Here is a 40,707-nt window from a genome sequence, read left to right as displayed (position 1 = left end):
TTTCAACTTTGAAAGATATTTTGGTGAGGTAGGAAAAGGGTTTATTCATGTTCATCATGTTAATCAAATATCATCAATTGGGAATGAATATAATGTTGATCCAATTAAGGATTTGATCCCTGTATGCCCTAATTGTCATGCAATGATTCACTCAAGAAAAAACAGCTTTTACAATTCAGGAAATAAAAAAATAAGAGATATTCCCATTAAAAGAAATAATTGATCCTAGCCCCATTCCATGGCCTAAGTCTCTATTCCGTGATTTCTATGACAAAACCAAAGAGAAATTAGCGAAATTTTCATATTTCTGTTTTCGTCTGACCACTGACAAGACTCGGTGGAGAAGTTTAGCCTTGACGGCGTTGAGAACCGACATCTTGCTCTTGCCGTCGGCAACTTTTCGCTGGTAGTAGGCTTGAGCTGTACGTCGAGCTTGACGGCCGTCAGCGAGGCCATGTGCAGGGCGGTTTTCAGGTCCATGTTGGCCATCTTCGAGACGCGGGTTCTGCCCTTGACCCTGGTGCCCGAGGCATAGACGAAGGGAGCAACCCCGGGCATAGCAAGCCAGTTTTCTAGGCGTGCGAATAGCGTGAAGCCGTCGGTGTAGATCATGAGAGCCAGGGCGGTCTGCGTACCGATACCCACCACCGAGGTGGCCAACGCGAAGAGTTCTTTGAGGTTTTCATCGCGTCGATCATGCTTTTATCTGCTTGTCTATGGCGGCGATGTCAGCTTCCAGGGAGCGAATCGTGGATTTCATGGCCTTGCCCAGCATGGCCGCCGTGCGCGTGTCGCCCATCTGGCTGAATCTCGACGGGAACGGTGAGTTGGTTTTTGCTCTTGATTAGCCTATCGCGAAGGCTGGCCAGGTTTTTGACCGCCGTGAGCGTGGCGCTGGCGGGTTTCCACAGGCGGGCGTTTTCCTGGTTCTTGGCCGCGTAGACTGCGATTCGCAGTGCATCGGCCTTGTCGTTTTTACCGCGTTGCAGGCCGATGGACTTCTTGATTCGAACCGCCGACTCGAGCCAGAGGTTCACGCCGTGCTGCGCGGCGAAGGTCAGCAGGGGATGGGCGTAAAGGCCGGTGGCCTCGACGCAGACCAGGCACTCATCGAGTGAGAAGCCGGGGCCTTTGCCCAACTCGGAGAAGAGCTGTGCGATCTGCTCGACGGTGTTGCCCAGGTGGTGGTGGCCGACTGCGGCTGACCACCGACGATCAGCGCCGCGTCCAGCGTGAGCTTGGATATGTCGATCCCGATGACGAATTTGTACATGATGGAAAGGGAATGGATTAGAGATTGAGCCGGTTTGCTGAGTTTCATTAAAACCTTGATAACGGTGCTTTCCACCAAATTTCTATTTGATGCTTGCTCAGAAAAATCAGGACAAGTCTATATCCACGGGTAAGCCTCGATGCTTCGTCTGTGTCCTTGTTCACTTATCCTGACAGGCTTTTTGGTAATTTAAAAAGCTAGAAGGGGAATGGAATTACCCTCAGATATAATCAATGCCAATAAATCTGTGATCTTGGAATAATCGCAATACTCAAAGGTAAAGGTCTGTGTCCCCACTGACATTTCGACGTAGTAGTTCTGTTGGGACACGGACCCAGGTGATGGGTGTAGTAGTTTTCAGGATTGCAAAAGACCTAGACTTTTACCAATTTAACAATTAGGTATTCAAAATACACAACATCTAAAATTTAATATTGATAGATGAATTAATTTGTAAAGAATGCCACCTCTTTTTTATGAAAGAAAGAATTGAGTAGTTCTACATCATTCCTGATTTCCTCAACTTTGCTTACTGCGGCCTCTACCAAGTCTTTTAAATTCAGAAACGCCTGATTTTTCAGCTCCTTTTTCAATTGGTTCCATAGGAGTTCTACAGGGTTCAATTCTGGACTGTAGCCCGGTAAGGCAACCAAGTGTATCCTCCCTGGCTTCCTTTTCAAAAAGTCTTTAATGGCCTGGCTGCGATGAATCGTAGCTCCATCCCATACCACTATCAGATCCTTCTTGCGGTACCTGCGGCACAGATACTCTAGAAAAACCAATTACCCCGTCGCTATCGAAGGCTTTGTGCTGCCCACTGAGGTATAAACGGCCATTGGGAGCCAAGCCAGCGATCAGACTTAGATGTTCCCTTCCCGCTTTCTCTTCGATGATCGGTGTCTGCCCTCGGGGTGCCCAAGTACGGCTCAGGAAAGGCAACAGATAACAGGCTGCTTCATCAATGTATAGGATAACCCTGTTCTCATCCTCAGCTTTTTTTTAGTCCTGGAAGTACCTCTTCCCGCCACTGATTTACTTTCTGAGTACTCTGCTGGCGGGCTTTCTTGGCTGGTTTTTGCAGGCTCCCATCCCAGCTTTTCAGGATACGGCCCACTTGGGTCGGGTCATAGCTTACACCGAACAACCTTTCAATCAACGCGTTCACTCGCTGTCGGGTCCATATCTCTCCGCTGAACCCATGGTGTTGTGCTCCCCGTTTGAGTTCCTCCACCAGCTTCTCCAATTGATCGCTAGTCATTCGAGGCGGGGCACCGGTGGCCTTCCGAGCCAAAAGCCCCTGCGCGCCTGAGTCTCGGTACTTCTTTAAAGTCTGGCTGACCCAGCCTTCGGTCAGCCCAAGCGCGGCCGAAATGTCCTTCTGACGCCAGCCAGCTTCTTTCATCTCTACGCAGCGCTTCCGGAAAGCTTCGTAGTCGCTAGGTTTGTATTTTGCTCTCATTCTTGCAAAGTACAAACTTAATATATTTATTCACTGATCAATAAAACATCAGAATAGTACAAATAGATACAAAAGTACGACAAAACTTTCGCATATTTACAAGTTAGCAGCCACCTTATATGGACACAACCCTAACGATAGAAAAGATCGAAAATTGCTTAGCAAAAAAGCCGTGGGACTTAGTCAATCAGGTTTTATATGACTTGTGCACAAACTACTTTAAGCATGACACAGCCGAAAAAATATTAGCGAAGACCTTACTCATTGGCAGAGCCTACGCCGCTGCCATAGAACGACGAAAAAACAAGAGCGGCATCAATGATAATTTTTATATTTACACAGTTGTTCCAATGTTCAAAAACTCACGGCTTGACACAATCTTAGCAGACTTAAAAAATAAACAGCTTTCGGCTGACACTTTGCCCGACATTATTAATACACATTTCTACTTGACAAAACGATTATTTGAAATTACAGAACTTGACAAACGTTCATTCAGCTCAAAGTATTTACATTTTCATCTTCCAGACCTGTTTTTTATTTATGATAGCCGTGCTGTAACAGCAATGAGGCAGTTTGTAAAAAGGCTTCCAAAACATTTTAAAGCATTAGCCGACAAAGAAGCAGTTGACAAGCAATACTCAAACTTTGTTTATAAGTGCTTTTATCTTCGGCAGAAAATCTTTGAACAGTATCAAATTCTTCTTACGCCACGGCAGCTTGACAATTTGCTCATTGAAACAGCTAACAACAAAATGACAGTGATTAAGGTGTGATAGAGAAAGGCGGCTGCTAACATGGGGTTTTGTGCAAGTGTGGCTGGACTTTGGCAGCATCGGCAGCAGTTCACTATTTAGCTTCGGTTCCGGGCTGGACGTTAGTAATTTGACTTTTGTTCTTATTTTCATCACCAGTTTTTCAATCGGCTTTTGTTACGGGCTTGACGTTCAATGAATGGCACACCTGCACAAAGCCCTGTTCCTTAGAGATGATTAATACCATTCGATGAAAAGGATTGAAATAGTAAAATCGGGAAAAGCTTTGACTCAGGATTGTTGGGCCCTGTTGCGTAATGATAATCAAGAATATAGTGTAATTACAACAATAGATTTGGTTGAGCCGAAAGAAACTGAAATGGATGACAAAATCTACCGAACCATACAATGGCTTCCATTTTCAAGTACAACTCATCTGGATAATAAAGTTTCGACTTCCAAGGTTGCCTATTTCAAAAATTCGAAACTGAATTTTGGCATGTATAAAGGTTATGAAGTAGGAATAGTTTATTCATTCGATGCCCCATACTTAGAATGGTGTATAGAGAATATTTCAAATTTCTATATAGCTGACCTTGACGTAATAGAAGAATTTGGAGTAATTAGATATAATGACAAATACGATATCGTCAGAGAGATTGGGGACGGAAGTCTGAACACATGGCTCAATTATTTTTCTACTATTCAGGACATCGCAAGGGAAATTGGATTTGCGTATACCAAATATAGATTCTCAGAGTCTGCACAATTGATAAACAATGAGAGAATGAGAAACCACCTTTAACAAGGGGTTTAAGATAGCGGGGTTCCGTGCTTCGCAGACACATTTGTGCAAGATGAAAGTTCAGTTCTCCGTATGAAGTTTAGTGCAAATAATCTCCGCTATCTAAAACCCCTGAAATGTTAGCGGTATTCCCCAGCCTATATCAATTAGCCCTTTTCCAAAGGTCCAATAAGCCATACCTTTCTGAACCAAGGCTGTGGATAGGGGTTCCTTCGAAAACTCCCTTGGAAACCGGGTCCAACAAGTGGGATCAGCAAAAAATGAAAGGATGCCTTTCTGAACCTGACTTTTTGACGTCCTATCGATCATACCTTTCGGATAGGCCGGAAGCGGCCCTCTTCCATCCCTTCAGTACAGTTTTGCATACTGAAAGCAGAAGTTCGGTTTCGGCCGCATCTAATAAAGACGAATCAAGTCGAATATGGGAGTTCCAGAAGCCAGGCAACAGGCTAGCACCGTAATAAGATGATACACCAGGAGGCACCCAAACGGCATAGACAACCCTGGCCGCCGAAGAACGGGCAACGCCTCTTGCCATTTACCAACAGCCCAGCAAGGGGGATCATGGAACAGATGCCGTCCTGGGGCAACTTAAAGAATATTCGATACGTAAGAAAGCCGTCGTGCCAATGGTCTGAAGAAGCAGCGAAGTGGACAGAAGGAAATCCATGCCTGCTTCTCGAATGCCACTGAAATAGTCCGGTTATGAATCTCGTCTGTCTAGAAATATCTCTTCGCAGTAGCTCCCTTTTTCTTGGTGCCCATGGGGCACCATATCGTACTTGTTGGCCACATATTTTTATTCGCCGGGCTGAACCTAAACGAAGGGATGCCCTGATCCGCGTTTATGCTCTTCCAACCGGTTACCGTGCCCAACGCTTCCCAGTGACCAGAGCCGTGTAGAGGTTAAAGAACCACCAGGGTGATGATGCCAAGTACAGCAACTGCCCCCGCTCCCGCCTTGTGAAGGATTGCTTCGAGCCTACCATTGGAATCGAATTAGGATATGATTTTCCTAATTAAGTAACCTGTTAGATCGCATGTATTACCGTGTGGTAGTAAAGCCAGCCAGACAGTGTTTTGGAAGCGCTTTTTCTAATATTTTAATATAAAATTCTGCAAATTTCAGTTTTTGATGCGTGAATTGCCATAACGAACAAACTGAAAAAAAGTTTCAAATTTATTTTGGTTTATTAATAATAGGCTTACATTTACAGCGGAGTGATATAGAGATGTTGATTTAAATTCATAATTTGTATCCACTTTTTGTCAAAGTAGCACCATTCATACCTAAACCGTTTCACACCCACACCCCTTCTTCATGCGCTACCTCTACCTGGTCGTACTGGCCCTTACTTCGGCACCCTTTTCCCCCACTCTGGCCCAGAAGGCCGAGCCGGCGGGTGCTCCCGAAAACATCGAGATCCTCCTCAACACGGATGGCGAGCTCACGCTGAATGGGGTGCCGGCCACCTCCAAAGCCACCACCAACAAGGCCCAGAACCCGGCCAACGACAGGCTGGTCAGACAATCCAGCAGTGGAAGGGAAACCAAGGTGTTCACCACCAAGACCGAGGCCAGGGCCAGCAAGCGGCACGAAAAACTGGGCATCGACATTCCGGACCGCTCGCTGGTGAGCCTGCGCACCCAAAAGGGCGACGTGACGATCAGCGGGGTGAACGCCTACCTCTCGGGCCACATGCAGAGCGGTGCGTTGGCGCTCAACGACCTCAAGGGTGAGGTCGAGCTGGTCAGCGAGCAGGGGGACATCACCGCCACGGGCGTAGAGGCCCGGGGGATGCTCATCGCCCGCCAGGGCAGCATCCGGCTGACGGATGTCACGGGCCTGATCGCCACCCATGCCCCCCAGGGGAAGATTTCATTACTTATTGGAGCAAACTATTACAAGAAAAGTCCTAAGCCGCTGGATATCGAATTGCCGGCGGGGGAGATTGAAATAACCTCCGCGCCCTACGGGGGCAAGGTTCAGCTGGGCAAGGGCTCGCTTTCGGTCACCGACATCGGCCAGCCGCTCACCATCCGGGCCGAGACGGCCTCGATCGCCATCCGTGGGTTGGCCGCCCCACTCTCCCTGCGCAACCGGGGGAACGTAGCCGTGCAACTGGCCAGGTTCGCCGACAGGAAGGACGAGAGCCAGACGGTGGACATCGAAACGAGCAACGGCGATGTGACACTCGAACTGGCCAAGAACTTCGCGGGCAGCCTGGAGATATGGATCACGGAGACCAACCCGGCGGGTGGGGAAGCCCCCATCCTGAGCAAGGTAGCCCTGGGCAAGGCCACGGTGGGGGACAACGGCTGGGGCGACGGAACGGTCAACATCCGCGAGACCACCAACAGCGTGGTGATTGGCAAAGGCGGACCGAAAGTGTCCGTACACGTGACCAACGGGAAGGTAATTATCAACAACTGAAATACAGAATGAAGAAACTATCCATTGTTTTGATGCTGGCGGCGGCGTGCCTGCTGCTACCACCAACAGCAGTCGCCCAGTACGTGGACTGGACCGGCACGGTGAGCACCGAGTGGAATGAACCTGACAACTGGAGTACCCACGCCGTGCCGGTGGATACGAGTTTTGTCCGGATAATACAGGCAGCCAGTGACGGCCGTTACCCCGTGCTGAGCAGTTCAGTTAAAGTGCGCTATTTTAGATTACAGACTTACCAGATAACGATCGGAAGCCACACCCTTGAGGCCGACGAGATGGACACCCTCTGGGGCACGATTGTCTCAGACAACGGGAAGCTCAAGGTGACGGGGATCAACCCGCTTTACGGCACGTACATCCAGGGGCCAATAAACATCGACCTGGAATACGGGAGGCTGTTCGGGATCACCTATGGCGGGGATGTGGTTATGCATGTCACATCCAAGGCTAATCAATACAACTGGTGGCCGAGGAATTCGGGGGTGTACATTTCATACAATGCAAACGACACCTTCAAGGGGAATGTCAAGTTCATTGTGGACGGAGTGGGTGACCTGAACATCGGCACCTTCGCCTCCACCACCCTTTTCGAAAAGAAGGTCGATTTCATCCTGAGCAATCCCGGCCCAAACCAGACCAGGGTTTACTTTTCACAGCGGGGGGGCACTTCGATTTTCAAGGACAGTGTCAACGTCTTCCTTACCCCCAGGACCGAGTTTTATCCCAAGTCTTTCGTGAATTTCGAGGGACCGGTCTCTCTGAACAATCAGGGGGGGAGATTTGAAGTCGCTGCGTGGGGTGATTTCACAAACAATCCTTCTGGAGACGCGAAATCAAGCCTGATACGCTTCAGCAAAGACATCAACGTCGACCAGTCAGAAGGCAGTGTTGCTTTTGGCAGCAACTATACCTCCGAATATCAGGGATTTCTATCCGCGTCTTCCAGCGGCTCCCTGATCGACACCCTTTCCACGGTCAGACTCAGTGGCGCGGGGCTGTCAAAGGGGAGCATAAGCTTCATCAACAGCATCATCAACACCCCCATACGGAATTGGCCGCCGCCACCCACCCGGCCACAGCCGTGGAGGGAACGCGCATAAGCCTGGCCAATTGCACCGTCAACGGGAGCCTCCATATCAAAGCGGATAACGTCGCTTCCGCCGCCACTGTCTACAACGGCAGGGTCATCCTCAACCGTGACGGTTATGCCGCCGGGTCTGACAGCGCGGGCGGAAACACCTTCCACAAGCCGGTCGAGCTGATCAACTCTGCGGGCTACGACTGGGGGTTCGGCACCAAGTTTCGTGACACTTACAAGGACAGCGTCCGCATCGTGATGAATGGCAACGGGCAGTGGCTGACACCCGGCAGCCTACGGGGCGGCTACTTCAAAATCGGGTTACTGAACGGCAGTACCTTCGAAGGGCCGGTCCGTCTGGAGGCCGGCCCGGACTCCAACCAAATCCACATCGGCAGCTACGGGCCAACCGAACTCCTGGATGCCGTGGACATTTCCGGCTTCGAAAGCGGGGACCTGGTATTCTCCCACAGCAGGTTCCATGACACCTGGCCGAGCCGGACGCTGGTTTCGGCCCACCCCAGGATGCGGCTACTTCTGAAGGACAACTGCCTCTTCGAGGGACCCGTGACGATCAGGGTCCCCCGGTTCGGCTCCAACTACACTACGTTCATGAAACCCGCGGTGATCTGGAAGACAGGGAACGGGGACGACGGCAGCATCGGCGGCAACACCTTCCGCCAGCAGGTACAGTTCAAGAATACGGCCAGTTCGGGAAAAGTGCACCTGCTCTCGGGTGAGGACAAACTTATCGACCGGGTTCCCCAATGAGAAAACTTTACTACCTCGCCTTCTTACTGCTGCTGTCCGCACTGTCCGCCCGCGCCCAACAGGCCAACACCTGGACGGGAAGCGTCAGCAGCGACTGGTACAACTCCCGGAACTGGTCGCTGGGCAAGACGCCCAGCGCCTGCCAGCGGGTCCTCATCCCGGTGCTGTCGGGCAGGCCCTACCCCTCCCTGACGCGCGACGTGTACGCCGAGGACGTGACCCTGGAGGAAGGGGCCACGCTGACGACCAACGACTACGACGTCTACGTCGGCCTGCCGTCGTTCACCGTCCAGATCGACGACGTGGCGGCCGCCTGCGACCAGGCCGCCGCCCTGCCTCTGTCCGCCACGGTGACCGGGAACGACAGCACGAAGTATTCCTACAACTGGACGCTGCCCGACGGCTACCCGGACAGTTCAGCGGAAACCGCTCCGGTAGGCTTGGCGGACACGCTTATCGTGGACACCCCCCAAACGGGTGTCAGGCGCGACTCGGCCAGCCGGGCCGTCCTTTTCAAGCCAGCCTCCCCCGGCATTGCCGGGTTCTCCGTCGAACCGGGGGCCGATTACACGGCCTTCCTCACCGATGTGCCCGTACGGCAAAGCGTGCTGACGGCCAGCACGCCGGGGCGCTACATCCTCAACGTCACCGATCTGAAGACCGGCTGCGTGGTCAGCGACACGGCCTATGTGCAGCGGGCGGGCGCGCCCGCCCTGTCCGTCTCGGGTCTGGATACGCTTGACTGCGTGAGGACCTCCGTCACGCTGGAGGCCTTCGGCTCCCCGCAGGACATTACGTACAGCTGGACGGGGCCGGGGGTGGTGGCACCCGCCACATCCTACCAGCTGGCCGCCGACCAGCCCGGCACCTACACCGTCACGGCCACCGATCCCGCCAACGGCTGCGCCACCACTAGGTCGGTGACGGTCGTCCGGAACCTCACCCCCCGACCGCCACGCTGGCTGGCGGCATGCTGAGCTGCGACCCGCTGAACCCGCTGGTCCTCCAGCCGGCGGGCCTGTCGCCGGCCAACGCCGCCTTCTCGTGGAGTGGGGGCAGCCTGAATCCCGAATCGCCGCCAACCACGGGCAGCCTGGCCGTGTCCCAGCCCGGCACCTACCAGCTGAAGCTCACCAACCCCGCCTCCCGGTGCACGCTGACGCTCTCGGCTGGCGTGGTGGCCCATCCCTACTGCGCCCCGGCGCAGCTTTGCGCCGATACGCCGCCCGGACAGGCCTGGAACCAGATCACCTACGAGCGCTGGAACGGGATAGGCGGGGGAAAAGTATCGGACCTGACGGGCAGTGCCAAGTACCAGCAGGCGGCGGACGTGACCGCCGTCCTGACTTCCTTCGAAGCCCCTTCCGGGGTGGCCGACAACTACGGCGCGCGCATCAGCGGCTACGTGGTGCCGCCCGTTGGCGGGAGCTATACCTTCTGGGTCACGGCGGACGACGCCGCCATACTCTGGCTGAGCACGGACGAGTCACCGTCCCACAAGGATACAATTGCCTATAAGTCTACCTACACCAATTCTCGGAACTATACTGCGAGTGCCACCCAAAAGTCGGCACCCATCACCCTGGAGTGCGGCAAGCGGTATTACATCGAGGCCCTGGTCAAGGACAGCATTGCGGGCGATCACCTGTCGGTGAGCTGGCAGATTCCCGGCCGGCTCTGGGACCGGCTGCCCATCGCCGGGCAGTACCTGGCCCCGGCCCCCACCTGCGCCTTCGCCATCCGGGCGGGCGACGCGCCCGGCGTGCTGGCCGATACCGGAAGGGTATACCAGAACGCGCCGTTGAGGCTGGCCGTGGAGAAGCCCGCGGGCTGGACCGACACCTTCACCTGGACGGCCGCCCGCAACCACTTCGTGAGCGGCCCCACGGCCACCGACAGCACCGCCACCCGCAGCTCCACCGATTCGGTCTACGTGCGGCCCACCAGCCCGGGCGTCTACACCTATAAGGTCACCAGCACCACGCGCGCCACCTGTTTCCGCGAGTTCAGGCTCACCGTCGAGGATGCGGCCTGCGAATGCACCGACTGCGACCTGCCCCAGTGGCAGTCGGAGAAGGTGGTGGCCGACGCCGACATTGACCTTAGCTCTTATCCTTTTGCGGCGGTGGTCGAGAACACCTACCTGGCCCCGACGGCGACGCTGACCGGCACCACCGAGATCAGCCAGACGGTCACCTACCTCAACGGCTTCGGACGGCCGCGGCAGGTGGTGCAGACGGGCGTCAGCCCCACGGGGCAGGACGCCGTGCAGCCCGTGGCCTACGACGGGCTGGGCCGCGCCACGAAGAGCTACCTGCCCTACGTGGGCGGCACGGGCGGGGCATTCCAGGCCAACGCTGAGGGGGCACAGGGCAGCTTCTACGCCGCTTTGAAGGGGGACGGTAACGCCTATTCGATTTCAGTGCTTGAGCAGTCGCCTTTGCAGCGGCTGGAGCAGCAGGGTTCGGTAGGGGGGGCCTGGCAGCCTGTGGCCGGCAATCAGAACAAGATCGGCTCCGACAAGGCCACCTACCGCCACAACACTTCCGCCGACGACGTGGTGGAGATCACCTGGGACTACGCCCAGGGTCAATGGCAGGTGGGCCGCTATGCCGCCAGCCGCCTGTTCGTAACTGAATATAAGGACGCCCAGAATAACCGCGCCGAGGAGTTCCGCGACATCTACGGACGCACCGTCTGCACCCGTGTCCATAACGGCACCCAGACGCTGACGACCTACCACGCCCACGACGACTTCGACCGTCCCCGGCTGATGTTCCCGCCCAACGCCTCGGTGGCCCTCGAAGGCCTGGCCCCCGGCACCTACGACTTCAAGGCCGTCACCACGGTCAAAGACCAGGTGTTCTGGTACGAGTACGACGCGCGGGGCCGGGCCGTGGAGACCAAGACGCCCGACGCCGAGGTGGAGGAGACCGTCTACAACCCCCACGACCAGCAGGTGCTCTACCGCAACGGCCTACACCGCGCCGCCGGGCAGTGGACCTACACCAAATACGACGAGCTGGGCCGCGTCCACAGCCGGGGCGTGCTGGCCAGCACCGCCGACCGCGCCACGCAGCAGGCCGCCGTCGAGGCCGTCTTCACCGGCACCATTGGCTACGGCGATGCGGCCTTCCCCACCGGTGGCACCACCGAACTGACCCGCAACTACTACGACGACTACACCTTCACGGCCCACACCGGCCCGACCCAGCCCGCCGAATTCAGCGTGGACGCCATCGGGGTGACGGGTGCGGTGACCGTGCGCGGTAAGCTGACGGGTACCAAGGAGCAAATCCTTAAGGCCCCGGACGCGGTGGCCCCCGCCGCCAGCGAGCTGGTCTCGGTCTTCTACTACGATCCCTACGAGCGGCTGGTGCAGACCCGTGCGGGCAACCACCTGGGCACCGAGGATCTCAGCAGCGTCAGGCGCGACTTCGCCGGGCGGGCGCTGGAAACCAAGATCACCGCCACGGCCTACAATGCCGCCACCACGCAGATCTGGACGAAGAACACCTACGACCGCGGCGAGCGGTTGAAGATGACCTGCCAGCGCATTGACGGCGGCCAAAAGCAGCCCGTGGGCCGCTACGCCTACAACGAGCTGGGCGAGCTGACCGAGAAGTGGCAGGGCTGCCGGCTGCAGGTGGTCAACTACCAGACCGACCTGCGGGGGCGGCTGACGGCCATCAACAACACGGCCAACCCGGCCCTGCTCAAGAAGGAGAACCGCTTCTTCGGGCAGGTGCTGCAGTACGACCTGCTGGACAACGTGCGGAACCAGCAGTGGGGCAACGTGGCGAGCCTGGCCAAAGCTGCGCCCGTTTCCGCCGTCTCCCGGGGCTACACCTACACCTACGACCCCATCAACCGCCTGACGGGCGCGTTGTACGCCGGGGCGGCGGGCGAGGACTTCTCGCTGAGCGGAGTCGACTACGACCCCAACGGCAACCTCTCCACCATGCAGCGGGCGGCCAGTACGCCCGCCCTGGGGGCCAGCTTAGCCGAGGACAACCTGTCGTACGAGTATGCGCCGAACACCAACCGCCTTGTACGCGTGACGGACAACGGGGCAGCTGCCTCCTCGGGCAAGAAGGCACATTACTTCAACGACCGTAACACGGGCAGCGACGACTACGCCTACGACGCGGCGGGCAACCTGATTAAGGACCTCAACCGGGAGATCACCCACATCGGCTACAACGTGCTGGGCCTGCCCGAGGAAATCCGCTTCGCCAACAACGCCAAGATTTTCTACCTTTATACCGCCTCGGGGGCCAAGATGCAGAAGCAGGGGGCCTATCTGCCCGGGGCCACGCCCGGCAGCACGGTGCGGAAAAAGATCGACTACCTGGCGGCGGGCGTCTACGCCGAGGAGGCGCTGGCCTTCATCCCCACGGCGGAGGGGCGGGCCTTGCCGCCGAACACGGCCCTGGGGGGTACGGCCTTCCGCTACGAGTACCAGCTCACGGACCATTTGGACAACCTGCGCACGGCCTGCCGCTGCGGGGAGAAGCTGGATTCCCAGGGCAACGTGGTGGCCCTCTTGCCCGGTGACGATTTGCGGAACCTGGTGCAGGAGAATGCGTATGATCCGTGGGGGTTGAACCTGCCAGATTTGGAGCGGAGCGCGGTGCTGCCGGACTGGTGGCAGTTCAGCATGAAGGAACGGGATTATAGGGCTTACGATGAGTTTGAGTTCAGGCATTATGATGCGGCGATTGGTAGGTTTATGTCGATTGATCCGCTCTTCCAGCAGTTCCGGGGCATATCGCCCTTCAACTACGCGGATAACAACCCCAGTACGTTCATTGATTTGTATGGATTGCAGGGGGTTAATCCAAACGTTTATTACGAACCTATTAGTAAAGTAATAGACCTGGTACAAGAGGTTGTTATTAAAACCCAACGCGCCGCCCCGGTATACAAGCAGTTGATTGGGCAGGCCGCAGGGAACCTTGCCAATAATATAATAAACGTAAATAATGTAACGTCTAAATTAACTACTGCGGCTGGAAACGCTCTTATCAACTCTGCAACTTATTTTGTAGAACAAAAACTAGACAATGTTGTCAATAGCAATGATCCATTTGCGAGTTCCCTTGCACTTACAACCGAGTTTATTACTGGTTTAGGACCGCAAGAAAGGGAGTTTGGTCCCGATCACCCTTTTACAAGGTCTCTTGCAAATTCAAACCTAACTACAGAAGCATTAAGAGTATTTCAAGTAGGTTATGAGAATTATTTAGCTGGAAAAAGAGCAATTCCAGTTTCTTATAGAGTAGATTTCAGTTATGGTCTTGGAGGAGATACAGGACCGCTTAAAGAAGCTTTCGTAGATGGGAAATTCACAGCTGCACAATTTACTGGTACGGCCAATTTCCAATTTTCTGTAGATAAAGATATGTTAAATATTTCCGTATATGATACCAAAACAGAATATTCATTTCTATATCATGCTCCTGGTACTACCAGGCATTCAAGAGGTCAAAGCAGGTTTATGGGGGAAACTATTCAACGATATGAATTTTCAATACCACTTCAAATGGTAAAACAAAGAGTATATAAAAAATGAGAAATATATTTAAATTTATATTTGTACTTACTATTGTGATGCTCACTTCTTGTGGAAGTGATTCTATTATCATACAAGATTATTATAGAATATATCCACCAGATGAATATAGCGATGGGTATTATATCATGTGCAAACTTGCTTGTGCAGATGATCCGAAAATTGAAAATATAATAATAGTAAAATGGAATTCTAAAAATATTTTTATAAAGCAGAAAGATAAAAACGGCAAATTTACGTGGTATCGTATTAAGGCAAAAAGTAAAACATTAACTTGTTGCAATAATGATATACTGACTGGTCCATTCAATGAATTTCAAGTAAATAACTTAATTAAAAATGAAAGAATAAAAAATTTAGAAATGCGTAGTTTTTATTAGGATTTTCTAAGAGGTTTATAAATTTACAGCCTAGTCCAGGGGTACTTTTCAAAAGAGAGATTGCGTAATGTTAATAGCTGGCATTCCACAATCGTAGTCGGTTCTAAGAATGCAATTCTATTTGGTGTGTTGGAACACAATTAATGGTAATGAATTGCATAATTCTTGGCATTTGTCCCCACAGACCTGATGCCATAGGGGTTCGTTCTTTGACATATTCATCCCCCGGCCGAGGGGCGGGCCTTGCCGCCCAACACGGCCCTGGGGGGTACGGCCTTCCGCTACGAGTACCAGTTGACCGATAATCTGGACAACCTGCGCACGGCCTGCCGCTCCGGGGAGAAGCTGGATTCGCTGGGGAATGTGGTGGCCCTGCTGCCGGGCGATGACTTGCGCAACCTGGTGCAGGAGAACGCCTATGATCCCTGGGGGCTGAACCTGCCGGACTTGGAGCGTAGCGCGGTGCTGCCCGACTGGTGGCAGTTCAGCATGAAGGAACGGGATTATAGGGCTTACGATGAGTTTGAGTTCCGCCATTACGATGCGGCCATTGGGCGGTTCATGTCGATTGATCCGCTCTTCCAGCAGTTCCGGGGCATCTCGCCCTTCAACTATGCGGACAACAACCCCAGTACGTTTATTGATCTGTATGGCTTGCAGGGGAGAGTCACTACGCATGATCCAGGAAATAGTGGCGCGATCTCATCGGGTGGCGGTAGTGCCTCCCCACAAGGCCCTTCCTTTGGATTTGGGGGAATCGGTAATGTTGTAGGTACCTTGGTATTTAATTATTATGTCAACAAGAAAATCAACGAGCCGAGGGACAAAGCCCTGGAAGCCCTGAATGCCTCACCGAACGTCAGACTGGCACAACAGAAAGCCTCCTTGGGATTGTACGGGCGGGCAGCGGCGGCGGGCTGGCAGCCGGGGCAGCCCATGCCGGGAATCGATGCTATTCAGACTGACTATACGCTAGCGGGAGCTTATGTGGGTACAAAAGTGCTTGCAAAACCCCTTGAATATTTGGCCAGGCCAATAGCAGGGGCATTGAAGACGCAGTGGATCAAGTATATGGGAAATGGAAAAGCTGTTGAGACAATACCTAATGGTAACTTTTATTCTGTTGCTTTCGAAACGAAAATACCAAATAGTTTATATCCAAACAAAGGATCTTATTCTCACTTTAAAGCAGCAAACACTGCGTTATCAGAAGCAATGGCTACAGATGCAACTTTTGCAAATAATATGAAGAGCCTTGGTATAAGCATTCCTAGAACTAACGGGGGGACTATAACGGGAGGTAAGATTCCAAATTGGGTATGGCATCACAATACAGAACCTGGTGTTATGCAATTAGTACCACAAATACAACATACGAATGGAAGTATTTTTTGGAATACTTTACATCCAGGCGGTAGAGGTGGAATGTCTATTTGGGGCGGCGGATATAGAAAATGAAAAACATAATCAATTTTTATTATGAAAATAGAAGGATTTATAAAATACCTAAATGATCCTAAACAGTTAAATAGACTGTATCAAGAGCAAGGATTAAATACTGAATCTGAAGCCCTACTAATATATATGCGAGAGGCTTTAAGTTTGGAATCTGAAATTGCCATTTTTGAGATTGAAGAAACGGAAGATGATCTCTTTTTTGAAAAAGGAGGTATGAATTATATTCAATTTTTTCCCATTGACTATGCTGTAGAACTCATTGAATCGGACTTAAATCTTAAAGGAAAAGGGTTTTCTGACCAAGAAATAGCAGAGAGACTTTTAGAGTATAGGATAAAAGACGCTTAACCACCAAATTATGTCAGAATAGCTTTTCGTTTTTTGACAAAAGATTCCCCCTTTGAGCGTATTGTACTTACGAACTCTACGCTCAAAGGGTCAATGTTAAGAAATTACTTTCCTACCAACCGATATTTATGAATAAAATAGTGAAAAATAAATGAAAAAGATCTACCTACTTTTCCTATTGTTAGCCTTACAATTGCTGGGAGGAATGCAGCATACGTTGGCTCAGGTGGGCAGCGTCAACCACGCTACCGGCACGCTGGGAGTGAACATTCCCATCTACACCCTCACCGAGGGCAACCTGAGCGTCCCCATCAGCCTGAGCTACGACGGCTCGGGCGTGCTCGTGGAGTCGGCAGCTACCAATGTGGGGCTCAACTGGCAGCTCAACGCCGGGGGCTTCATCAGCCGTGAGGTGCGCGGCATCCCGGATGAGTCGAGTTCGGGATTTGTGGACTATGCCCAGGGGTACAGCACCTTCGGCTATCCCACAAGCACCAGTTTTGGCCTTTTCAAGGATTTCGAGCCGGATATTTTCACCCTGTCCCTGAACGGCAGGATTGTGCGGTTCATCATCAAGCCCGACACCCAGCGAAGCGAAGTGCTGCTGCTGAACGACAACACCGACATCAGGATCGAAATCGTGGATCAGGGTGACCGCACTACCAACGGGGCCGGCGTCTGCAATGTCTACGCCGCCCCCTTGGAAAGGATTCTCTGCCACAACAGCTGGCGTGTGGGGCAATTCGTGGTCACCACCCCCGACGGCATCCGCTACTACTTCGGCACCAAGGCTACGGATCGGGAGTACGTCCTTTCCCTGAACACCCTGGAAAGGTACAGCGAAGGGGTGACGGGGGACATCGTGGCCGCCACCACCAAGCCCGTGAAGTGGTACATGTCCGCCATCGAGCAGCCCAAAGGCTCGAAGGATGCTGGTGGGCAATTCACCGCCGCGCCCTACCAGCGGATCGAGTTTTCTTACACGCGTTCCACCCAGCGCCTCGAGGCGCTCAGGTACGACAAGGAATCCTCCCTGGCCACGGCAGTTTGCAACGAAATTCCGAAAAAGATTGAGGAAGCCGAAATGACCCAGGAACAGAAGAACATAAGTTTTCTCTACAAGTGCGACTTGAATGCCATCGAGTCAGCCAACGTCAAGGTTATTTTTAATTCGGGAGGATTGATTGCTCCCAGTACAGTACAGCCTGTAAACCACATAGATTCAAACGGCAATCCCAATACCGATTTGCTTCCGGGCTGGCCCTCATCTTATGGGAATGGGTTTTCTCCTTTTAATGAGACCGAACGCTGGGATCTGAAAGCCGTGGGATTCAATTATCAGCAAAGGGTAAAGCTTGGCGACCCTGAACCCAATGTTGTATGGTCACAAGGGGAATTCTCAAAAACCAAAGCCTTGAATAATATCATTCTCTGGGACAAGGCGACCGGGAAACGCACAGGATTCTTCCTTTACCACGGATACTTCAAGGAGTACCGGTATTACTTCAATCATGATCCGAACGTCAACAAGTACGTCACCCAAGAAGTTCCTAACAGCCGCCTGAAGCTCCAGGGAGTTTACCCGATTGAATTCGACAATGACAACCCATATGTCTTTAAACTGTTACCCGGCTATGTCTTCAACCATAATGGGGGACAGAAGCCGGACCACATTGCGGATCTGCTGCCAGAAAAGCAGTCGCTGGCCCGCGACCACTGGGGTTATTTCAATGGAGCGGATGACAACATGGCCAAAAAGGTCGGCTACCGCCTAGAAGGCATCCTGGTCTACTGCGACTACCCGCGCAATACCGATTTGACGCCCCGCTATGAAAAGGCCAGGGCAGGTGCCCTCAGCCTGGTACGGCTGCCGACCGGGGGGACCGAGTCTTACGAATACGAGCTGCATGATTGCATGAACTATGCCGATGCGAACGGTCTGAACAAAGTCGGCGGCCTGCGTATCAGGACGATTCGCCAATTCGAACCCGCCACACAATCGGAGCGTACTGTACGCTTGGAATATGGTACCAAAGCCAACCAGGCAGTCTCATCGGGGGTGCTGCCCGTGCTGCCCACATACCGGGCAGATTTTGGCGGTCAATCCTACATACATGTCAATGCGTACGCCATGATGACAAGCCGGTTCCTGAGTAACTCCTACATCACCTATGGCGAAGTGCGGGAAACGGTGGAAGGCAACAGCAATGGGAAAACGGCCAGGAATGGATATACTGAATACGAGTTCCACAACCTGGAAACCACACGATCGGCTGCCACTCGGTTAGATGCGAAGATACCCGCCAACCTCGCTGGGTTCTGGCACTCGGACGCAGTGCTAAAAGAAGAATTCATACGGGGTTCCCCAAAAAGCGTAAGACATTACAATGCACAGGGAGGCCTGGTAAATGAAGAAGATTGGAAATATGACGTCCAAAACCTTACCGACACCCGTAATATTAGTGGTGCATTGGATATCGCCAGCGAATATAAGTTGGATAATTCTCCAATAGTGAAACTGGGCAATGTGACCTCCGTCGGCGCTCAGTCCTTAGTTGCGATTGCCTGGGCAAACACGCCCTATTCCATATACATAAACCTAGCATCATCGATCATCCAAAAGATCACAGAATGGATCTATGGCGGTGTGCCTCCCCTGGATCATAGCACTTACCGGATTACTCCCTACCGGGTACCCTTTGCCGACATCCGGCTCATGACCAATACGGCAATGGCCTTTGATCATGAGGGGCAGAACCCCATCGAAACCACCACCCAGTACGAGTACCTCAGCCCCAACCACAGGCAGGCCACCGACATCAAGAACTACCGCAGCCACAACAACGGCACGGTGCTCGACGAGCTGCTGGCCGAAACCACCCTCGTGTACTCGCGGGACTACAAGGACTGCAGCCAGACGAATGCCTCCACCACCGCCCTGACGGGCCTGTACTTCCGCGACATGAACGTGCCCATCGAGGTGGTGACCAAGCGCAAGGGCCGCGTCACGGGCGGCACCTTCTACGAGTACCACGACAAGAGCGCCGGCCGCGAGGGCCTGCTCAGGACGGTTCACAGCCTGGAGCTTTCCCAGCCGCTGGCCACCTTCAGCCCCGCCGGTTGCACCGTGGCGAAAAACGCCGCCTACCAGCCCACGGTGTCCATCACCGACTACAACGAGCGCGGCCTGCCTAGGGTGATTTCCAGCACCCGCGAGGGCGGCACCACCACGGTGAGCTACGGCGTCAACCACTACCTGCCCACTTCGGTCAGCTACGGCACGGGCGGCAAGACATTCACCTCGACGCGGGAGTACGCCGTGCCGCTGTGGGGCGTCTCGAAGGTACAGGGCGTTAGCGGCAGCTTCACGAGCGTCACCTACGACGATTTGGGCCGCCCGCTGCTGGTCAAAGACCAGGACGGCAACCTGGTCAAGAGTTATAAGTACAAGGAGGCCAATCCGCAGTAACCATTTCAACAAGCCTATCGCGAGTATCCATTGTCAGTTATCCCATACAAACCCATGAACGCGAAATTTACCCTCACCTTCTTCCTGCTGGCGCTCGCCTTCGCGGGCCGGGCGCAGAACCAGATCATCACGCCCGCGGGCAAGCCGCTGGTCATCGGCCACCAGGGCGGCGTTAAGTTCTCCCACCTCGACGCCACCACGCCCACGCAGGCCTCCAACGGCAAGGTGCTCTCGGTGGACGACAACGGCGTGATCATGCTCGTGCCCGAGAGCACCGGCACAAGCAGCCAGTGGACTTCCACCGGCACCAACCCTGACCTATACTTCAATTCAGGCAACGTGGGGCTGGGCACAACAACGCCGTTGCAAAGGCTGGATGTGAACGGCGACATCAATATCCCTACGACCAATGCCATCCGGATGGGCAACGTTCCGTTCCTGCGGGCGCCGGGAACCGACAACCTGTTCCTGGGTCCGAATGCCGGGGCGGCCAACACGACCGGCCTGCGAAACCTATTCATTGGAAGTGAAGTGGGTGTGGCGAACACCACCGGCTTTGACAACCTGTTCCTCGGGGCAAGTCGCAGCGGACGCGACAACACCGAGGGCTATGAGAACGTATTTTTCGGCAACTCCGCGGGCGTATACAACACCACGGGCTACAGGAGCACTTTCATAGGGCGGGGGGCAGGCTTTTACAATACGACCGGTAAGGAGAACACATTCGTGGGGTGGTCCGCGGGCGTATTCAACACCACGGGCTTCAAAAACGTCTTCTTGGGCTTTTCCACCGGAGCGGGGGTGACCACCGGGTCATCGAACACGCTTCTGGGCAGCAACGCCTCGAGCAACGTCAATTCAACCAGCAACTCGACGGCCGTAGGAGAAAGCTCCAAGGTCGACTGCGACTACTGCCTGGTGCTGGGGCGGACCAGCCCCCAGGTGAAGGTGGGCATCGGCACGACCACGCCCCAGACGACCTTGCACGTCGTGGCGGGGGGCACCACCGCCACGGGCGTCCGCTTTGAGAACCTGGCCAGCACCGACGGAACGGGGGCCTACCGCCTCTACGTGGACGCCAGCGGCAACGTGCTGCGCCTGTCCACATCGGGGGCGCGCGAGTCTTCGCAGGAAGGCTATTGGAGTCTGACGGCCAACGGCCACCTGCTCAACGGCAACACCGGCGGCGTCGTGATCGGCACCATGCCAAGCAGCACCCCCCCGGGCTACAGGCTCTACGTGTCGGAGGGCATCCTGACCGAGCGGGTGAAGGTGGCCGTCAAAAACACCGCCGAGTGGCGCGACAACGTGCTGCAGGACGGCTATGAACTGCGTCCGCTGGAGGAGGTAGCCTCCTACATCAGGCAGAACCGCCACTTGCCCGGCGTGCCCTCGGCCCAGGAGATGGTGGCCAATGGCAACGACCTGCACCGGACCGATGCCCTGCTGTTGGAGAAGGTCGAGGAGCTGACGTTGTACGTCATCAAGCTGGAAAAGGAAAACCAGGGCATGAAGGAGGCAGCGAAAGCAGACCGGAATGAATATGAGAAGACCCTGCACTCTCTACTCGAACGGGTAGAAGCACTGGAAAAGAAGTGAAAAGTATGTTCTCCGAGCAAAAGGAATAAGCAAACCAAGCTATATCCGGCACAAATTCTCTTTATCAGGGATGTTTGGTACTTTTCCAATGTCGATTTGGCGAAGATTGATGCCAGAATGCTTACGAAAAAGCGCTGTCGGTTGCAAAGGCCCCCATGCGACCCATCTGTTTTTTGATCCTGGCCCATTACCAGCCACGGCAGTTGCACCGGCTTATACAAAGCTTCCAGGACGACTCCCCTAATTAGCTGATTGATTTTACAATACGAGAAAAGTTGCCCCATATCGTTCGCTTGCATTCCTCATGGTCTTTGCCCAAAACCTTGCTCAAGGCATCGATTGTTAGTATTAAAGACTGACGCCGATTGGTTGCAAAAGCATCGAAGGTGAAAGGCGCATCCGTTTCGGTTAGCAATGATGATACTGGAACAGCTTCAATTAGTGCTTCAAAAGCCTTCCCTCTGGCCATCGCATGGTTGATCGAGAAATGAAAGCCTAGGTTAATGGCCCGCATTAACTCGGCTTTGGTACCAGAGTACCAGTGCAGAATCACGCGATGCGGTGTCCCATGCAAGTGGTTTTCAAGTGCATCGATAGTTTCAGTAGCGGCCCTTCTGCTATGAATAGTAATTATCTTAGGGGAGGAATTCTTGATTGATTTTAGGACACTATTGAAAACCTGCCGTTGCTTTAAGCGCACTTGTGGGTCACGACTTACACCATCGAGGCCAATTTCACCAATGTATTTGGTCTCGTTACAAAGTGAGTCAAACAAAGAGGTCTCGTGGGCTCTCTGACTGGCAAGCTCTGGGTGCAGCCCCAAAGCAGGGCGGATGTTCTGACACCCACTAAACAGCTTCTGGTTGGGTTTCCACAAGACGGGGTGTTGGTAACCGAAATCGTCTTTATGGCGGTTCCGTCTTCCTTCTCGACTTCCTCGCGGATATTGGGAAACAAGTCCAGGTGGCAGTGGGTATCGACGTAAAAGGCCATCACTAGTCGACTAAGCGCACGTGCTGCAATACTGCCTCTACCTCTTCTAATCCTCTCTGGTACACATCCAAGGAGGCAGCTGGTGTTTCCAGGGGGCCAGTGATTTGGATGGCGGAGGGAAGGAAGTTGGAACTGGCTTGAACCCGCGCTAACATGTAGCGAAAGGCCATCACGTTCTCTCCCTTTGCTGCCTTGTTGGTAGCCTTGGCCGTGGAAGCGTGGAGCGTTTCACGGTAGATATCCGTCCGGTACTTTCTATCGTCAGGCAACAGCGCGTTATCATCTGTAATCCCTGCCTTTTTAAGGGCGGCCCGGCGGATGATGCAGGGCACGCAACGCCCACAGTGCCGGTTTCCTTTGCCCTCTAGCTTCGCGTTGCGAGTGCCGGGGCGGCTGCAAGACATGGTATTGACACCTGCCGCGAAAGCAGGGTCAGCACAATCGGCCAGCATTTCCCCTTTGGTCTTGAATTCAAAGGGGTTCACAATCGTTATACCCAACGCCAGCGTATCAAATAACTGTTGCACAAGCTTGAGGTAGTAGGGATGCGTGGTGCGGGTGCTGTAAGCCCCCATGCGCAGGGGGATAGGGGCAGGTTCAGCGTGATGAAACCGTTTTCTGGAATCCACAGCTTCTTGTTGTGCCCAGTGCTTACTGGGGGAAGAGCCGAGGCACAAGCCGCCCCGAGGGCAAGGAACAGGAACGAGCGACCCCGTTCAGTATTCTCTCCCTCCACTACCCGACCACCGTGGCGCGGCTTGGTAACCCGCACATGGGCGCTTACCAAATCGGGGGCAGTGGCGGTGTAACGTTGCTGTAGCGCAGCAAAGGCCTGGTTGCGGAAGCTGGAAACGTCACTGCTTTTCGCGTGTCCGACCAGAAGGGGTTTCTCGCCAGCTTCCAGCAGCTTCATCGCCCCAAGAAAACTGTCCATGCCTCCGGAAAACAAGCACACCATTTCGGCAGTGCTCGTAGTGGGTTTCATCGGGCGCTGTGCGACAACAATCTGGGTGTCACTCTGCCGGAATGTGATTTGCCATAGGTCGCCGGTGAGAAAATTAAGGATTTGCGACACTAACCCGCTTTGGGACTGCCAAGTGGCATCGTCGCTCACGGGCACAAACAAGTGAAACTGCCGGGTCCAGCCATCATCGGAGTTTTTGTAGCGGTTGATGGTCGTATCAGCCGCGTAAGCCGCGCAGGCCAGCCCTATCAAGTCCAGCGCAGCAACAGCGGGCTGTAGCTTGAGTTTGCGCAGCGACACCAGTAGCTTGCTCAGGCTGATGTCTGGCCCCGGTTGTGAAGGGTGCTGGAGTGTGAAGGAGTAGAAATCAGCAAACTGGGACTGGTCAATTCCAGCGCCAGTATCCGTATTGCCAATGCGTAGCTCAATACCAATGGTAGCCATAAAAAGGGGGATTTAAGAGTTGTTGATAGCATCGAAGGCGACCCTGTAGATGCGCTGAATCTCACGGTTCAGGTTAGCCGGGTCGCTCATTGCTTTGGTAAGCTCTGGTACAATACTGCTGTGTACCATGCCATTGACAATCTGGTAGATTTCCTGCTCAACTTCGATAGCACGGGCAGGGTCGGAAGTGGCTACTGTTTGGGAACGGCCAATATCACAGATGAGCCGGTACACGATGCTTTCCTCCAGGAAGATGGCCAGCATCTCGCCGGTTTGTGCCTCGGTTAGGTTCTCCAGGTCCAGATCGGGGGACTCGTCAATGATGCGCGTGACCGTTTCTTTGTAAGCCTCTTTGGTGATGGCGTCGTCCAGCAGAGCAGACGCCCCGCAGACATGCACCAGGAGGGCCGACAGTACCTGCAAAGCGGGCTGACCAACATACTGACCGAGTTGCAGGTGGGTCAGGGTGGCGGCAAGTCCGTTTTGGCGAATATTGCCTAAAACAGTGCCGAACGTGACGATTGCGCCGCCTGAGCGACTCATCCGCTGGGCAGCCTTGCGAGTATTACCTAGTCCCTGGCTCACGTAGTTTTTGACTACCCTCTTTAAGCCAGAAGTGTCTCCTGATTTTACCGCTTTCTGGAAGCCTCGCTGACTTTGATTGAAGCGGTTAGCGGATGGGGTTTCGGTAGGATTTGGCGCCTCCTCGCCTCCCTCTCCATCAGGCTCTTCGTCATAGTCGGAATCTTCGGGCTGCTGATTGGGATTTTCGTCGGCCGGCTCTTCGTCCATCCAATCGGGTAGTAGCGGGATAGACGGCTTCGGGCCTTTGCGGTTGGCAGATGTTCCCATAATATCAGGCAGTTAGAGGTGGGTTTGAGCTTAACAAATTTTTCAAGGTTTGCTTGGTTTGCGGGTCTTGCAGGAGCTTGGTGAAGAGTAAAGAACGGGCAGCTTTGCCTTCCGTAGTGGAAAAACCAGCTAATTTACTTCCCACCCATACGCCCAAGTCTTTCGCCACTACCGAGCTTATCATTTTCACAAATTGTGATTCCAGAGATGGTTGATGCTGAATCAGATAAAACGCCCCTTCGACTGGCTTAGGAATGCTTTGCCAGTCTTGGATAGTGACGCTTTCCTTTTTTAGTTGCTCGAATAGGAGTTGGGCGTGGGCAGAAGATAAGGCTCTAACGTCCGCCTCGTGGGTGGCCATCGCTATTCGACTACCAGCTAACAGTGCTGTGTAAAGCGGCCTTAGCGATGGCGGAATTTCTTCGGCAGTGTGGTAGCTAACTACCCGTTCGCGGGAAATGAAGACGTATGGCCTTAAATCCGTCTCGGCCAGAGCGGGGGCGAAACCAGCCCACTGCTGTAAATCATCTTTGGGGAGCTCCTCAACGCCACTTTCTTCTCCCTCGGTTGGCTCCTCGACACGGCCAGCCTTTGCTTTTGAAGTTTTTTCTTTCGCTTCCGGTTTTTTGGGTTCTTCGGCGGGCTGCTCTAACTGCTGGATGCTTATGGAACGGCCTTCGGGAGACGAGGTGACATCCGCTATCACTTGCTCGTATTTGTCTCCGTGGAAGGTCTCTAGGAGCATCATTTTGGCTAATGCGTCGAGCTGTACCTTGTCTTCCAACCCATAGATTTTGGCGACTCGCATCCGCAGGAAAAGCTTGTTGAGGAAGCGCTTTATGTTGCGCGGGTTTCCACGCAGCTCCTTGGCCAGCGTAGTCCCCAGTTGTTCGGCCACGTTGAGCACGCTGCGCAGATCCTGGTTTTCGTTGCCTAGCTGCTCGGTGATGAAATCGTAGGTTAACTCCCGGTTGTCGTAGGGCGTATCGCGGCCGGCTTCAAACGTCAGGCAAATTTCGTTGAGGCGGTTTTTGTCATTCTGCAAATGGTTTTGCAGAAGCAGAAAACGTATATAGTTCTGGGTTTGAAGGGAATTGAGCGATGGAACCCGAATGGGAATCTGAATTAGCTTCTCCAGGTAGTGCTTGGTGTAGTCGGCCTGCGAAACGGGTAAGTCGGGGAAGTGCCGGCGCACCGCGTACTCAATCATCTGCTCATCAGCGGCTATGATAAAAACGGAGCCCTCAACAAACAGAAAGAGCTTGACCGCTTCCAGAATATCTATCACCGCTCCGGGCAGGCACCGGTCGAGGTCGTCAACCAGCACAACCAGCCGCTCCACGCTCGACTCTTTGATCAGTTCCTGCAGTTCCTTGCGAAACGCCTGTATTTGAGCAGGCACCGTAGCTTCTTCGGGCTTCAGCCACGGGTCGTCGTCGTCGGAATCAAGCTTGTCGCCAACCAGCCCTTTCGCACCCGCGGCCAGACCAGCTAAACCCCAAAGAGCCCCGGGGGGCAATCCGACCGCAGCCGTGAGGGCCAAGCCTCCTGCCGTCTTCGCAGCTTTTAGCCAGTTGATGCGCTTGAACAGAGACTTGCCTTTCTTCAATGCTTCAGCACCTATACCTTGCTTGTCCAGCAGAGCGTGGACGACGGATTCCATCAGGGCCGATTTGGTGTCCTCATACCCTTGGTATAACCAGCCGTTGAATGTCAGGCAAAGTGTTTTCGAGTCATCTTTCAACTCAGACTCGATCAGTGAAAGAATAGACGTTTTGCCAGCACCCCAGCTCCCCTGAATGCCAATGGTTATAGGGCGGAGCTCATCTTCTCGGATAATCTCCACGATGGTTTGGGCAATTCTGCGGTGACCCAGCAGGTCAACGTCCGTTTCTCTGTCACTCCACATAAACTATTGGGGGATAGGCGTTTTGTTCATAAAGCTTCGGCATCCATGATACCATTGGTTCAAAAGTGGTGACTAATGCTAACTCCCACATGGAGCTAACCCCGGCTTTACTCAAATCCGCCAGATATGGGCATTAATAGTGGGCATAGACTGCCCTACTACCCTGCCTCTGTTAACAGGGAACTGATTGGCTGTTGAGGCCACAGTTGAGTTGTCGAGAACCCTAGTAGGTGGTATTGGACTGGGCGTTTGGCCTGGTGTGCCCTTGTCTGACGGCCCCTTATTATTAGCCATTGCCATAGGTTCCTAACATGAGACAAAAACCATTTCTTCTATTTCAATATCACTTTCCGTATTAACTACTCGACTCGGGCTTCACCAGTAAAAATATTGGGTGATGCCTTTAAACCAAAGTGAACGCGCGTCTCAGAAATGCATTCTGGGACTAAGCATTATTATTTATATCCTTTAATTCAAAAAAGAGTCCGGTAATACGGATTGTTGGCTCTCCTTTGGAGCCCCATTCCGCCCGATCCTGACTTCCCTCCTTCAATGTCGAGCTGCCTCAAGCCTGGATAAGCCCAGTAAGGCAGAGATGTTCTTCTAAGTGTAGCTGCTTTCTTTCATTTTTACACAGCCCCGGAACGCTTTGCTGTCACTTGGTTTGGCGCTTGCTCTACTTTCCGCAAATCACAACCTGTTGGCGCTTACTCATTGATCAAAAATATTGAAATTCTGCCTTTTATCGTTTTGCAAGTCCGCCTCTGGGTATATTATACGATTTCAATTTAATTCCAATATTTAAACTAGACTCTAAAAACTTATCGAATGGTAGGATTAACACTTTTCAACGCCCTGATAAACGAGTAAATCAAAAAGTGAGGGGGATTTGTGCCACTTCTTGGATGATTTTAGAATTCTCGCTAGTATACTGAAATGTATGCGGAGTCCATAGGAAACTCAGCCGGGTGGTCAAAAAGTTGCTAGTGGATCTACCCCTAGGACGAACCCACCTCGGGGCACCCAGCTATCCGCAGTGGCGACAAGAAATTACTGACCGGGACCTTATTTCTAAAAAAACGCCACTCGATGCCTTTTCAAGACTAGTTGACCCAATGACGGCTACCTACACCTACTGCTCTGGAAGTTCTGCCTCCCAGTCCCAGCTTCATGGCGGTGTTGTGGCTGACGACCTGTTGGACGCGTTTGCAATGGTCGATCCTCGTGCGGGTGAGGCGCAGGTCATGCCGCAGAATACCACAAGCCCATCACATCCCGTCCAGATTGCCGCTTAGTCCAATTTGACCCCTAAGGAGACTGTCACACTTTTAATGCGCTCCATTTTTCATGAATTCCTCAAAACGGTGTCAGGTACTGGATCTGGGCAACGGAAATCGGGAAATTATCGAAAAGGCTGTTGGAACAAAGTGACTGATGGTAAAAGGGAATTAGCAAAAACGGGACCGCCTGGATAAAAGAGGACTTCAGTAGACTTCCAGCAACTGCCCGTAGGGATCGGTCTCCAGCACTATTTTCCCGTCGGTATCCAGGTATTGCAGCACGGCGGTGTATAGCCCCGTTGGCACTTCGCTGCCGATGGTCAGCCTGCCCGGCCCAAGTGGATTAGGTGCCAGGACTATAGGGAGCACCGAACCATAAAATGTTTTGGAAGGGTCGCTGGTGGGCGTGAGCTTGATCCGGGGGCGGTTGGGCAGGTTTTGGGTCAAGTTGTAGGTGATGGGCACTGCCTGGCTGCGCCCGATCCTGACGGGTTCCTGCAAGGAACAGGGCATGGCATCATCGCCGATGGTACCGATTCTACCAGCAGGTGCATTTCCCGCGCGTACGTTGAGCCGGAAGCAAAAGCCCTGGTCTTTGCCGAACTGGTAGAGCCGCATGACGTACTGGCCCGGCACCATGGTGTTGGGGAGCGTAATGCCCAGGCGCAGCCCGTAAGGCTCGAAGGTCAAGTTGTCCAGCGGCGTCTTCACGCCGTGGCGGTCGGTCAGTTCCAGAACGATATCGCCCTCGAACAGGTTATAGCCTTCCATGAAAAAGGTCGAGTTCACCCTGGCCTCCTGACCGTAGAAAGTTTTTTCCTCATAAGAAGAAAGATAGGCCGGGCCTTTCACCAGGATCAGGGGCTGCGGGGTTCTAATTGTTTTTCCATCGGCCATTTTCAACTCTATATCGTAGGTGCCGGGTGCCTGACCCGCTAAACGTTGGCCCGTTGGCTCAAACTTCGTCAGGTGGATGAAAAGATTATTGGCCTGCTGCTCCCAGCCAGCATAAATTCGGCTGCTGTCTATATTAATTACTTCCTTCGTCATTCGATTGATCAGTTTCGCTGACTTGGGAAATGCGTTCGCATACAGGTTGATTGCTGGTATGTGGAAACCACTGCCCCCGTTGTACAGAACATATTCGACAGGTTTACCCATCACCCCCACTTCAAACGGGCTACTGGGAATAAGTTTTATTTTGTAAACGGTCGCGTCATAATCTCGCGTACCCTTAAACCCCACTAGCACGTCTTGGCAGTCCTTGCACTGGCCGATAAACACCCTCGGCCAAGAATTGAAAACTTGGGCGTTTTCGGTAAGCTCCACCGAAGGCTCCATGTCGCTAAGAAGGACGGGAGGCACCTTGATAGTGATGACTAGGTTCCTCTGGTCGATGGAAACGTCCTTTCTGGGTATGCCGGGGAATGAAATAGAGAGTATGCGCGGCTTGCCATCGGTCAGCGGGTCGGGCTCTATTTTATCCGGCTTACAGGTGAGCAGCGTTACGGCCAAAGCCAGCCACAAAAGGGATTTGATGCGCTTTTCCATGAGTTTAAAAGAATACTCTGGAAGAAACCTACTAGCCACAGTTTCCTTCCAGAGTATGATGATATATCAATTGCTTTTGACCAACTTCTTGGTGATGGCTAATCCGTTTACGTTCAGTCGGTAAAAGATCATACCCGCACTCAGGCCAGGTGTTTGCACGGGGTATTTGTAAGTACCCCTGGCGTGGATGTTATCCGTAATTTTGGAGATAACCTCTCCGTTCATATTGATCAACTCCAACTTCACCATACTTTGATTTGGAATAGTGAATTCGATGGTAAACTCCTTATCGAAGGGTACCGGGTAAGCCTTGGTTGAAAGTCCGAGTTCCTCTTCATGCCACTCTTCCAGTTCGGCCACTCCCTCCCGGCAACTGCCACAGTTCGTGTAGATGGTCTGGGTGATTGTCCATTTGCCGGAACCATCCTTGACCAAACAGGCATAACTACCTCCGGTACTGCCCGACAGGTTGTAGTTTGTTCCTAACACTAGGAAATCTGAATTGGGTTTAGGATTGGCCATGTTCAACCAGCGGTACTCTGAGTAGGTACCAGATACGGTGAGCGTCCAGTTGCTGCCCGATTTGCTCATGGTCACCAGAGGAGGCAGAAACGCCCCCAACTGGGTATAGCCATTGGTGGCCGCTCCTATTTTAGTATTCCAATAGCCTCCGATTGTGCTTAAAGCACTACTTCGATCTTCCCTAAAATGTACCAGGTCAGTTGCGTCGCGATAAGCATAGCCCAATGGATCAGTGATGACTCCAGTATAACTATAATCACTTGAGGAGCCATTTGATCCATCAATGGGCGAAATTGTCAAGTCGTTTTGCGCCGAAGTGACATCTGAGCGGGTAGTACTCCCGGGAGGATTTTTGCCATTAAACGAGACTTCGGATACTAGCCAGCGCAGAGAGGAGGAAAAATCTGCCCTTGATTGGTCAATAACATAGTCTATCCGATCTTTATAATCTGTACGGGAAGTTGCGGAAATGGGAGTGGTAGTTAAATCATTATCCGATTCTCCCTGGTGCCAAAGTACGGCCTTTGCTCCAAAAACGGAAGCGTAGTATTTCAAAGTTGTTTTAAAGTCGAAATAGGGTTGTGCTGCACCTGTATAGGTAGTGTCGCACCACACTACACCTGTGTAAATGTTGGCAGTAGTGTCCCCCGCAGCGCTCCTCTTCCAATTATTTGAAGTTGACCCGCTCGCTGCTGCATTGAAAAAAGCAATAGGCAAACCCCCACTCGGACTACCGGATTGCAGATCCTGCCCTAGCTTGGCCCAGCACCAGGAATTGTTACCGCTGGGTGCTATCCGATTATACCCGGAAAGGGGAGACATTACCGGATAGGGGGGCAAACTGTCGTTGCAGGGTTCCCAGGCATTGTGGCTTACAACTCCATCATAAGTACTCAAAGAGGGCAGAGACCAGCTACTTCCATTGGGTGGATTTCCCTGCGCGTTGGATTGCCCGGCAATCACATAAACATCGCCCACGCCAAATTTTATGGCGTTTGACGATCCGGCGCTACTGGTCGCTATGTTATATACCCTTACATTTACGGTATACCAGCCAACGGGCAGGTATATCGTGGTTTTGAATAGCCCGTAAGTGGGATTCGTCACAATGGTCGTGTAGTTCTGGTAGGTGGAATGATACGAACCGTCACTCACGTTAAGTCTCAATACATTGTACTCGATGCGGTAGTTGGCAAGCGAAGTGCCGACGTATTGTCCGGCCAACGCGACGGGAGTAGTGCTGCCCGTGGTCTGGTAAACCCCGCCGATGGGCAGCGAGATATACATCTGGGCTGTCAGAAAATTGGGCAGGACCAGCATCATCAGGAAAATTAGATATCGTTTCATGTTTCGAGTGTTAGGATCAAAATGGAACTACTTGTTTAGGTACCCGGCGAACTCGGTCACATCAATTAACGGAATCTGCGCACCGAAGCCTTCGTTAAGGACTTTAATAGTCTCGTTAGCAATGACCGCATGACCGAGGGTGGAGGGGTACAGGCCGTCGTCGGAGAAAAAGTTCCCCCCCACGCCACCGCTAACGGAATATCCGTCCGCAGTTCGGTAGCCACCGAGGTGGACCTTCTCGTACAGGGCTGCCAGGTCCACTACGAGCAGTCCGTTCTCCTGCGCCTCCCTTTTGATCCGCGCGTTGACAGCGTCCGGCGAACCGCCCAGTATCTCCCTGGCATCGGCCACATCGCTGTCCTCAAGGGTGAATTCAAAGCTTCCCCCTTTCTTAGCGTACTCGAATAATAATTCCGTATTTTTGGTAGGTAAGAAAATCATGTCGCCCGTAATCGTTTCGGTTCCCAGTATGCCCTCCCGGCGGCGATTGATGGTCACTTTGGCCTTGGTCTGGTTCAGCTTCTGCTGCGTGAACCAGTTAAAGTAGGGTAAGTGCCTGAAGTCGGGAATGGTGAATACCACTCCCTTCGCTCCGGCTGCCTTGGCCCTTTTGGCTATGGTCACCGCCAGGGGAGAGGATTCGGAGGAGGCATGGGGCCAGCTCATGAACACGTTGTTGCTCTTCACATTCTGGTCCATCCAGCCGTCGTACCCAAAAACCGACAACACGATGGCGGGACGACGCGACTGGAGATTCTCATCCATCAGGTCGAGGTAGGTGTAGCGGTACCTGTTCTCCCGGGGTTTCAGCCGCCACAGGAAAACCATGTCGTCGGTAAAGCCCCGGCCCAGGTCATCGTAAATCCAGCCATTCTCACTGGGCGAGAGCGTCCCGCCGATTCCGGCCCTGTCCAGTTTGGGAGCGGCAAAATTTTCAACTTCCTCCCCCGTGTAGGGTACCAGTTCCGGGACATTCGATGCGGGCAGGATGGCCAGGTCGTTGGCGACTTCTTTCCATCTCGGACCGGCGGCAGTACCTGGCTCGAGTTTGAGAAAGCCCGTGCCGTTGCTGTGGGCGGGATCGAAGAGCGGGGAATCGAAATCCCTTAGCCCGATCTGCCGCGCCACCAGATTCGGGAAGGCAAACTGCTGACCCTGCCGGTACAGGCCTCCGTCTTTCCAACCCGCCGCCAGTCCGTCGCCAAAGACCAGCAGGGTGGTGGCGCTACCGGGTGCTTTTAACTGGCCCAGTCCCGTAAATTTAGAATCCCCGGAAAGCCAGTTCTCCAGAGGGTCGGTCTTGAACGCCACGGTGGAGGTACCCACTACGAATTCGGGTTCGACCAGTCGCTTCAAAAAGACGGGCTTTTCAACGCTGGCAAAAGTGTTGCCCGTTGACTTTGTGCTGTCAGCACCTGAGGCGGGTGGTACTGTCCGCACGGGGCTGGCGTGAGTGAACGCCTGTTGCGTAGCAATGAGCAGCAGGGCAAGCACCCAAAGGGAGGACGAAAATTGTATTCTCCGTTTCATGATATTTTTTTGAAAATGGAATCGTATGAAGAAAAAAGAAGCAAAATCACCAGACGGAGATTGGTCCGGTAATCGCTGCGGAAGGCAGCCAACGTGATTGGCAGGATTTGGTGAAAATAGCTTAAAGCTTTACGCCAAGCGACACTCAGGAGGACGGAAGGAGACCTAAGGTAGGAGTTTTCCCATAAGTTAGCGCTGTCTAAAGGTTGAAGAGTTTTTGGACTATCTGCGAAAGCTCCCACGTTTTGTTAATAAACTGGCGCGGGCCGTGCTATTCTTGGAACAGGTTGTTTTCGGGATTTTGGTAAAGTAATTTTCTGCAAAAAAAACTATCCTGCTGTTACGTTTGATAAACTCAGATTCGGCGTAAAATATGAAGGGTAAGTCTGCGATCGTACTTTACTTTCTTTATATTCATCCCATTTTAGGAATTTGAAAAAAAAGCTGAACTACGTATCGGAAAGAATCTAAACCCTGTTGTCCAAAAGAGGGCAGGGCTTTTTTGACCTTGTGAATATAAGAAGCGGGTACCGGCAACGAAATTTTTTTAGACTAAGGCTTCCGTGTAATTGACGAAGGGGGCTTTGGAATAGACAAAGATTTTAAAAATAGTCAGTTAGCCAGTGCACCGGGCAACTACGGACTGGTACGCCCGATAGAGGTGATGATAGATCAGAAGTTCATAGGTGCGCTGGTTGGTGGCAAACAGCCGGTTGATCGACATATGGATCAGGCTCCCCAGGTATTCCCTAAACTCCTCCGGCCTGTTTGTCTGATAATAGTGTTTGACCGTTTCCAGATCGGCCCCCATGCTACGGGTCCGCAGCCTGAAGATTTCCTCGGCTTCCTCACCCAGGACTGATTCAGGCGCATTGAGCGACTGCTCCACGCTCGGGCGATTGACCCGGTATTTTTGAGCCAGCGATTGCCGAAGTTCCTTGGTCGCGCCGTGTTCGTTGGTGAATCGTTCGTACGCGCTTTGGCAAAAGGCCACCTTCTGAGCCAAGGTCAAGCCTGACGCCGCCAGATACGCTTCCACACTCCGACAGGCACACGGCAGAATCCCCGATTCGGCGAGTGTAAGTTGGAGTAGTTGGCTGACCGCTTTGCTGTCCAGCCAGAAGATCTGTTCGGTTACCTCGATGAGTTCCTGCCCGTAGCGTTCCAATTCTCGCTGGTAGGTGTCGAGTTGTATGGAATGAACTTCCCCTGAAATGAGAAAAGGGTTCAGTCGGCGGTAGCACTCCACCAGCATCGGAGCATAATGAGCCACATCGTTCAACCGAATGCGAAAGCGAAGGTGCGGCTCTGGGTCGGCAAAGCGGACAAAGAACCAGTGCGTCGCTTCATTGCGAAGTTCCCCATTGGCCGCCCACCCGCATAACGCCGCTAGTAGGGCTGGCGTGGTGGACAGACCACCATATACTTTCAGGTAAAGCCATTCGCTACCGGGCCCGAAAGCGCGTTGCACGGTAACGGGCGGCCTTTCTGGAACAGCCCTCGAAGGGCTTTCCAACCCTGGGTTCATAAATGGGATGACGACTTCGTGCGTGAGCCTACCGTCGGGGCCTTCCACTGGGCATTGATCGGGCGTTCGGAGCCATTCGATGACGCGGATGGTTCCCAGGCGTTGCAAGGTAGAGACGAATAATTCGCAACAGATTCTCGAATCCAAATCAATGAATAACTCCTGATCACCCTGCATGAGTGCCACCAAACGGGGCAATCCTTCGCTGCCCCGTAGCCGAGCGGCGTTCTGCTCGGCGGAAAGCGTGGATGATAAGTCTGCCCGTGATAATTGCCAACTCCCCTCCTGCAGCACGGTGTTGCGGTAGACGACTCTGGGTAACCGCCGCGCCTTGTCGAACGCTCCCCAATGCCATTGCACGGCGAAGGGAGCAGCCTGAGCCTGTAAGTCGCACAAAAACCGGTAAATGGGCAAACCGTCGCGGTAATCATGGGCGGTGGTCAACTGGGGCACGACTTCCTTGTCCAGGCGCTTCGAGCGAATGACCACACGTTGGCCATTCGGGACGGAAACCAGCAGGTCGTCCAGATGCAACTGCTGATCGGCAGGAAGTTCCGAGTGGGTCATGTAGGGAATTTCGTAAGGACGCAGGTGGGGACGTCCCACGACATTGCCCGTTCGGGCATGGGGCAGGTGCGCAATCTCGGCGTAGATGAGGTCAGGTCGCTGGGCTTGCTGCCAGACCATTTGCTCGGTTACCATACGGGCCAGCCGTTCGTCGATGGCGCAAAATCTCCCCATCAGGGTAAAGCCTGAGGGACCGCTGAGGGCTTTGAGCAGAAACCGAAAGTCCCCTTTGTCGATGGCTGAAGCCGAGGTCGCCAGAAAGCTGCCGAAGGCGTAATAGCTGGGCGGAAGCGGAACTTTGCTTCCGCCCAAAAGCGACAGGTCGTGATCGGTTATTGCGGTTGGCTGGGAGCCGCTGGCCAGGAACCGAGTGTACAGGCGCAGCCTCAAATCGTGCAGTTCGTCGCTTTGATAGGCATGTGCCGAATGCGTGAGATTGGAGATAGGTAGACCTTCGATTAGTTTTTCGGAAGAGCCGAACGATTCCAGGAATTCGCCGTAACCCACGCCCGTGTCTCCGTCGAGCGCCAGGAGCAGCGGCACTTCCTGTTCTTCATAACGTGCGTAAAAGCGTTTTTTGAAAACAACCAGGTCGGTGGGTTCAGGGTTGAAACGATTTAAAACATGCAACGGTCGCAGGGTTTGCTGAAGCTGGTCGTAGACTGCCTGGCTGAATTGGTTGATTCCTCCCTCGATTAAGGTGTCGGTTTGTACCACGGAGGCCGCCTTGGGATTAAAGCCGAACTGTTTGGTCAGAATGGCCGTGACTTCTGGCCGAACTGTTCGGTTGTCTTCGGTTTGCGCGAGCAGGTCGTGAATCCGACGCAGGGGCTGCAACAGCTCTGGCGGAGTCGAACGCTCGGACAATTTTCGAACTAAGGTGGGTAGGGGGCCGTCACCTGTAGGTGATGGCGAAAGCTCGCTACTCAATAAGCCGTCCTCGACCAATTGCCTAATAAATTCGCAAGCAGACGCCAGCGATTCGTCACTGGCAACGGCCTGCGCTAATTCCGGTACCGTTGCGCCAAGCTTGGCCCGCTTCAACACGGAGAGAATAGTGGGGTTTGCGGGTACTTCGCTGGCGAAAAAACGACATTGCCCATCTTGCGAGCTTCGCTCGGTGTAGCGGAGCCTATCTCCCACTTGGTAAGCCGTTCGGTTGGCGTAAAAACGAATTTTCTCTACGATTTCCGAGTGAGTTGTCAAGGCAAATGCCAAATAGTCCACGGTCTCTGTATCAAGTCGTTGACGCGAAGCGAATTTCCGTTTTTGGAAATCAAAAGTTGTTTTGAGCGCGGTGCAGCCAATGGTCCCTCCCGCAAATAGTCCGAACGGAGTGCATCGCGTACTCATCCGCAGTACGTACTTGAGCAGGGTGGCTGCGATTTGGGCATCGGCTTTATGGTCGCCCCGAAGATGCGCCCCCATTGCGGGGGAAGCTATTTCGATGGATTGGATTACGCTTTCCTCCTGCAACAGCCTGTTTAAGCCGTCCTTTTCCAATGTTGTCAGCAGCCGTTGGATTGATAGGAGCGGCTGTCGCATCCAGTAAAATTTAGCTCCTTGCACAGCAATGGATTCAAGTATGAGCGTATTTAGTTGAATGAAATAATACTATTTTTTCGGATTATTGACATTCGCTAATATTTGAATAGAAGTGGTGGGAACAGTTTCGCAAATCTGAGAGGTCAATGTTTGATCTCTCAAAAATTTATTTGGTTTCAGGGGATTTAAAACAGCCGTTCTTGTTTTGAGATAATAAAAAGAGTTCATGGTTGAATGTTTTTGGATTAATTATGGAACTTATTGCAATAAGAACCCTTCCATAGAGATAGTCCAAATTTTTTATACCAAAAGATACTTTAAAGCGATAAAGGACTACTTAGAATAGACGAAGCCTAGCGTAGATATGGAATGTACTTTTTAACTTCCTCCCGGTATTTCTGGCCAATGTCCAGCTTGATGCCGTTCGACAGTTCGATTTCGTTTCCGTCAATGATGCGGATTGCGGCGACCCTGATAATGTAAGAGCGGTGGATGCGTACGAATATAGGAGGTTGAAATACCGCTTCGGCCTGACCAAGATTCAAGTGAGTCAGCAGCATTTTGTCTTTGTAGTAAACCTTAACGTAATCCTTCCAACCCTCCACGTAAAAAATCTCCCCGTTGGGGATTTGTAAAATCCTCTTCCCATCTTTTAACCAAACTACTTCTCCGGGTGTATGGGGATTCACCAACTCCCAGCTGGACTGATTGTGCAACGTCTTTTTTTTTCGAAACCGAACTACCGTTTCCATAAACCGCTCAAACGCGATGGGCTTTGTCAAGTAGTCCAGAGCGGAAAAGTCGTAGCTCTCAGCGGCATATTGGGGGTAAGCGGTGGTCAGGACAAACTCTGGACGGTCAGTCATTGGAATCCTCAACATTTCCATGCCTGTTATCTCGGGCATCTGGATATCGAGAAAGACTAAATCCGGCTTTAGGTTATGAACCACATCCAGGGCCTGGTGAGCGTTGGCGCAGATGGCCACGATCTCCAGATCGGGTACTCGGTTTACGTACACCTCGATTATGTCGCGGGCCGGAGGTTCATCATCGACAATGACGACTCGGTAGGGTTGTTCCATGTAGTGGGAGTGTTACAGGTCAATGGTCAGGTTTACACGGAACTCGTGGGTTTGGGAAACGATATCTAATCGGTAGCGACCTGGATAAAGTAGTTCCAACCGTTTACGAACGTTGTTCAGGCCAATTCCTCCTGCAACACCCTTTTTCTTTTGGGCAGATGAGGTGCTGTTGGAGACCTCGAGCCAGAGCGTTCCGCGAACGATACTAAGATTGGTACGAATCCACCCTGCCCGTGCGCTTGCCTCAAGTCCGTGTTTAAAAGCATTTTCCACGAACACAATCAGCATCAGAGGCGCTATGGTGCGACCTTCGGATTCGCCTGTTACGGAGTAAGTTAGGTTAGAATCCGCTTCATGCCGGATGCGTTGTAACTGCATATAACTGTTCAGGAACTCGATTTCCTTGTTCAGTGGTACAAAATCCGACTTTGTCTCGTAGATGGTGTAGCGCATTAAATTGGCAAGCCTGAGAATTGTATCGGGTACTTTGTCGGGTGATTTTATCGAGAAAGAGTAAATGTTATTGAGCGTGTTGAACAGGAAGTGCGGGCTGATTTGGGCTTTGAGAAAATCGAATTCCAATTGCAGTTTGTCTTTTTGGAGCTGCGCTTCCCGGGATTCTGCCAGAATTTTTTCCTTTTCAAGTTGGTTTTCCTTGGCTTTAATGGTAAACAAATCTTTGACTATTTTTAAAAATAAAGGATACAATACGTAGCTATAAACCAGCGAGTAAGACATTATCCCCACGATAAAATAGTCGAACGGGGCTTGCCAAACCGAAAAAGTAGGGAAACGCCTTGCCTGTGCAGTATAGAACTGAGGCAAATCAGAGAGGGAGAAATAACTTAAAAAAAGTGATAGCTGGTAATATAATATGACTGAGACCACCAAATGAACTGCGACAAAGCCCAGGATAAGCCAAAAAAATTGGAAGCGGAGCAAAATAAACCGGTGGATCAATTTTGCAATTGTCAAATAGATTAGGAAGACCAAAAGAGCATAAACAATCGTGGCAGAGGTAATATAAAGAGACCGCGCAGTTGGGTCAGACGAGCCGGGAGAAATATATGACTCTCCTCTATAGATTACTAGGATGACTGTTGTCCACATTAATAGGTGCCGCGCAATCCGATAGCGCGGTGCCGGGTTGATCAGCAATTGAAGGAAATGGTTTCGATCGCTTGAAAATTGCATAGAAGTGCTGCCGCTGCTTCCGAAGCGACGTTCGTTGTGATGTAAATTTGTACATATTGATTCACAAAAGACAGCCATGTTGCATGGCTCCTGATTTGTTGGAAATGGTCTAAAATAAACTCGATGTAGCATCTAAAAAGCGCCTGATAAATGATTAAAGTACGCTAAAATAGCTGTAAACGAACGTGTTTCTAAGATGGGTAGAGGTTGAAATCAGCCTTTCAGGAGCCATGCAACAAAGCTACAAAAGACATGAACTTACCACTTTTCTAACAAAAAAATAGAGCAATACCTCTGTACAAAAGACTAAGGCCCGCTTAGAATAGACGAAGGCGTAACAGCGGGGAGCATCAGAAGGGGGGGGCAATTGGTCAGATAGCGCTGCTGTCTCCAGACAGAACTCTTAATTGCCCGAAACAGAATTACTTAGATTTTTTCTTCCCTTCCATTCCCTGCGCCGCCGCTCGCTTTATTAGCTTCTGCAAGAATACTGTCTGCTTGGGCAGCGATTTCTTTACTGTCGTTCTTTAAACGAAGGTATTCCTCCCAGTCTTCGACCGAAACCAGCACGGCGACGGCCTTGCCCTGCCGGGTGACCAGGGTAGGCTCGTGGAGGTAAGCCGCGCGGTTTAAGAGATCCGAGAGCTGGTCGCGCATCTGCTGGGCGGTCACTCTGTTGATTCTATCATTTTCCATAATTCTGTAAGATTTAGGTATTCATTCAGAAAACACGTATTTAAAGAAATACTGGAATATACAAAAAGGGTTGTATGATAGAAAGTAAAATTTACAAGAATCTTACGATTTAGTTAATAAATACAAAAACAAAGGAATATATTTTGTTAAGGAACTTACAAAATAGCAGACAAATAATTATTTATTTTACATTTTACGAACGGATGTTTAAAAATATTACTTCTGATAATTCTTAGTTATCAGAAGTAATATTTTCGCTATATTTGGCCTGAACTAAGAATTCGTTCGTGATGGAGCTATCGGATGGAAAAGAAGGAGCGCTAATCCGGTTCGCCGACAAGGTAGGCCGGTACGTCGAGGCCGGCCTGGAGGGGGCCCCCAACACCCGGCGGGCCTACCGGGCCGACCTGCGCCACTACGCCGACTGGTGCCAGCAGCACGGGGTGGCCGCTCTTCCGGCCGAGGCGGATATCCTCTCGGCCTACCTGGCGCACCTGGCCGACGGTAGCAAGTGGGCCACCATCCAGCGGCGAATGGCGGCCCTGCGCAAATGGCACGAACTCAAAGGCGAGCCGTTTGTCTCCGGGCACAAGCAGGTGCAGGCCGTGCTTGAGGGCATCCGCCGGAGGAAGGGCGTGCGCCAGAAACAGGCCCCAGCCTTCGAGCTGGACGAGTTCCGCGCCCTGGTCCAGTCCCTGGATCCCGACAACCCGACCGAGCTGCGGGATAAGCTGGTGCTGCTGCTGGGCTTCACCGGAGCCTTCCGGCGCTCCGAGCTGGTTGCCCTCGACATCGGGGACCTGGCCTTCTCCCGGCAGGGACTCATCATCACCCTGACCCGCAGCAAGACCAACCAGTACGGGGAGGTGGAGCAGAAGGCGTTCTTCTTCCACCCCGACCCCCTGCTGTGCCCCATCCGGACGTTGGAGGCGTGGCTGGCCCTGCGGCCCCAGAGCGGGCCCCTGCTGGTTCGGTTTCGCAAAGGCAGCAGGCACGGCGAGGTGCGCCTGACCGAGGAGCGGTTGTCAGACAAAAGCGTGGACAACATCGTCAAGCACTACCTGGGCGTCGAGTACTCGGCCCATTCGCTCCGTGCCTCCTTCGTGACGGCCGCCAAGCTGAACGGGGCCGATGACCTGGAGGTGATGCAGCAGACCAAGCACCGAACCTCCGCCATGATTCAGCGCTACACCCGCACCGATGACATCCGCAGGTACAATGCCGGCAAGAAGCTGGGGCTTTGATAGGAAAGAAAAACTTCCACAGGTTTGAAAGTGATTC

At 52.7% G+C, this 40,707-nt stretch carries 31 protein-coding genes; 15 read left to right on the top strand and 16 right to left on the bottom strand.

Annotation, left to right across the window (positions count from 1 at the left end; all coding sequences use genetic code 11):
* A partial coding sequence (locus GBK04_RS00875) for an HNH endonuclease (protein WP_373330584.1) occupies positions 1-223 on the top strand: 223 nt, incomplete at its 5' end.
* Between the two features lie 20 nt (positions 224-243).
* On the opposite strand, the gene GBK04_RS00870 is transcribed toward GBK04_RS00875, so the two are convergent.
* The gene (locus GBK04_RS00870; RefSeq protein WP_152756038.1) at positions 244-660 is read right to left on the bottom strand and encodes a transposase; all 417 of its coding nucleotides are present in this window, start codon (positions 658-660) and stop codon (positions 244-246) included.
* 68 nt (positions 661-728) lie between these two features.
* Positions 729-1,139, bottom strand: coding sequence for an IS110 family transposase (locus GBK04_RS00865; RefSeq protein WP_373330583.1), 411 nt, complete (start codon positions 1,137-1,139; stop codon positions 729-731).
* 14 nt (positions 1,140-1,153) lie between these two features.
* On the opposite strand from GBK04_RS00865, the gene GBK04_RS30155 reads away from it, so the two are divergent.
* Positions 1,154-1,294, top strand: a complete 141-nt coding sequence (locus tag GBK04_RS30155) for a hypothetical protein (RefSeq protein ID WP_373330582.1) — start codon at positions 1,154-1,156, stop codon at positions 1,292-1,294.
* 425 nt (positions 1,295-1,719) lie between these two features.
* On the opposite strand, the gene GBK04_RS30150 is transcribed toward GBK04_RS30155, so the two are convergent.
* Positions 1,720-2,004, bottom strand: a complete 285-nt coding sequence (locus GBK04_RS30150; RefSeq protein WP_373330581.1) for a transposase — start codon at positions 2,002-2,004, stop codon at positions 1,720-1,722.
* Between the two features lie 257 nt (positions 2,005-2,261).
* Complete coding sequence (locus GBK04_RS30145; protein ID WP_373330580.1) at positions 2,262-2,732, bottom strand: winged helix-turn-helix domain-containing protein; 471 nt, start codon at positions 2,730-2,732, stop codon at positions 2,262-2,264.
* A 119-nt stretch (positions 2,733-2,851) separates the two neighbouring features.
* On the opposite strand from GBK04_RS30145, the gene GBK04_RS00855 reads away from it, so the two are divergent.
* The 12 genes from GBK04_RS00855 to GBK04_RS00800 all read left to right on the top strand — a co-directional run bounded on the left by GBK04_RS00855 (position 2,852) and on the right by GBK04_RS00800 (position 21,422).
* Positions 2,852-3,508, top strand: coding sequence for a hypothetical protein (locus tag GBK04_RS00855; RefSeq protein WP_152755749.1), 657 nt, complete (start codon positions 2,852-2,854; stop codon positions 3,506-3,508).
* A gap of 229 nt (positions 3,509-3,737) precedes the next feature.
* Positions 3,738-4,292 carry a hypothetical protein gene (locus GBK04_RS00850; RefSeq protein ID WP_152755747.1) on the top strand — a complete coding sequence of 185 codons (555 nt, stop codon included), beginning with the start codon at positions 3,738-3,740 and terminating at the stop codon, positions 4,290-4,292.
* Positions 4,293-5,613: 1,321 nt separating this feature from the next.
* The gene (locus GBK04_RS00845; protein ID WP_152756034.1) at positions 5,614-6,726 is read left to right on the top strand and encodes a DUF4097 family beta strand repeat-containing protein; all 1,113 of its coding nucleotides are present in this window, start codon (positions 5,614-5,616) and stop codon (positions 6,724-6,726) included.
* Positions 6,727-6,734: 8 nt separating this feature from the next.
* Positions 6,735-7,844: a hypothetical protein gene (locus GBK04_RS00840; RefSeq protein ID WP_152756032.1), complete on the top strand. Its 1,110-nt coding sequence runs from the start codon at positions 6,735-6,737 to the stop codon at positions 7,842-7,844.
* Between the two features lie 236 nt (positions 7,845-8,080).
* Positions 8,081-8,593, top strand: a complete 513-nt coding sequence (locus tag GBK04_RS00835) for a hypothetical protein (protein ID WP_152756030.1) — start codon at positions 8,081-8,083, stop codon at positions 8,591-8,593.
* Complete coding sequence (locus tag GBK04_RS00830) at positions 8,590-9,570, top strand: hypothetical protein (RefSeq protein WP_152756028.1); 981 nt, start codon at positions 8,590-8,592, stop codon at positions 9,568-9,570. The genes GBK04_RS00835 and GBK04_RS00830 overlap by 4 nt, the downstream gene beginning before the upstream one ends.
* The gene (locus tag GBK04_RS00825) at positions 9,564-14,168 is read left to right on the top strand and encodes a DUF6443 domain-containing protein (protein ID WP_152756026.1); all 4,605 of its coding nucleotides are present in this window, start codon (positions 9,564-9,566) and stop codon (positions 14,166-14,168) included. Before GBK04_RS00830 ends, GBK04_RS00825 begins: the two co-directional genes overlap by 7 nt.
* Complete coding sequence (locus tag GBK04_RS00820) at positions 14,165-14,548, top strand: hypothetical protein (protein ID WP_152756024.1); 384 nt, start codon at positions 14,165-14,167, stop codon at positions 14,546-14,548. The genes GBK04_RS00825 and GBK04_RS00820 overlap by 4 nt, the downstream gene beginning before the upstream one ends.
* Before the next feature lie 294 nt (positions 14,549-14,842).
* Positions 14,843-16,006, top strand: a complete 1,164-nt coding sequence (locus GBK04_RS00815; protein ID WP_373330579.1) for an RHS repeat-associated core domain-containing protein — start codon at positions 14,843-14,845, stop codon at positions 16,004-16,006.
* A 21-nt stretch (positions 16,007-16,027) separates the two neighbouring features.
* Positions 16,028-16,354, top strand: a complete 327-nt coding sequence (locus GBK04_RS00810) for a hypothetical protein (protein WP_152756020.1) — start codon at positions 16,028-16,030, stop codon at positions 16,352-16,354.
* Positions 16,355-16,505: 151 nt separating this feature from the next.
* The gene (locus GBK04_RS00805) at positions 16,506-19,823 is read left to right on the top strand and encodes a hypothetical protein (RefSeq protein ID WP_152756018.1); all 3,318 of its coding nucleotides are present in this window, start codon (positions 16,506-16,508) and stop codon (positions 19,821-19,823) included.
* Between the two features lie 54 nt (positions 19,824-19,877).
* On the top strand, positions 19,878-21,422 hold the full coding sequence (locus GBK04_RS00800; RefSeq protein WP_152756016.1) for a hypothetical protein: 1,545 nt from the start codon (positions 19,878-19,880) through the stop codon (positions 21,420-21,422).
* Positions 21,423-21,666: 244 nt separating this feature from the next.
* Here GBK04_RS00800 and GBK04_RS00795 read toward each other — a convergent pair whose 3' ends face one another.
* From GBK04_RS00795 to GBK04_RS00740, 12 genes are all read right to left on the bottom strand, one after another.
* Positions 21,667-22,299: a TatD family hydrolase gene (locus GBK04_RS00795; protein ID WP_373330578.1), complete on the bottom strand. Its 633-nt coding sequence runs from the start codon at positions 22,297-22,299 to the stop codon at positions 21,667-21,669.
* Positions 22,300-22,417: 118 nt separating this feature from the next.
* Positions 22,418-22,942: a hypothetical protein gene (locus GBK04_RS00790; protein WP_152756012.1), complete on the bottom strand. Its 525-nt coding sequence runs from the start codon at positions 22,940-22,942 to the stop codon at positions 22,418-22,420.
* Positions 22,906-23,823: a hypothetical protein gene (locus tag GBK04_RS00785; protein ID WP_152756010.1), complete on the bottom strand. Its 918-nt coding sequence runs from the start codon at positions 23,821-23,823 to the stop codon at positions 22,906-22,908. Before GBK04_RS00785 ends, GBK04_RS00790 begins: the two co-directional genes overlap by 37 nt.
* A 12-nt stretch (positions 23,824-23,835) precedes the next feature.
* Positions 23,836-24,675: a Qat anti-phage system associated protein QatB gene (gene qatB / locus GBK04_RS00780; RefSeq protein WP_152756008.1), complete on the bottom strand. Its 840-nt coding sequence runs from the start codon at positions 24,673-24,675 to the stop codon at positions 23,836-23,838.
* Positions 24,676-24,679: 4 nt separating this feature from the next.
* Positions 24,680-26,584 (bottom strand): Qat anti-phage system ATPase QatA, encoded by a 1,905-nt coding sequence (gene qatA / locus GBK04_RS00775; protein ID WP_152756006.1) that lies wholly within the window; start codon positions 26,582-26,584, stop codon positions 24,680-24,682.
* A gap of 1,484 nt (positions 26,585-28,068) precedes the next feature.
* Entirely contained in the window at positions 28,069-29,415 is a 1,347-nt protein-coding gene (locus GBK04_RS00770; RefSeq protein ID WP_152756004.1) for a hypothetical protein, read from the bottom strand.
* 66 nt (positions 29,416-29,481) lie between these two features.
* Positions 29,482-31,284, bottom strand: coding sequence for a T9SS type A sorting domain-containing protein (locus GBK04_RS00765; protein WP_152756002.1), 1,803 nt, complete (start codon positions 31,282-31,284; stop codon positions 29,482-29,484).
* Between the two features lie 27 nt (positions 31,285-31,311).
* Entirely contained in the window at positions 31,312-32,814 is a 1,503-nt protein-coding gene (locus GBK04_RS00760; RefSeq protein WP_152756000.1) for an SGNH/GDSL hydrolase family protein, read from the bottom strand.
* Positions 32,815-33,430: 616 nt separating this feature from the next.
* The gene (locus GBK04_RS00755) at positions 33,431-36,478 is read right to left on the bottom strand and encodes a lantibiotic dehydratase (RefSeq protein WP_152755998.1); all 3,048 of its coding nucleotides are present in this window, start codon (positions 36,476-36,478) and stop codon (positions 33,431-33,433) included.
* A gap of 329 nt (positions 36,479-36,807) precedes the next feature.
* Entirely contained in the window at positions 36,808-37,536 is a 729-nt protein-coding gene (locus GBK04_RS00750; RefSeq protein WP_152755996.1) for a LytR/AlgR family response regulator transcription factor, read from the bottom strand.
* Between the two features lie 12 nt (positions 37,537-37,548).
* A complete protein-coding gene (locus tag GBK04_RS00745; RefSeq protein ID WP_373330577.1) occupies positions 37,549-38,808 on the bottom strand; it encodes a sensor histidine kinase in 1,260 nt (419 codons plus the stop codon).
* Between the two features lie 348 nt (positions 38,809-39,156).
* Positions 39,157-39,426, bottom strand: coding sequence for a type II toxin-antitoxin system Phd/YefM family antitoxin (locus GBK04_RS00740; RefSeq protein ID WP_152755992.1), 270 nt, complete (start codon positions 39,424-39,426; stop codon positions 39,157-39,159).
* A 290-nt stretch (positions 39,427-39,716) separates the two neighbouring features.
* Here GBK04_RS00740 and GBK04_RS00735 point away from each other — a divergent pair, with 290 nt between their 5' ends.
* The gene (locus GBK04_RS00735) at positions 39,717-40,670 is read left to right on the top strand and encodes a site-specific integrase (protein ID WP_152755990.1); all 954 of its coding nucleotides are present in this window, start codon (positions 39,717-39,719) and stop codon (positions 40,668-40,670) included.
* The last annotated feature ends 37 nt before the right edge of the window (positions 40,671-40,707 follow it).

Source organism: Salmonirosea aquatica (genome assembly GCF_009296315.1).
GTDB lineage: Bacteria > Bacteroidota > Bacteroidia > Cytophagales > Spirosomataceae > Salmonirosea > Salmonirosea aquatica.
This window is presented reverse-complemented; position numbering and strand designations above follow the sequence as displayed.

What these genes read in the sequence shown, in the direction of transcription:
- GBK04_RS30145 (WP_373330580.1), bottom strand. Translation starts at nt 2,732, where the DNA reads ATGAGAGCAAAATACAAACCTAGCGACTACGAAGCTTTCCGGAAGCGC.
- GBK04_RS00855 (WP_152755749.1), top strand. Translation starts at nt 2,852, where the DNA reads ATGGACACAACCCTAACGATAGAAAAGATCGAAAATTGCTTAGCAAAA.
- GBK04_RS00850 (WP_152755747.1), top strand. Translation starts at nt 3,738, where the DNA reads ATGAAAAGGATTGAAATAGTAAAATCGGGAAAAGCTTTGACTCAGGAT.
- GBK04_RS00845 (WP_152756034.1), top strand. Translation starts at nt 5,614, where the DNA reads ATGCGCTACCTCTACCTGGTCGTACTGGCCCTTACTTCGGCACCCTTT.
- GBK04_RS00840 (WP_152756032.1), top strand. Translation starts at nt 6,735, where the DNA reads ATGAAGAAACTATCCATTGTTTTGATGCTGGCGGCGGCGTGCCTGCTG.
- GBK04_RS00835 (WP_152756030.1), top strand. Translation starts at nt 8,081, where the DNA reads ATGAATGGCAACGGGCAGTGGCTGACACCCGGCAGCCTACGGGGCGGC.
- GBK04_RS00830 (WP_152756028.1), top strand. Translation starts at nt 8,590, where the DNA reads ATGAGAAAACTTTACTACCTCGCCTTCTTACTGCTGCTGTCCGCACTG.
- GBK04_RS00825 (WP_152756026.1), top strand. Translation starts at nt 9,564, where the DNA reads ATGCTGAGCTGCGACCCGCTGAACCCGCTGGTCCTCCAGCCGGCGGGC.
- GBK04_RS00820 (WP_152756024.1), top strand. Translation starts at nt 14,165, where the DNA reads ATGAGAAATATATTTAAATTTATATTTGTACTTACTATTGTGATGCTC.
- GBK04_RS00810 (WP_152756020.1), top strand. Translation starts at nt 16,028, where the DNA reads ATGAAAATAGAAGGATTTATAAAATACCTAAATGATCCTAAACAGTTA.
- GBK04_RS00805 (WP_152756018.1), top strand. Translation starts at nt 16,506, where the DNA reads ATGAAAAAGATCTACCTACTTTTCCTATTGTTAGCCTTACAATTGCTG.
- GBK04_RS00800 (WP_152756016.1), top strand. Translation starts at nt 19,878, where the DNA reads ATGAACGCGAAATTTACCCTCACCTTCTTCCTGCTGGCGCTCGCCTTC.
- GBK04_RS00785 (WP_152756010.1), bottom strand. Translation starts at nt 23,823, where the DNA reads ATGGCTACCATTGGTATTGAGCTACGCATTGGCAATACGGATACTGGC.
- qatB (WP_152756008.1), bottom strand. Translation starts at nt 24,675, where the DNA reads ATGGGAACATCTGCCAACCGCAAAGGCCCGAAGCCGTCTATCCCGCTA.
- qatA (WP_152756006.1), bottom strand. Translation starts at nt 26,584, where the DNA reads ATGTGGAGTGACAGAGAAACGGACGTTGACCTGCTGGGTCACCGCAGA.
- GBK04_RS00770 (WP_152756004.1), bottom strand. Translation starts at nt 29,415, where the DNA reads ATGGAAAAGCGCATCAAATCCCTTTTGTGGCTGGCTTTGGCCGTAACG.
- GBK04_RS00765 (WP_152756002.1), bottom strand. Translation starts at nt 31,284, where the DNA reads ATGAAACGATATCTAATTTTCCTGATGATGCTGGTCCTGCCCAATTTT.
- GBK04_RS00760 (WP_152756000.1), bottom strand. Translation starts at nt 32,814, where the DNA reads ATGAAACGGAGAATACAATTTTCGTCCTCCCTTTGGGTGCTTGCCCTG.
- GBK04_RS00750 (WP_152755996.1), bottom strand. Translation starts at nt 37,536, where the DNA reads ATGGAACAACCCTACCGAGTCGTCATTGTCGATGATGAACCTCCGGCC.
- GBK04_RS00745 (WP_373330577.1), bottom strand. Translation starts at nt 38,808, where the DNA reads ATGGCTGTCTTTTGTGAATCAATATGTACAAATTTACATCACAACGAA.
- GBK04_RS00740 (WP_152755992.1), bottom strand. Translation starts at nt 39,426, where the DNA reads ATGGAAAATGATAGAATCAACAGAGTGACCGCCCAGCAGATGCGCGAC.
- GBK04_RS00735 (WP_152755990.1), top strand. Translation starts at nt 39,717, where the DNA reads ATGGAGCTATCGGATGGAAAAGAAGGAGCGCTAATCCGGTTCGCCGAC.